Here is a 55239-nt window from a genome sequence, read left to right on the forward strand (position 1 = left end):
GCCGCTTCCAGCCGTGAGGCTGGAAAAGGACTCTGCCGCCCCAGCCGTGAGGCTGGCAGACTGACTCCTCGAGGCTGGACATAGAATAAAAGCATCGCTAAGCGCGCGCTTTCCAGATTTCCCGTCAGGCCGGTCGGAACCGGCCACCATTTGCGGAGCATATTGCCATGAAGGCCGATACCCACCCCGACTACCACACCATCAAGGTGCAGATGACCGACGGCACCATTTTCGAGACTCGCTCGACCTGGGGCAAGGAGGGCGACACCATGGCGCTCGACATCGATCCGCTGTCGCACCCGGCCTGGACCGGCGGCCAGCGCCAGCTCGATCAGGGCGGCCGCGTCGCGCAGTTCAACAAGCGTTTCGGCGGGCTCAGCCTCAAGAAGAACTGATCGGTTCTTCGATGCGATACGGGAAGGGCGGCCATCGTGCCGCCCTTTTTGCGTCTGGGGTGGTCTCAACAAAGCTGATCCGGCACCGGCCCGCTCCCCCGCCCGGCCACCCGACAGGATACCTTGGGGGTGGCCGGGCGGGGGAGCGGGCCGGTGCCGCACCCTGTTTCGGTACGCCGAAACAGATCATAAATGTCGCTCAGATCATCCCCACGGCCGTTCGCGATACCACTTGGTGATGACGTACTTGGTGCCCTTGCGCACCTTCATGCCGTGGTGCAGCGTGGCCGGATTGACGCTGCCGTCGGGGCGGCGGTTGTTCCAGCACAGCAGCTTGCCGGCTTCGGGCTGGATCATCTTGTCGATCACCTTGAACCGCGTCGCCCCGCCCGCCTCGACCTGGTTGAGGTAGATCATGAATGTCCAGGTGCGCTGCCCGGCGACGGTGCAATATTGTGCGAAATCAGCGCCTTGCGGGTCGAAATAATCGGTGTGCGCCTTGAATTCCTGGCCCGGCGCATACCGCTGGCCCTGCAACGGCTCGCCATGCGCCGGATCGATCCCCGAGATTTCGGCCAGCAGCGCATCCAGCGCGGCGACCTCGGGCTCGGCCATCGGCAGGTCGCAGGTCTCGCTGGTGCGGAAAGCATTGTCGCCATTGGGATCGGCGATGGTCGACGGCCGGCGATCGGCATCGATCAGCGCCATCAGCCGGGTGCAGGATTGGGGCGACAGAAACCCGCGGCGGATGAACAGTTCGAGCTTGGGACTGGGCACTCGCTGCATCGCCGGCAGTGCGAGCAGGCGGGCAGCACAGGATGGGGCCGTGACGGTGGACATCGCTGCCCTCCCTAACGCGCAGGCGGCCACCTGCCAACTTGCGCTGTGGCGGCGAGACGCCGTAAGTCCGTGACCATGCCAGCCCCCGCTTCCCGCTCTACCACCCGCCTGACCAACGGCTTCAGTCTAGTCGAGTTGATGGTGGTGATGTTCGTGATGGGGCTGCTCGCGGGCGCGGTGGTGCTGTCGCTGCCGGGCGACGGCCGGGCACTGCGCACCGAGGGCGAGCGGTTTGCCGCGCGCACGCTGGCCGCTCGAGACGAGGCGATCACCGGCGGGGCGCCGGTCGCGCTGGTCGTGGGCAATGCCGGCTATTATTTCGAGCGACGCATCGACGGCGGCTGGCACAGCCTCGACGCCAGCCGGCTCGGCCTCACCAACTGGGCCAAGGGCACCACCGCGCGGGTCGCAGGGCAGGGCGGGCCAGTGGTTCAGGGCGCACCGGAAGGGCAGGGCGGGGGGCGCAGCCGCATCGTGTTCGATCCGGTCGGCTTGGCAAGTGGCGACGCCAGCGTGCGACTGGTCCATGGCAGCGCCGTGGTCGCGGTGCGCATCGCCCGCGACGGTCAGGTGGCGGTCGATGGGTCGCGCTGAGCGTCCAACGAGCGAACGGGGGTTCACGCTGATCGAGATGCTCGTCGCGCTGGCGGTGTTTGCGCTGGCTGCGCTGGCGCTGCTCAAGCTGGAGGGCGAGAGCATTGCGCGCACCGCCGATCTCGACCAGCGGTTCCTGCGCGAAGTGGTGGCGCAGAACCTGGCGGCAGAGACGCTGACCGACCCCGCCCCGCCGGCACTGGGGGCGGCGACGGGCACGGTCAGCAACATGGGGCGCAATTTCGCGTGGCAGCGGCGCGTCGCGGCGCAGGAATCGTTCGGCGTGCTGGCGATCACGATCAGGGTGCGCGAGGTTACGCCGGGCGCGCTGGGGACCGCGTACACGCTCGATTTCACCCGGTTGCCGGCGTCATGAAGCGCGCCGGTCGCATCACCGTGAGCCGCAGCGAGGCGGGGTTCACGCTGGTGGAGATGCTGATCGCGCTGGCGATTTTCGCGGTGATCGCGGGCGGGGCGCTAGCGCTGCTGCGGTTCAGCGTCGATGCCGAACTGGCGAGCCGCCACAGGACCGACCGCATCGCCGAGGACCGCCGGTTCCTGGCGGTGTGGACCGCCGATCTGGCGCAAGCCACGCCGCGCACCGCCCGCGACGAGACCGGCACGGCGCAGCCCGCGCTCGACGCGCCCGGCGCAGGGACCGGCGGCCTGCTGCTGCGACTGACGCGCAGCGGCTGGGCCAATGTCGACGGCGCGCCGCGACCCAGCCTCGAAAAGGTCGAGTACCGCTGGCAAGGCGGAAAACTGCTGCGCGCCGGCTATCCGTTTCCCGATGGCGCCGCTGCCGATCCTGCCACCGCCGTGCTCGATGCCGCGACGGTCCCGGCGCTGCGGTTCCGCACCCGCGACGGGCTGTGGCACACCTCATGGCAGCCGGAGCGCGACACCGAACTGCCGGTCGCGATCGAGATCACGCTGCCACGCTCTGGCGGGCGGGCCTTGCGCATCGTTTCGCTGGTGGGGGTCAATTACCAGTGACTCGCCTTCCGCAATTTCACCCGCCGGAACGGGAACGCGGCGCCGCGCTGCTGTCGGTGCTGCTGCTCGTGGCGGTGATGGCGGTGATCGCGGCGGTGATGCTCGAACGGCTCAACCTGGCGACGCATCTGGCTGGCAACGGGCAGGCGATGGCGCAGGCGCGGCTTTACGCCACCAGCGCCGAAAGCCTGGCGATGGCGCGGATCAAGGGGCTGCTCGAGGCCGATCAACAGCGCACCGTCGATCGCACCGGGTTGCTGGGGCGCGAGTTTCCGCTGCCGCTGGTGCGCGGCGTGGTGCGGGCGCGGATCGACGATGCGGACAACTGCTTCAACGTCAATTCGCTGGTCGAACAGGCGGCCGACGGGCGGCTGGCGCTGCGTCCGGCAGGGCTGTCGCAGCTGCGCGCGCTGATGAAGGGCCTTGCGGTGCCCGAGAACGAGGCGGTCCCGGTCAGCGATGCGATCGCCGACTGGATCGACAGCGACGATGTGGCCCAGCCCAACGGCGCGGAGGACGACTGGTATCGCGCGCAGCCGGTGCCGTATCGCACCGCCGGGCGGCTGATCGGCGATGTCAGCGAACTGCGCGCGGTCAAGGGCATGACCGCCACGACCTATGCCCGGCTGCGGCCATGGCTGTGCGCGCTGCCGGCGGCGCAACTTTCGCCGATCAACATCAACACCTTGCGCATCGACCAGGCGCGGCTGCTGGCGATGCTGGCGCCGCAGCAATTGCCGATCGACCGGGTGCGCGGGCTGATTGCGGCGCGCCCGCCCGATGGCTGGGCGGATGCGGGCGCGGTGCTGCAGCCGTTTTCGGGCGGCAACACGCTCGGCCCGGTGCCGCTGGGGCAGTTGCAGGTGCGCAGCCGGTGGTTCCTGCTGACCCAGTCGGTGCAGGTCGATTCGGTGGAGGTCGAGGAGCAGGCGCTGATCGATTCCAGCCTTTCACCGCCGCGCGTTGCGTTCCGCAGCTGGGGCGACCGCGACAGCCGCTGACGGCCACGCAACAATGTTGCGCGGCGGGGCGGAGAAGCAAGATTTCGCTTCCCAAGTCGAGACGTTTCTGCAACAGGCGCACCCCGCGCTACTAGCCGCTTGACGAAAAGGGTCCGCTGCCTAGACAGCGCCCCTTCGGCAGTGCGCGTGACAGTGTGGCGACCGTAGCTCAGTTGGTTAGAGCGCCGGTTTGTGGTACCGGAGGTCGGGGGTTCGAACCCCCTCGGTCGCCCCATTTTCCCTGACTTGCCTTTGTTTTTGGGGGCTTTGCCCCGTGCGCGGCACCGGCCCGCTCCCCCGCCCGGCCACCCACGGCATTGTCCGCTATGGGTGGCCGGGCGGGGGAGCGGGCCGGCGCCGCGACCGAACGTGAGTGAGGAACCAAGATGCCGGCGTTCTGGACGGAAAGCGATTTCGACGACCATGAGGCCGTGCAAGTGGTGCGCCATCGCGCATCGGGCCTGACCGCGATCTTCGCGATCCATTCGACGCATCTGGGCCCGGCGGCGGGCGGCACGCGGTTCTGGCACTATCCCGACCCCGCGCTGGCGATGCGCGATGCGCTGCGGCTGAGCCGGGGCATGAGCTACAAGAACGCGATGGCCGACTTGCCGATGGGCGGGGGCAAGGCGGTGATCCTGGCCGACGAAACCCGCACCAAGACGCCCGCCATGCTCGATGCGTTCGGCGATGCGATCGAGGCGCTGGGCGGGCGCTATGTCACCGCCGAGGACGTGGGTATCAGCGAGGCGGACATGGTCGCCGTCGCGCGGCGCACGTCCTACGTTTCGGGCCTGCCGACGCACGGTTCGCCGGGCGGATCGGCGGGCGGCGATCCGGGGCCGTTCACGGCGATGGGCATCTACCACGGCATCAAGGCCGCCGTGCGCCACAAGCTGGGGCGCGACAGCATGGCCGGCGTCCACGTTGCGGTGCAGGGCACCGGCAGCGTCGGCGGCGGCGTGGCGCGGTTGCTGGCGCGCGACGGCGCACGGCTGACGCTGGCCGATATCCACCACGACCGCGCCGCCGCGCTGGCGGCGGAGCTGGGCGCCACGCAAGTCGCGGCGGACGATGTGCTCGATACCCGCTGCGACGTGTTCAGCCCCAATGCGCTGGGCGCGATCCTCGACGATTCGGGCGTGGGCCGGATCGAGGCTCCGATCGTGGCGGGCGGCGCCAACAACCAGCTGGCGCGGCCCGAACATGGCGCGGCCCTGGCAGCACGCGGCATCCTGTATGCCCCCGACTATGTCATCAACGCCGGCGGGATCATCAGCGTCACGCTGGAATACCTCGCCCGGTGCCAGGGCAGCCACTGCGACGTGGATGAGGTCAATCGGCGGCTGAAGCAGATCCCCGAGCGGCTGGCCGAAATCTGGCGCCAGAGCGAATCGAGCGGCGTCAGCCCCGACGCGGTGGCCGATCGCATGGCGCAGGCCAAGATCGGGCGCTGACGGGTTCGGGCATCGAATCGGCGATCGGTTCAGGTTCGCCAACCGGTTGCTGACGAAGTTTACGAAGTTGACACACCCCTGCGCAAGTTCGCAGCCCTTCCTCAAGATCGTGCGGAAGGGTTCCAAAAAGCGGGCGAAAGTGCGCATCGGCACTGCCTAGACCATCATCGATCCTGTAGGACAGCGCTTGCTTGCAAATGCGCCGCCGTTCCCCGCCGCTTGGCCCTTGCCCCGCCGCGCCCCAAGTGGCAGAGCACCGGCAACCGGCGGCGGGGGTCGCCGGACTTTATTGGATCGATAACCCCGCGCCGATGCACGGTTTTGCCAATCCCGCCCGCTTCCTGCGCCTTGCGCGCTGGCTTACGCCCCTGCTGCTCGGCTCGGGGCTGCTGCTGGCGTCGGGCGCGTTGCTGTGGGGCCTGCTGGTGGTTCCGCCCGACCGGCTGATGGGCGATACCGTGCGCATCCTGTTCATCCACGTGCCGTGCGTGTGGCTGGGCATGGCGGGCTGGTCCACCATCGCGATTTCCAGTCTGGTCGAACTGGTCTGGCGCCATCCGCTGGCCGCCATTTCCGGCCGCGCCGCCGCTGTGCCGGGCGCGGCGTTCACCGCGATGGGGCTGGCCACCGGATCGATCTGGGGCCGGCCGACCTGGGGCACCTGGTGGGTGTGGGACGGGCGGCTGACCAGCTTCCTGATCCTGCTGTTCCTCTATTTCGGCTATATCGCGCTGGCCAACGCGGCGCAGCGCGATGCCGCCGCCGGGTCTGGCGCCAACCGCGTGACCGCGATCTTCGGCATCGTCGGCGCGATCAACATTCCGATCATCAACCGGTCGGTGGTGTGGTGGAACAGCCTGCACCAGCCGCCGTCGATCACGATGGGCAAGTCCTCGATCGACGGGACGTTCCTGTGGCCGCTGCTGTTTGCGGCGGTGGGCTTTTCGCTGATCTTCGGCGGGGTCGTGCTGGCGCGGATGCGGATGCTGCTCGCCGATATTCAGGCCGAGGCGCGCCTGCGCCGCAAGGCCATGGCCTGAACCGGGATCGGCAAGACCATGCATGAACGCCTTGCCCAGTGGGACTTCGTCATCGCCGCCTATGCGATCGGCGTGATCGGCACGTGCCTGATGGTCGGCTGGACGCTGGTGGCGATGCGCCGCGCCGAAATGCGCCGCGATCTGGTCCGGGGCAGCGCCAGGGCCAACAGCGGCGGGACGCCCGAAGCATGAGCACGATCAAGCCCAAGCACCAGCGGCTGGTGCTGGTGGTGATCGCGCTGGTCGCGCTGGTCGGCGCCGGGCTGCTGGCGGCGTTCGCGCTGAAAAGCCAGGCGTCGTACTTCTACCTGCCGAGCGATATCGTGGCCAAGCCGCCCGAAGCCGACCGCGCGGTGCGGCTGGGCGGGATGGTCGAAAAGGGCTCGATCGCGCACAGCCCCGACGGCATTACCGTCCAGTTCATCGTCGCCGACGGCAAGGCGCGCGTGCCGGTGCGGTTCACCGGGATCACGCCCGAGCTGTTCGTCGAAGGATCGGGCGTGGTCGCCGAAGGGCACCTGCAGGCCGGCACGTTCATGGCCGACAATCTGCTGGCCAAGCATGACGAGAAATACGTGCCCCGCGAAATGCGGGACATGACCAAGGCGCAGGCCAAAGCCGTGATCGCGGAGACGAAATGATCGCTGAAATCGGCCTTGCCATGTTGTGGATGGCGGCGGCGCTGGCGCTGCTGCAGCTGTTTGCCGGCGCGCTGGCGCTGCGCCCGGGCGGCACAGCGCTGATCCCGGTGGTACGGCCGCTGGCGATGATGCAGGGGCTGCTCGTGGCGGCGGCCTTTGCCAGCCTGATCACACTGTTCCTGACCACGGACCTTTCGGTCAAGCTGGTCGCGGAAAACAGCCATTCGCTCAAACCGTTCATCTTCAAGCTGGCGGGCACGTGGGGCAACCACGAAGGCTCGATGCTGATGTGGGTGACGATCATGGGGTTGGGTGGCGGCTTCGTCGCGCTGGTCGAGCGGCGGCTGCGCGAGGATACGCTGATCGCCACGCTGGCCGGGCAGGCGTTCGTTTCGCTGGGCTTCTATGCCTTCCTGCTGCTCGCCTCGAACCCGTTCGCGCGGCTACCCGAACCGGCGCCCGAGGGGCAGGGATTGAACCCGCTGCTGCAGGATGTGGGCCTCGCGTTCCATCCGCCCACGCTGTATGTCGGCTATGTCGGGCTTTCGATCGCGTTCAGCTTTGCCATCGGCGCGCTGGTAACGCGCGATGTCGGCCCGGCGTTCGCCCGCGCGATGCGCCCGTGGGTGCTGGGCGCGTGGATCTTCCTGACGCTGGGCATCACCGCCGGGTCGTACTGGGCGTACTACACGCTCGGCTGGGGCGGCTGGTGGTTCTGGGATCCGGTCGAGAACGCCAGCCTGATGCCGTGGCTGGCGGCGACCGCGCTGCTCCATTCGGCCAGCGTGCTGGCGGCGCGCAATGCGCTGCGCGCGTGGACAGTGATGCTGGGCGTGGTCGCGTTCTCGATGTCGATGATCGGCACGTTCCTGGTGCGATCGGGCATCCTTACCTCGGTCCACGCGTTCGCGGTCGATCCGACGCGCGGCAGTTTCATCCTCAGCCTGCTGGCGATCTACATCGGCGGCGCGCTGGCGCTGTTCGCCCTGCGCGCCTCGACCGTGACCGAGGGCGCGCGGTTTGCCCCGGTCAGCCGCGAGGCGGCGCTGGTGTTCAACAACGTGATGCTGTGCGGCATTCTGGGCATCGTGCTGGTTGGCACGCTGTATCCTTTGCTGACCGAGGCGTTCGGCCAGAAGGTTTCGGTGGGACCGCCCTATTTCAACCCGGTCGCGGCGATTTTCGTGCTGCCGATGATCGTGGTGATGTTCGTCGGCCCGCTGCTGCGCTGGCGTGAGGACAAAGCCGCGCGCGTGACCGCGCCGGTGGCGATCCCCGCCGTGGTCGCGGCGTTCGTGTTGTTCGTGCTGGTGCTGGCCGAACCGCAGATGAAGCTGCTGCCCACGCTGGGGCTGGGCGCGGCGGCGGGGCTGGCGGTGGCGAGCGTGATCCCGCTGTTCGGGCGCAATTTGCGCCGCACGCCGCTGCCGACATACGGGATGGTCGTGGCGCATTTCGGCATCGCGGTGGCGCTGGCCGGTATCGCCAGCGACAGCGCGTTCTCGACCGAGAAGCTGGCGGCAGTGAACGTGGGCGACAGCCAGCAGGTTGGCCCGTGGACGATCGCGCTGACCGGGATCGAACCGATCGCCGGGCAGAACTGGACCGCGCTGCAGGCCAATCTTTCGGCCAGCTATGCCGGCGGCGCACCGGTCGCGCTGCAGCCGCAGGCCCGCAGCTTCTCCTCGCCGCCGGGCCAGCGCACCGAATCCGCGCTGAAGACGCGGTGGAACGGGCAGCTTTACACCGTACTGGGTGAAGAGGCCGAGGACGGGCGCTGGCAGCTGCGGCTGTGGTGGAAGCCGTTCGTGCCGCTGATCTGGCTGGGCGGGGCGCTGGTCGCGCTAGGCGGCGCGCTGTCGCTGCTGGGCCGGGTGATCCGCGATGTGACCCGCCTGCGCGCCGAGAGCAAGATCGCCTGGCGCCGCGAAAGGCAGGGGCGATGAGCGAGCCAGAGGCCAAGAAGCGCCCCGGCCTTGCGGTGTGGCTGCCGCTGGCGCTGTTCGCCGGGTTCTTCGTGCTGGTGATGTTCGGGCTGTTCCGCCCGGCCAACCGCGAGGTGTCGAGCGCGATGATCGGCAAGCCGCTGCCCGCGTTCGACTTGCGCCCCGCGACCACCGACAAGCCGGGGCTGGCAGTCGCAAAATTCCAGGATGGCAAGCCCAAGCTGCTCAACATCTTTGCCAGCTGGTGCATACCCTGCGCGGTCGAATCCCCGCAGCTGGCCGCGCTCGCCGCGCAAGGCGTGGAGATCGACGGCATCGCCATCCGCGACCGGCCCGCCGATGTCGCGCGGTTCCTCGCCACCAATGGCAACCCGTTCGCCGCGATCGGGGCCGACGATCTCAGCTCGGTCCAGCTCGCGATCGGATCGTCGGGCGTGCCCGAGACGTTCGTGATCGATGGCAAGGGCATCATCCGCTACCAGCACATCGGCGATATCCGCGCAGAGGACGTGTCGATGATCCTGGGCAAGCTGAAGGATGCAGGCTCATGATCCGGCGGTGGATCGTCATCCTCACGCTGCTGCTGGCCGGGCTTCAGGCTGGGCCGCTGGCCGCGCAGGACCTGCTGCCGCCCGCGCCGTATGCCTACAAGCAGCTGCCCGATCCGGCGCAGGAGGCCAAGGCGCAGGCGCTGATGGAGACATTGCGCTGCCTCAAGTGCCAGAGCCAGTCGATCGCCGATTCGGACGCGCCGATGGCGGGTGACATGCGCCATCAGGTGCGCACGCGCATCGCGGCGGGTGAGGATCCCGAGGCGATCCGCCAGTGGCTGATCGAGCGTTATGGCGACTACGTCAGCTACACCCCGCAGCTTTCGTCGCTGACCTGGCCGCTGTTCGCCGCGCCGCTCGCGTTCTTGGGGCTGGCCGGGCTGCTGCTGCGCCGCCGGTTCCGCCGCAGTGCTGGTGCGGGCGTGCGAACGGCCACACCGCAGGAGAAATCGTCATGACCTGGGTGCTGATCCTGCTGGTGGCCGCCGTGGTGTTCGGCGTGCTGGTGCTGGTGTTCAAGCTGCCGCGCGCCGGATATGAACTGACCGGCGCGGCGCTGCTGCTGGGGATCGCCGGCTATGCCATGCAGGGCCATCCGGGGTACGCCGGTGCGCCCAAGGCGGCGGTCGAGAACGACAAGGTGGCCGACGCCACGCTGATCCAGCAGCGCCAGCAGATGGGCGCATCGTACGGCAAAGGGCAAAGCTGGCTGATCGTGGCCGACGGGCTTTCGCGCCAGGGCCAGTATGGCGCGGCGGCCAACCTGCTCGGCGCTGCGGTCAAGCAGCAGCCCAGGGATGCCGATTTGTGGGTGGCGCTGGGCAATGCGCTGGTCGGCCACAGCGACGGCATGATCAGTCCGGCGGCGCAGTTCGCGCTGCAGAAGGCCGCCAACATCGCGCCCGATCATCCGGGGCCGCCGTTCTTCATGGGGCTGGCGCTGGCGCAATCGGGGCGGCTGGCCGAAGCCCGCGCGCTGTGGGCCGAACTGCTCCAGCGCGCACCCGCCGACGCGCCGTATCGGCCGGACCTGCAGGCGCGGCTGGCGCGGATCGATTCGATGATCGGGGCCCAGGCTCCGGAACCCACACCGGCAGCGGGCAGTGCACCGCCATCGGCAAGTGCACCGGCATCGGCAAGTGCGCCGGCAGGCACAGCGCCGGCTCCCGCCGCATCGGGCGCGGGCCAGTGAGCCTGGCTGCCGTTTTCCCGCGCTCGAGTCCCTGTGTTGCGGGGACCGGAAGCCGGTGCTAATCGCCGCGCGGTTCGCACCCGTCCCGGGCGCGCGCGACCGATGCGGAGCCGGGGGCTGGTGCTGCAATGAATGACGACGTGATTCAGGCAGCGGTTGTTCCAGGTGGGGAAGGCGTCGATCGCCAGGCCGCCGGGCACGATCACCAGAGCCACGGGCGCGGCACCCTGCTGGGCATGGCGGTGGGCGCGATCGGCGTGGTGTTCGGCGATATCGGCACCAGCCCGCTGTACGCGTTGCGCGATACGTTTGCCGGCCACCACCCGCTGCCGCTCGACCAGTTGCACGTTTACGGCATCATCAGCCTGATGTTCTGGTCGATGATGATCATCGTGACGCTGAAATACGTCACCGTGATCATGCGCGCCGACAACAAGGGCGAGGGCGGCAGCCTGGCGCTACTGGCGATGATCAACCAGCATTCGACCGGACGCCGCTGGAGCAAGGGCATCATCCTGCTCGGCGTGTTCGCCACCGCGCTGTTCTATGGCGACAGCATGATCACGCCGGCGGTGTCGGTGATGTCGGCGATCGAGGGTGTCGCGGTGTACCAGCCCGAACTGCACCGGCTGGTGGTGCCGCTGGTGGCGTTCATCCTGGTCGGGCTGTTCTTCATCCAGAGCCGCGGCACGGCGAAAGTCGCCACGTTCTTCGGGCCGATCATGCTGCTCTATTTCGCCACGATCTCGGTGCTGGGCGTGATCTCGATCCTGGCGATGCCGCAAGTCATCGCGGCGCTGTCACCGCACTATGCCGCGCTGATGTTCATCGCCGATCCGCTCCATGGCTTCCTGGCGATGGGCGCGGCGGTGCTGGCAGTGACCGGCGCCGAGGCGCTGTACGCCGACATGGGCCACTTCGGCCGCAACCCGATCCGCCTGTCGTGGCTGGTGTTCGTGCTGCCCGCGCTGGTTCTGAACTACCTGGGGCAGGCCTCGCTGCTGATGCGCGATCCTTCGGCGCTGGAAAGCCCGTTCTATTTCCTCGCGCCCGACTGGTTCCAGTGGCCGCTGCTGGTGCTGGCCAGCGCGGCGGCGGTAATCGCTTCGCAGGCGGTCATCTCGGGCGCGTTTTCGGTCACGCAGCAGGCGATCCAGCTCGGCTTCATCCCGCGCATGACGATCAAGCACACCAGCGAAACCGCCGCCGGGCAGATTTTCGTGCCCGTGGTCAACTGGGCGCTGATGATCGCGGTGCTGCTGCTGGTGTTCATCTTCCAGCGCTCGTCCAACCTTACCGCCGCCTATGGCATCGCGGTGACCGGCGCGATGCTGATCGACAACTTCCTGCTGGCGGTGGTGCTGTTCCAGCTGTGGCGGTGGAACAAGGCCGTTGCGATCCCGCTGCTCGGCCTGTTCTTCGTGATCGACACCGGATACCTTTCGGCCAACCTCACCAAGATTCCCGACGGCGGTTGGGTGCCGCTGGCGATGGGGCTGGCGATTTTCACGCTGCTCACCACGTGGTCGCGCGGGCGCGCGCTGATGCGGCAGAACATGGCCGAAGGATCGATCCCGCTCGAGGTGTTCACCAAGTCGGCGCATTCCAGCGCGGCGCGCGTTTCGGGCACCGCGATCTTCATGGCATCGGCCAGTTCGGGCGTGCCGTCGGCGCTGCTGCACAACATCAAGCACAACAAGGTGCTGCACGAACGCGTCATCATCCTGACCGTGCAGATCGGGGACGTGCCGTATGTCGATCCGGATGAGCGATCGACCGTGAAGGATCTGGGGCAAGGGTTCTACCGCGTGATTCTGCGCTTCGGGTTCCTTGAGGAAACCGATGTTCCCGCCGCGCTCAAGACCGTGACGATGTGCGGCGAGGCGTTCGACATGATGAAGACCAGCTTCTTCCTGTCGCGCCAGACGCTGATCGCTTCGGACAAGCCGGGCATGGCGATCTGGCGCGAAAAGCTGTTCGCATGGATGCTGCGCAACGCCGCCAGCGCGATGGAATTCTTCCGCCTGCCCACCAACCGCGTGGTCGAACTGGGCAGCCAGCTGGAGATTTAGGGCGAATGCCCGTCGTCCCGGACTTGATCCGGGACCGCTGGCGCTCTCACTGGCGGTAGCGTCGTTGTGGCCAGCGGTCCCGGGTCAAGCCCGGGACGACGTTACTCCGCACATCGTCAATTCATGCGCAGCCCTTAACACGCCACCTTGGGCATCCGGTTCCACGCATCCAGCGCGGCGATCTTGTACGCTTCGGCCAGCGTGGGGTAGTTGAAGGTGTTCTCGATGAAATAGTCGAGCGTGCCCTTCAGGTTAAGCACCGCCTGGCCGATGTGGATCAGTTCGGTCGCGCCTTCGCCGATGATGTGCACGCCCAGCAGGCGCCGGGTCTTGAGCGAGAACAGCATCTTCATCATGCCGTTGCTCAACCCCATGATGTGCCCGCGCGAGGTTTCGCGAAAGCGCGCGATGCCGCATTCGTACCCGATCCCGCGCGCGCGCACTTCTTCCTCGTTCATCCCCACGGTCGAGATTTCGGGGACGGCGTAGATGCCATAGGGGAAGTATTGCGGCGCGGGCGGCATCGGCAGGCCGAAGGCGTGGCAGGCGGCGATCCGGCCCTGCTCCATCGAGGTGGAGGCCAGGCTGGGAAAGCCGATCACGTCGCCCGCCGCATAGATGTGCGGAACCGCCGTCTGGAACGTTTTTGGATCGACCGCCAGCCGCCCGCGCGCGTCCACTGCCAGACCGCAGGCGGCCAGATCGAGCGGATCGGTCGCGCCCATCCGGCCCGCCGCATACAGCAGCATGTCGCTGCGGATGGTGCGGCCGCCTTCCAGCGTGGTCACCGGCCAGCCGTCCTTGCCCTTTTCGATCTTCACCACTTTGCTGCCGAGCCGGATGATCGTGCCGCGATCGCGCAGGATGTGGACGAATTCCTGGATGATCTCGCGGTCGATGAAATCGAGGAAGCTCTCGCGCGGCTCGATCAGCGTGACCGGCACGTCCAGCGCGCTAAAGATGGTGGCGTATTCGATGCCGATCACGCCCGCGCCGATCACGGTCAGGCTGCGCGGCACGCGTGGCGCCTCGATCACCGCGTCGCTGTCGAGGATATGATCGTCGTCGAACGGGATGCTCTCGGGACGGAACGGCACCGTGCCCACCGCAATCAGGATGCGCTCGCCCGACACGACCAGATCGCTGTCATCGACGCAGCGGATGTTGAGGCGGTGCGGATCGAGGAACCGCGCGGTGCCGGCGATGGTGCGCACGTTGTTGCGCTGGAACTGGTGTTCGAGCACATCGACTTCGTGTTCCAGCGTCTTGGTCAGCCGGATGCCGAGGTCTTCGCCGCGAATCTCTTTCTTGACCCGGTAGCTGCTGCCGTAGAACCCACGCTCGCGCCAGCCCGACAGGTTCAGCGCGGTTTCGCGCAAGGTCTTGGACGGGATCGTGCCGGTGTGCACGGACACCCCGCCAACTCGCCGGCGTCCTTCGACAACCAGCACGGAATGGCCCAGCTTGGCCGCCTGGACCGCAGCGCGGCGCCCTGCCGGCCCGCTGCCGATAACGATGAAGTCGTACGTTTCCATGCCCGGCGGTTCCCCCGATCGCGACGGACACGCACCGAACGGACATTTCCGCTCGCCGTCGTAGCCGCCCAACCCGTCGCCTGTCCCGGCAACCGCTCCCAAGCTTGTTCTGTCGCCCAAGCTATCGGGTTATGCGGCACCTGTCATGCCCTCGTCGATAATGGCGCAACATGGTTAATGCCGGGGTGGGGCGGGGGTGCTGAAACGCGGGCAGGAATACGTAGTTGGCGGTGGTTCCAAACGTGACCGCTCATGGTGAGGAGAGACTGAGCTTGGCGAAGGCTCGTCTCGAACCACCGCCCGAACGACCGGGTTGTGCTTCGAGACGCCGCTTCGACAAGCTCAGCGGCTCCTCAGCATGAGCGGAAGGGATTGGATCGAATGAAACGGATGCCTGCCGTGCTCGCTAACCCAGGAAGTTGCTCAGCACGTCGGGGTGGAACGCCAGCCGGGCAAAGCCGCACACGCCCATGAACAGGCCGAACGCGCCGAACGCCCAGCTGCCGAACAGGACACCGAAGCTTTCGACCAATGCCGCCACCGCCGCCAGCGAGATCGCGGTGGAGATCAGCGCCTCGCTCGCATCGAACTGGTCATCGTGGACGTTGAGCGCGTCGTAGCTGTCGGCAAAGCCTTGCGCCTTGGCGGCGAGTTTCGGCGCTTCGGCGGTGTACTTGGCAATCTCGCCGTCGAGCGTGGCCAGCGTCTGCGCGGCCTGGGCCTTGCCTGCGCCGCTGGTCCCTTGGGCGATCACGGTCACTTCTGCGCGCGCGGTCTGCGCGATGTGCAGCTTGGTGCGTGTCGCCTGGTATTCGCCCCAGGTGTCGACCGAATCCGACTTGGCCTGCTGCATGTTCTGCACAAGGTTGCCGTCCTTGATGTTGCACAGCCCGGTGAACACCGACAGCAGCACCACGGTGATGGCGACCAGGCGGTTGAGCCGCTTGTCCTTGGCTTCGGCGCTGACTTCGACTTCCATGGCATTGGCTTCCCGCGCTCGATTGTCCGGCGGGAAATAGCCGTGGGGTGGCGGCTGCGCCAATTAAGCCCCGGTAATGCGGTCGCCATGAAGCGGGCCGCCATACCCGTCGGGCGCACCACGCAGACACACGCAGGGCGCGACCACCGCCCGGTGATCGCGCCCCGTGTGACGCGCGACGATGATGCGCGATCAGCCCAGGTTGGCGCTGACCATGCAGTAGATCATCGGGATCGACAGCAGCAGGTTGGTGCGGCTGGCGAACAGTGCGCGTGGCGCGGCCTTGGCCTTTTCCTCGGCCGTGGCTTCGACGATGCCCAGGATCTTCTTCTGCGCGGGCCAGATGATGAACCACACGTTGAAGGCCATGATGATCGCCATCCACATGCCGACGCCGATCAGGTTGACGTTGCCGTCACCGGTGAAGGTCAGCGCGGCGTGGCCGTAGCCGTCGATGATCGAGATGCCGAGGCCGGTCAGCAGCGTCAGCAGAGCCCCCCAGCGGAAGAAGAAGAACACCTTGGGGGCGATGTGCCCGGTGATCGCACCCTTCTGTTCGGCGGGGATCGACGGCATCGTCGGCACCTGCACGAAGTTGAGGTAATACAGCAGGCCGATCCACAGGATGCCGAAGAACACGTGCAGCCAGCGGAACAGCGCGTTGGCATCGACCGGGGCCGATGCGGCGAAAGCGACCATGACGATGATGGCGAGGACGAGCCCCGCTATCAGCACCAGGTGCAGGTTACCAAAGAACTTGGCCATGAAAAATTCCCCCTAGAATGCGTTGGCGATAGCTCCTGCACTGCGCAGCGGCGGGAGCCTGACCGGCGCATATTAGGCCAGGTGTGGCTTTTGTCACACTGTTTTGCGCAACGTTCGCAACTGGCGACGCAACCCGGGCCCCGGGCTCAGTCGTGCGGCGGGTCCTGCAGCACCTCGTTTTCGGCATCCTCGCCCAGCCCATGGCGCAGCAGCATCGGCACTTGCGCGAAGGTGAACAGGAACGACAGCGCGGTCACGCCCCACACCTTGATCCACAGCCAGGTCTCGAACCCGCCGTTGGACTTGTTGTAGAAGTGGCGCAGGATCTCGTTCACCACCGCCAGCACCAGGAAGAACACCGCCCAGTTGCGCGACAGCTTGAGCCATCCGGCATCGTCCAGCCCGTCGAACGCCGATTGCAGCAGCGTGCGCAGCATCGCCTTGCCGCGCAGCAATCCGCCGAACAGGATGCCCGCGAACAGCAGGTACACCGCCGTGGGTTTCATCTGGATGTAGTCGGGATCGCCCAGCCACACGGTCAGCGCGCCGAACGCCAGGATCAGCACGGTCGACAGCCACAACATCGGCGAAATCTTGCCCAGCCGCCATTTCGACACCGCCAGCGCCACCACCGTGGCGACCATGAACGCGATCGTGCTCTTGGTCACGGCGACCACCGCGCCCAGCCCGTTATCGCCCTTGGGCGGGCTGAAATAGCGGTAGGCGAGGAAGAACACGAGCAGCGGCCCGAAATCGACCGCCAGGTTGATCCATGAGGATTTGGGCTTGGGTTCGCGCCCTTCGACAGGCTCAGGACGAGCGGGGGAGGGTGTCGGGGAGGAGACGGAATCGCTCACCGGAACACCCCCGCGATGACCTTGGCGAGCAGGTCGGGGTCGAACGGGCGCAAGTCGTCGATCTTCTCTCCCACGCCGATGGCATGGATCGGCAGGCCGTATTGCTCCGCCGCCGCCACCAGCACGCCGCCGCGCGCGGTGCCGTCCAGCTTGGTCATGATCAGCCCGGTCACGCCTGCGATTTCCTTGAACGTCTCGATCTGCTGCAGCGCATTCTGCCCGTTGGTGGCATCGAGCACCAGCACGACGTCGTGCGGCGCTTCGGGATTGAGGCGGCCCAGCACGCGGCGGACCTTGGCCAGTTCGTCCATCAGTTCGCGCTTGTTGTGCAGGCGGCCGGCGGTATCGACGATCAGCGTGTCGATGCCGGTGCTGGTCGCCGCCTTGACCGCATCGAATACCACGCTGGCCGGATCGCCGCCCTCGGGCCCGGTGATCACCGGCACGCCGAGCCGGTCAGCCCAGACTTTCAGCTGGCCGATCGCGGCGGCGCGGAAGGTGTCGCCTGCCGCCAGCATCACGCCGTAATCCTGTTCCTGGAACAAGTGCGCCAGCTTGGCGATGGTGGTGGTCTTGCCCGATCCGTTGACCCCGATCACCAGGATCACTTGCGGGCGCGGAAACGCCACGATGTCGAGCGGCTTGGCCACCGGGCGCAGGATCGCGGCGATTTCCTCGGCGACCGCCTCGCGCAGCGCCTGATCGTCAAGCCCGCGCTCGAACCGGTTGGCGGCAAGCTTGTCGCGGATCCGCCCGGCGGCGCGCGGGCCAAGGTCGGACAGGATCAGCGCGTCCTCGATCTCGTCGAGCTGCGCATCGTCGAGCTTCGTCTTCGACACGATGCCCGAGAGGTTTTCGGTCAGCCGTTCGGACGTCTTGCGGAACCCGCCCAGCAGGCGGCCAGTCCAGTTGTTTTCGGCAACCGGGGTTTCGTCGCTCATGCGCCTTGGTCCTTGCTGTGCAGTTCGTCGGCGATGAGCATGCCGTCGGCCATCCGTGTCGGGTTCAGGGTAACGAGGCTGCCGGGCTTTGTGTCCCCCGGCAGGCGATATGGCGCGAATTCGGGCGAGTGGCCGGTGCCGTCACGCTCTGCCAACACCGTGCGGGGCTGGCCGATCAGCGTGGCGAGCCAGCGCGCGCGTTCGTGCGCCACGGCGGCGCGCAGCTCTGCAGCACGGGCGCGGACGGTGGCCGGCGGCACTTGCGGCATCCGCGCGGCGGGTGTGCCGGGGCGCGGCGAATAAGGAAACACGTGGCCATGGACCACGCCGCACGCCGCGACGATCGACAGGTTCGCATCGTGCATCGCGTCGCTCTCGGTCGGAAAACCGGCGATGAGGTCGGCGCCGATGGCGATCTCGGGCCGGGCGGCGCGCAGGCGCTCGACCAGCGCGACGGCCTGCGCGCGGGTGTGGCGGCGCTTCATCCGCTTCAGCACCATGTCGTCGCCCGATTGCAGCGACAGGTGGAGATGCGGCATCACGCGCGGTTCGCCGGTGATCAGTTCGACCAGCAGCGGATCGATCTCCACCCCGTCGAGCGACGACAGGCGCAGCCGGGGCAGCGCGGGAAACGCAACCAGGATCGCCGCGACGAGATCGCCGAGGCGGGGACTGCCGGGCAGGTCCGCGCCCCAGCCGGTCACGTCCACGCCGGTCAGCACCACTTCGCGCGTGCCCGCCGCGCCATGCGCCTCGATCGCGTGCAGCACGTCGGCAACCGGGGTGGACAGGCTTGCGCCCCGGCCCTGCGGGATGATGCAGAACGTGCAGGCATGGTCGCACCCGGTCTGGACCGGCACGAACGCGCGGGTGTGGGTGTGCTCGGCGCGTCCCCGCCCTGCGACAGGCTCAGGATGAACTTCCGGCCATCGGCCGGAAGGCGGGGATCTCAGGAGATTGCCATCGGTGCCATCCTGCACGCGGTCCCCGCCTTGGCGGGGAAGCGGGACGTGGGCAGCAGCTGTTTCACCGGGATCCACCCAGCTCGCCGGATCGAGCTTGGCGTCGTTGGCCACCACCCCATCCACTTCGGCCATCGCGGCAAACGCCTCGCGCTCGATCGTCGCGGCGCAGCCTGTCACCAGCAGCCGCGCATCGGGGTGATCGCGGCGCAGCTTGCGCACCGCGCGGCGCGACTGGCGCATCGCTTCTGCGGTGACCGCGCAGGAATTGACCACCACCGTCGCGCGCGTGTCACCCACGGCACCCGCAGTCAGCGCGCGGATCGTTTCACTTTCGGCCAGGTTCAGGCGGCAGCCGAGCGTGACCACGCGCGCGGTCACGCCGGGTATTCCGCATCATCGAACCAGCCTTCGAACGACAGCGTCGCCGGGCCGGTCATGGTGATGGTGCCGGGGCCCTGTTCTGAGTTTTGCGCCCACGCGATCGTCAGCGACCCGCCGGGCAGGTCCACGGTGACGCGGCGGCCGGTCAGCTTGCGCCGCATCGCCGCGACTGCCGTGGCGCAGGCGCCGGTGCCGCAGGCGCGGGTCAGGCCGACGCCGCGTTCCCACACGCGCAAGGCGATGCGATCAGGGCCGGTGATCGTGGCGACGTTGACGTTGATGCGGTCGGGAAACAGCGGGTCGTGCTCGATCAGCGGACCCAGCCGGGCCAGGTCCACCGCCGCCTGGTCGGGCACGAAGAACACCGCGTGGGGATTGCCGACGTTGACCCCCGCCGGGCCTGCGAGGTCTTCCCAGCCGACCGGCATGGCCAGTGTGTCCATCGCATAGGCCACCGGAATTTCGTTCCAGCCGAAGCGCGGGGCGCCCATATCGACCGCGATGCCGTCCGCCGTCGCGGCGCTGGCGATGATCCCGCCGGCGGTCTCGATCCGCTGCTCGCCGCCCAGCATCAGGCCCACGGCGCGGCTGGCGTTGCCGCACGCCTCGACCTCGCCGCCATCGGCGTTGAAGATGCGCATGCGTACGTCGGCCAGGGTGGAGGGTTCGAGCAGGATCAGCTGGTCGCAGCCGATGCCGGTGTGGCGATCGGCCAGCGATGCGGCGCGCGCTGGGGTAACCGCCAGCGGCGTCTCGCGGCCGTCGATGACCACGAAATCGTTGCCCAGGCCGTGCATCTTGCGAAAGGGGACGCGCATGTCGCGCGATCTAGGCGGCAATGCCCCCCTTCGCAATGCCCGCTGCGCCGGTGGGCCGAACCAATTTCAGAAGCTTGGCGGCGCGATCGGCTCGCCCGGTCAGGATCCGGTGGCGGTCCGCAGCGGAGCGAGCAGGTCCGGTGTGGTCGGGCCACCCGGCACGGGAGCAATCGCCAGCAGGTTCTGCTCGGCGAGCATCCGGCGCACCGCTTCGCCCGATTCGGGCTGGCCATAGAGGAAGCCCTGGCCCTTGAACGTCCCGAACGTCTTGAGCAGCGCCAGCACTTCCTTGTTCTCGATGCCTTCGGCGGTGATCGGCAGGTCCATGCCCCGGCCGAGCGAGGAAATCGCCTCGATGATCGTCGAGCTTTCCTTGCTCGATCCCAGCGTCGATACGAACGTGCGGTCGATCTTGATGCGGTCGAACGGCAGCGTGCGCAGCTGGGCAAGGCTGGAATAGCCGGTGCCGAAATCGTCGAGGCTGATGCCGATGCCCTGGTTCTTCAGACTGGTGATCAGTGAGCGGACGACGCCGACGTTTTCGTGCAGGCAGCTTTCGGTGATCTCGATGTCGAGCCGGCTGGGCGGGAAGTTGGCCGAGATCAGCAGCTTGAGCAGCTTCTGCGCAAACCACGGATCGCGCAGCTGGACCGGCGAGATGTTGACCGACAGCGTCAGCGACGGGTCCCATTCGCGCGCATCACGCAACGCCTGGGCGATCAGCGTTTCGGACAGTTCGGAGATGCAGCCGATTTCCTCGGCGATCGGGATGAACACTTCGGGGCTGATCATGCCGTGCGCGGGCGAATTCCAGCGCGCCAGCATCTCGAACCCGGTGATGCGACCATCCTCTAGGTCGATCTGCTTTTCATAGTAGGGCACGAATTCGCCCGCCGGGATGCCCGCGCGGATGCCCGCCTCCAGCTCGCTGCGGAACCGCAGTTCCTTTTCCATGCTGGCTTCGAACCAGTAGTAGCGGTTGCGGCCGCCCTTCTTGGCCTGGTACATCGCGATGTCCGCCATGTGCAGCAGTTGCTGCGCGGCTTCCTCGTCCACGCCGCTCAGCAGTTCGTCGCTGCGGGCAAGCCCGATCGAGACGGTCACGTCCAGTTCGAGCGAACCCGACTGGATCGGCGAGGCGATGCCTTCGTTGAGCAGGCTGGCGAGGTTTTCGACGTGTTCGGAATGGGCGCGGTCGATCGGCACGACGCAGGCGAATTCATCGCCGCCCAGCCGCGCCAGCAGCGCCCGTTCGGGCAGCATGGCGCGGATGCGGCGGGTCGATTCGATCAGGATGTCGTCGCCGCTCTGGTGGCCGTGGATGTCGTTGATGCGCTTGAACTTGTCGAGATCGATCATCATCACGACCACGGCAGTGCCCTGGCGCTGCGCGTCGGCGAGCATCGCGGCGGTGGCCGGGCCGATGCTGCGGCGGTTGAGGCAGCCGGTCAGCGGATCGGTCTGGGCAAGGCGCGAGGCGGTTTCTTCGGCCTTGCGCCGGTCGCCGACTTCGCGAGTGAGCTCGACATAGCGCCGCCAGCCGAAGATGATCAGCGCGATGTTGAGGATCAGTGCGTTGCCCAGCAGCCGGTCGGCCTGGATCCCGGCACCCAGATAGGCGCGCACCAGATCGGTCATCACGGCGCTGCCGGTGCCCACGAACAGGATGATCGCGGCGACCACCACGCCAAGCGCGACGATGTCCTTTTCGGCGCGGCCGATGCGATGCTCCGGTTCGCTCGCCTGGCAGTCTGTTTGCGGCTGTTGCACCATAAATCGGGCCCGTTTCCCCCCTAGGACTGCAAACGATATAGCGGCGGCCGGATAAAATATTGGTTAAGGCCGTCTTTCCGTCTGCGGCGATTGGCCCGTAACGTCGGCATCGCCGCGCGGCCCCGGCGCGCTCGGTCAGGGCGGGCGGGCCAGGAACGGCTGGCTGAGCTTGCTTTGCCGGATATTTGCGGCTACGGGGCGCTCTTCGCGTGGCGGCCTGGCTGTCGCGCTTTGTTCGTATGGCCCTTTTGAGGACGCCACACGCTGGTCGGCGAGGTTTCGCCCACCGGCGTTTTTCGCGTGTTCGACGGGCCCTGTATGGGAATGCGCTCGTGTTCGACAGTCTTTCCGACCGGCTTGGCAGCGTTTTCGCGTCCCTGCGCGGCCGTGGCGCGCTGAAGGAAGACGATGTCCGCGCCGCGATGCGCGAAGTGCGGATCGCGCTGCTCGAAGCCGACGTTGCGCTGCCCGTGGTGCGCCGCTTCGTCGATCAGGTGACCGAACAGGCGGTCGGCCAGAACGTGCTGCGCTCGGTCACGCCGGGGCAGCAGGTCGTCAAGATCGTCAACGATGCGCTGGTCGACGTGCTGGGCGCGCAGACTGCCGAGCTCGATCTCAACGCCGCGCCGCCGGTGGTGATCATGATGGTCGGGCTGCAGGGTTCGGGCAAGACCACCAGCACCGCCAAGATCGGCAAGCTGCTCAAGGACCGGCAGGGCAAGAAAGTCCTGCTCGCCTCGCTCGACGTCAACCGTCCCGCTGCGCAGGAACAGCTCAAGGTGCTGGGCGAGCAGGCGGGCGTCGCCACGCTGCCGATCATCGTCGGCCAGCTGCCGGTGGAGATCGCCACCCGCGCGATGCAGGCGGCGAAGCTGCAGGCGGTGGACGTGCTGCTGCTCGATACCGCGGGCCGGCTCCATGTCGATGCCGCGCTGATGGAGGAAATGAAGGCGGTCGCCGCCGTCGCCACCCCGCGCGAGACGCTGCTGGTGGTCGATGCGCTGACCGGCCAGGACGCGGTCAACGTCGCGCAGAGCTTTTCGGGCGAAGTGAACCTCACCGGCGTAGTGCTCACCCGCATGGACGGCGATGCGCGCGGCGGTGCGGCGCTGTCGATGCGTGCGGTCACCGGCAAACCGATCAAGTTTGCCGCCACCGGTGAAAAGCTCGATGCGATCGAGGCGTTCGATCCGGTGCGCGTCGCGGGCCGCATCCTGGGCATGGGCGACATCGTTTCGATCGTCGAGAAAGCCGCCGCCTCGATCGACGTCGAAGACGCCGAGAAGATGGCCGCGCGGATGGCCAAGGGCCAGTTCGACCTCAACGACTTGCGCACCCAGCTCAACCAGATGACCAAGATGGGCGGTTTGGGGATGTTGGCGGGCATGTTGCCGGGCATGAAGAAGGCCAAGGCGGCGATGGCGCAAAGCGGCATGAACGACAAAGTGCTGGTGCACATGGACGCAATAATCGGCTCGATGACCGTGGCCGAGCGCGCGCGCCCCGAACTGCTCAACGCCAAACGCAAGATCCGCGTCGCCAAGGGCGCCGGGATGCAGGTGCAGGACGTCAACAAGCTGCTCAAGATGCATCAGGAAATGGCCAAGGCGATGAAGCAGATCCGCAAGATGGGCGGACTCAAGGGCCTGGGCGCGCTGTTCGGCGGCGGCGGCATGGGTGGCCTTGGCGGCGGCGGTGGACCCGAAGGCGGGGCCGGTGGCCTGCCCGGTCTCGGTGGCGGCATCGGCGGCGGCATGGGTGGTTTGGGCGGAGGCGGAATGGCCGGCCTGCCGGGCCTCGGCAGCGGTGGATTGCCCGCCAACTTCAACGATCTTCTCAAGAAAAAATGATCTCAAGTCTTTAATCGGAAAGGTATTACCAGATGTCAGTTTCCCTTCGTCTGTCGCGTGGCGGTTCCAAGAAGCGCCCGTATTACAAGGTCGTCGTGTCCAACAGCCGCGCCCCGCGCGATGGCAAGTACCTGGAACAGGTCGGCACCTACAACCCGCTGCTCGCCAAGGACGATGAAAAGCGCGTCGCGCTGATCGAGGACCGCGTGCGTTACTGGCTGGGCGTCGGCGCGCAGCCGACCGACCGCGTCGCGCGCATGCTCGACAAGGCCGGGATCAAGGAACGCGTCGCGACCAGCAACCCGGCCAAGGGCGAACCCGGCAAGAAGGCCAAGGAACGCGCTGAAGACCGCGCCAGCAAGCTGGCCGAAGCCGAGGAAGCCAAGGCTGCCGAAGCCGCTGCCGCCGCTGAAGCCGCCGCCGCACCCGCTCCCGAGCCTGAGGTCGTCGAGGAAGCGCCTGCTGCCGCTGAGGAAGCACCCGCCGCAGAGGCCACCGAAGCCACCCCCAGCAGCGACGCGGGCGACACCGCCGCGCCCGAGGGTGAAAGCGCACAGGCTCCGGCGGAAGGCTGACCGGTGCAGGACCGCCCCGTTACGCTGGCTGCCATCAGCGGCGCGCATGGCGTGACGGGGGAGGTCCGGCTCAAGCTGTTCGGTGAAGGCGTGGCGTCGCTCAAACGCTACCACGCCTTCAACGACGGCAAGCTGACGCTGGAAAAGCTCAAGGATGACACCAAGGGCGGCGCGATCGCGCGCTTTGCCGAAGTCACCACGCGCACAGCCGCCGAAGGCTTGCGCGGCACCGCGCTGACCGTGCCGCGATCGACGCTGCCGGCGCTGGCCGAGGGCGAATACTACCACGCCGACCTGATCGGCCTGCCCGCCGTCTCCACCACCGGCGAGGATCTGGGCACCTGCATCGCCATCGACAACTTCGGCGCGGGTGATGTGCTGGAGATCGAGCGTCCCGGCGTCGAGGGTAAGCGGGGGCCACGGTTCATGGTGCCGATGAAGGTCGAAGCCGTGCCCGAATGGGATGGCGCCCGGCTGATGATTGACGCGGCTTATGTCGAGTAGTATATACATTGCGTATATACGGAGATTGTCATGAACAAGGAATATCGCGCCAAGGTGTTCAAGTCGGGCAATTCGATGGCGCTGCGGCTACCCAAGGCGCTGGGGATCGAAGAAGGGTCCGAGATGGTACTGCGCGAAGTGCCGATGGGTTATGCGCTGGAACCTGTCGGAAAACCCCGGCAGAAGATCGATATCAGCGGATTTGCGGGCAAGGCACCGGGCATCAAGCTGGCGCCGCGTGAAGACTTTGAAGAAAGACCCAGCACAATCGCGGCGCGCAAAGCGGCGGGTCTGGCTTGATCCGCTACCTGATCGACGCCAACGCTGCCGTCTATGCAATGGACCTTGGCCATGATGGGCTGAAGGCGCGGTTGGCCGATTGCGATGCCGGTTCGGTCGCAATCTCTACCATCAGCTATGCCGAAGTGGCTTACGGCACCCACGTCGGCAAGCCGCCGCCGCCCGAGGTGCTTGAAGCCTTCATTCAGGCGATTCCCTTGCTCTCGTTCGATGAAGCGGCCGCGCGTGAATACGCCAAACTGCCCTTCAAGCGCGCGCGCTTCGACCGCCTGCTGGCTGCGCATGCGCTGAGCATCGGGGCGATCGTCGTGACCAACAACGAGGCCGACTTCGCCGATGTGCCGGGGCTGAAGGTCGAGAACTGGACGATCTGAATGACCTTCGTCGCCACCGTCCTCACGCTCTACCCAGAGATGTTTCCCGGCCCGCTCGGCGTGTCTCTGGCGGGGCGGGCCATGGCCGAGGGCAAGTGGTCGCTCGATGCCGTGCAGATCCGCGATTTCGCTGCCGACAAGCATCGCACCGTCGATGATACGCCCGCCGGCGGCGGGGCGGGGATGGTGTTGCGGGTGGATGTGCTGGCCAGCGCGGTGGATTTTGCAGTGGTCAAAGGCAACCAGCCACCGTTCGTGTCGAGCGAAGTCGAGACACCGCCGACAAATGTCTCGACTTCGCTCGACACGAACGGAGACGAGGAGGGCGTCAGCAGCCAGCGGGAACTGCCCATCCTCGCCATGACCCCGCGCGGCCAGCCGCTCACCCAGGCGCGGGTGCGCGAACTCGCGGCAGGCCCGGGCGTGATCATCCTGTGCGGGCGGTTCGAGGGTTTCGACGAGCGCATCTTCGCCGGGCGCGCCATCGAGGAAGTGTCGTTGGGCGACATCGTGCTGTCGGGCGGGGAGCCGGCGGCGCTGATGCTGCTGGACGCTTGCATTCGGCTGCTTCCCGGCGTAATGGGCGCCCCTTCCAGTGGGTCCGAGGAGTCGTTCGAGAACGGCTTGCTCGAGTATCCGCACTATACCCGACCTGTCGAATGGGAAGGGCGCACGATCCCCGAAGTGCTGCGATCGGGGGATCATGCGAAGATCGCCGCCTGGCGGAAACAACAGGCGGAGGTCGATACACGGTTACGCAGGCCGGATCTTTGGGAGCGTCACATCGGCGCTCGGGTCCAGTCTGCCTCTGGCGCGCGGCACGAAAACGGGAACGAAGGTCGATGAACCTGATCCAGCAGCTCGAGGCGGAAGCCATCGAGGAGTTCAAGTCGAAGAAGACCATCCCGGAATTCCGGGCGGGCGATACGCTGCGCGTGGGCGTGCGCGTGGTCGAAGGCGAGCGCACCCGCGTGCAGGCCTATGAAGGCGTGTGCATCGCGCGGTCGAACCGTGGCCTCGGTTCCAACTTCACCGTCCGCAAGATGAGCTTCGGCGAAGGCGTTGAGCGCGTATTCCCGCTCTATTCGCCCAATATCGACAGCATTACCGTGGTCCGCCGCGGTGTCGTGCGTCGTGCGAAGCTGTACTACCTTCGTGGCCGCACCGGCAAACGCGCGCGCATTGCCGAGCGCAAGGTCACCAAGACCAGCCAGGAGGGCTGAACAGCCCACGCCGACGAAACGGAACTCCATCCGTGAAAGGGCGTCCTGGCATCACCGCCAGGGCGCCCTTTCGCATTTTCGGGATTAGACCGCTTGCCATGCGATTGCCTCGTCCTTTCATTGCCGCCGGTGCGCTGGGCGTGCTGTCGTGGTCCGTTGTTGCGCATGCCGAGGCTCCGGTGACGTCGGCTGCCACTGCTGCTGCGCCGACGCTCAGCCTCGAGCGCGTGTTCGCCAGCCCGAGCCTGGCCGGCCCGGTGCCGCGCGCGGCGAAGCTGTCGCCCGACGGGCGCTGGCTGACGCTGCTGCGCAACCGCGCCGACGATCGCGAGCGTTATGACCTGTGGGGCTTCGACCGGCAGACCGGCCAGTGGACGATGCTGGTCGATTCGCTGAAGCTGGGATCGGGCCGCGAACTGTCCGAAGCCGAGAAGATGCAGCGCGAACGCCAGCGCATCGGCGACTTGAAGGGCATCGTCAGCTATGACTGGGCGGCGGACGGCAAGGCATTGCTCGTGCCGCTCGACGGCGACCTGTACCTCGCCGGGCTCGACGGCAGCACGCGCAAGCTGACCGATACGCAGCAGACGGTGCTCAATCCCCGGCTGAGCCCCAAGGGCGGCTACATCGCGTTCGTGCGCGACCAGCGGCTGTGGGCAGGCCCCGTGGGCGGCGCGCCGGCGAGCGCGATCAGCCCGGCGGAAAGCGCCGCGACCGTCCACTGGGGCGAGGCGGAGTTCGTCGCGCAGGAGGAAATGGCGCGCTTCACCGGGTTCTGGTGGGCGCCCGACGACACGCGCATCGCGGTCGAACGGTTCGACGAGGCGCCGGTCGGCGTGGTCACGCGCGCCGCGATCGGCGCCGACGGCACACGCACGTATGACCAGCGCTACCCGGTGGCGGGCAGCGCCAATGCCGACGTCTCGCTATGGCTGATGGCGCCCGACGGCAGCGGCAAGGTTGCGGTCGATCTTGGCCCTGACAAGGACATCTACGTCGCCCGCGTCGACTGGGCGCACGACGGCAGGACGCTGTACGTCCAGCGGCAGAGCCGCGACCAGACCCGGCTCGACATGCTTTCGGTCGATCCCGTCACGGGCAAGTCCCGCGTGCTGTTCAGCGAGAAGGCCGCAGCCAAAAGCTGGGTGAACCTGTCGTCCGACTACAAGTTTCTCGACGACGGCAGCCTGGTGTGGTGGTCGGAACGCGACGGCTACGGGCATCTTTATCACTACGCCAAGGGCAAGTGGCGCCAGTTGACGCACGGCAAGTGGGTCGTCACCGCGCTCGCCGGCATCGACCAGAAGGCGCGCCGGGTCTACTTCACCGGCACCAGGGACGATGTGCTGGCGACGCAGATCTATGCGATCGATCTCGATCAGCCGGGCGAGCCCGCGCGGCTGAGCGATCCCGCGTTCGTCAACGGCGCGACGATGGACAAGGCGGGCAAGACACTGCTCGTCAGCCGTTCGGCAGACGGCCAGCCACCGCAATCGTACATCGCCGACGGCACGGGCAAGCGGCTCGCGTGGATCGAGGAAAATCGCGCCGAGGCCGCGCATCCTTACGCGCCCTACCTCGCCGCGCATCGCCCCGCCACGTTCGGCACGATCCCGGCGGCGGACGGCACGCCGCTGCACTGGATGATGATCACCCCGCCGCTGGAGCCGGGCAAGCACTACCCGGTGTTCACCTACCACTACGGTGGCCCCACCGCGCAAGTCGTGACCAAGGGCTGGCAAGGGGCGCTGGCGCAAGCGATCGTCGCCAAAGGCTACATCTACTTCGCGATCGACAACCGTGGCAGCGACAATCGCGGCGTGGCGTTTGCCAGCGCGATCTGGCGGGCGATGGGCAGCGTTGAAGTGGCCGACCAGGCGGCCGGCGCGCGCTATCTCAAGACGCTCGATTTCGTCGATCCGGCGCGGATCAGCACGTTCGGCTGGTCGTATGGTGGCTACATGACGATCAAGATGCTCGAGGCTGATCCGGGCGTGTGGGCGGCGGGCATCGCGGTAGCGCCGGTGACCAAGTGGGAACTGTACGACACGCATTACACCGAACGCTATCTCGGCACGCCGCAGCAGGATGGCGCGGTCTATGCCGCGTCGGACGCGATGGCCGATACCGCGAAAATCCGCGATCCGCTGCTGATCATCCACGGCATGGCCGACGACAACGTGGTGTTCGAGAATTCCTCTGCGATCATCGCCAAGCTGCAGGGTGAGGCGGTGCCGTTCGAGATGATGCTCTACCCCGGTTTCACCCACCGCATTTCGGGGCCGAAGGTGAGCCGGCACTTGTACGAAACGATGTTCCGCTTCCTCGACCGGCATGGCGCCGGAAGCGGGAAATAACGCCAACCGACTTGCAGAGGGCGCACCGCCCGCTAACGGACAGGACGCGCAGTGGGGCACGGCTCCGGCGCCAAGGGAGTGAAGACGATGGGTTACCGGGTTGTAGTGGTCGGCGCGACGGGGAACGTGGGCCGCGAGATGCTCAACATCCTTGCCGAGCGGGAATTCCCCGCCGACGAGATCGGGGCCGTGGCCACGCGCCGCTCGATCGGGGTCGACATCGAATACGGTGACACCGGGCGCATGCTGCGGTGCAAGGACATCGCGACGTTCGACTTTGCCGGCTGGGACATCGCGCTGTTTGCCGCCGGGTCCGCCGCGGCTGCCGAATATGCGCCCAAGGCGGCAGCGGCAGGGTGCGTGGTGATCGACAATTCGTCGCTCTACCGCATGGACCCCGACGTGCCGCTGATCGTGCCCGAGGTGAACCCCGATGCGATCGACGGCTACAAGAAGAAGATGATCATCGCCAACCCCAACTGCTCGACCGCGCAAATGGTGGTGGCCCTGAAGCCGCTGCACGATGCCGCCACGATCAAGCGCGTCGTCGTCTCGACCTACCAGTCGGTGTCCGGCGCGGGCAAGGCGGGGATGGACGAACTGTTCGAGCAGAGCCGCAACATCTTCGTCGGCGATCCGGCGGAGCCGAGGCTGTTCACCAAGCAGATCGCGTTCAACGTGATCCCGCACATCGACGTGTTCCTGGATGATGGCTTCACCAAGGAAGAATGGAAGATGGTGGTCGAGACCAAGAAGATCCTCGATCCCAAGATCAAGGTCGTCGCCACGTGCGTGCGCGTGCCGGTGTTCGTCGGCCATTCCGAAGCGATCAACATCGAGATGGAAAACGAACTTTCGGCCGAAGACGCGCAGAATATTCTGCGCGAGGCGCCGGGGATCATGCTCGTCGACAAGCGCGAGGATGGCGGATACGTCACCCCGATCGAGGCCGCAGGCGACGGCGCGACCTATATCAGCCGCGTGCGCGAGGATCCCACGGTCGAGAACGGGCTGGTGTTCTGGTGCGTGTCCGACAACTTGCGCAAGGGTGCCGCGCTGAACGCGGTGCAAATCGCGGAACTGCTCGGACGGCGGCATCTGAAGAAGGGTTGAGCGGACTTGCGGGATTGATAGCAAGTTGATATCAATCCCGGATGGGCCAAGTACTGATCCGCAAAATCGGGGACGATACCCTCGAAGACTTTCGCCGCGTTGCGAAAGAACGCGGCACGTCGCTTGAGGCTGAATTGCGCGCAGTGATCGAACGCAATCGACCGATTCGCAAGAAGAACCCCAAGCTGCTCAGGCAACTGGCCGAGGGTTTGCAGGCGATGACGCCCGATGGCGTGCGCCTGCGGGACAGCACCGATCTGATCCGCTGGGACCGCGATACCAACCACGGCGATTTTGTCGATGATGGCTGGAGCGACGATGCTGGTGATTGACGCCAGCGTGGCGTTCAAATTCGTGGTAGAGGAACTGGGATCGTCGCAAGCGCTGGCCTATCTCGACACTGACGAACCGCTGATCGCTCCCGATCTGATCCTCATCGAAGTTGCCAGCGCCCTGTGGAAGCGCGTCAAGGAATCGGAACTGCTGGAACTCCATGCCGAACGGAGCCTGCACGGCTTGCCCGAATTCTTCGCCAGAATCGATCGGATGACCGATTACATGGACGAGGCTTTCCGCCTCTCATTCCGCCTGCGCCATCCGATCTACGATTGCATTTACCTGGCGCAGGCGGTTCGCGAAAACGCGGTGCTGGTCACTGCCGATAAAAAGCTGGTCAAGGCGGCCGCGCGCACCGGGCTTGGCCAATTCGTGCGGCAACTGGTCTGGTGACTGCCCTTTCGCGGGGATAGGTCCGGCGCTAGGATAGCCGCACCCCAGTTCAGGAGCCACCCATGCGCTACGAAGTGACCGGCACCATCATGCAGACCGTCTCGATCGCGCTCGATCGGGGTGAGCAGCTTTACAGCCAGACCGCGAGCATGGCGTGGATGGCGCCTTCGATCCGCATGGACACGCATACCGGCGGCGGACTGTTCGCCGGGATCAAGCGCGCGCTGGCGGGCGGCGGGCTGTTCATCACCGAATTCACCGCCGATCAGGAGGGCGAGATCGCGTTTGCGCCGCGCTTTCCGGGGCAGATCGTGCCGATGACGCTTGCCGCCGGCCAATCGATCATCTGCCGCAAGGAAACGTTCCTGTGCGCCGAACGCTCGGTCACGCTCGACATCGCGTTCCAGCAGCGGCTGGGCGCGGGGTTCTTTGCGGGCGAGGGGTTCATCATGCAGCGCGTAACCGGGCCGGGCACGGTGTTCCTCGACCTGTCGGGAGAGGTGGTCGAAAAGACGCTGGCGCCGGGCGAGCGGCTGCTGGTCCATGCCGGCCACGTCGGCATGCAGGAGCCTTCGGTGGGCATCGACATCCGCATGATGCGGGGTTTTCGCAACGTGCTGTTCGGCGGCGAGGGGCTGTTTCTGGCCACGCTGGAAGGACCGGGCAAAGTCTGGCTGCAGTCGATGCCGATCATGAATCTGGCCGAGGAGATCGGCCGCTACCTGCCGCTGGGCGACGGCGAGCGCGGCGGCGGATCGTCGATGCTGGGGATCGGCGCGGGCGCGGCGGCGGTCGGCGGCATTCTCGGCAGCATCCTGGGTAACGAGTAGGCGGCGGAATGACCGTGGAGATATGCACCGAGACGTTTTTCGGCTTCGGCGGCGCGGACCTCGCGCTGCATCGCATGGGTGCAGGGCGGCCGGTGGTGCTGCTCCACGGGCTGTTCTCGTCGGCTGCGATCAACTGGATCAAGTTCGGCACCGCCGCGCAACTGGCCGCCGCCGGGTTCGAGGCGCTGATGCCCGATCTGCGCGCGCATGGCCACAGCGCCGCGCCGCACGACGCCGCAGCCTACCCGCCCGACGTGCTGGTGCGCGATGCCGAGGCGCTGATCGCGCACTTGGGGCTGGAAGATTTCGACCTCGTCGGCTTCTCGCTCGGCGCGCGCACGGCGGCGCGCAGCGTGATCGCGGGGATGCGCCCGCGTCGGCTGGTGCTGGCGGGAATGGGGCTGGAAGGGCTGGCGGGCTGGGCCCGGCGGCAGGCGTTCTTCCTCGACGTGATCGACCGCTTCGGCACGATCCGTCCCGGCGACCCGGCGTATCTGTCGCAGCAGTTCATGAAGACGATGAAGGTCGATCGTGACGCCGCGCGACAGTTGCTCGGCACGATGGAGGATACCGCGTCAGGTGACCTCGCCCGGATCGACATGCCCACCATGGTGCTGTGCGGCGCGCAGGACGAGGACAACGGTTCCGCCGACTGGCTCGCCGCCGCGCTGCCCGATGCGATCCGCGTGACCATCCCCGGCACGCACATGAGTTCGGTCACCGTGCCCGAGATGGGCCGCGAACTGGTTGCATTTCTTACCGCTTCGGCTTGACCTGAGGGCGCTGCGGCGTATCCATGCGGCAACGTGCCGCGCCCGTCAGCGTAGCCAGAACCACGCCTTCCGGGAGTCGCTCCTTCGATGAAAACCCTCGTTTCCACGCTGGCGCTCGCCGCCGCGACAGCATTCACCATGCCCGCGCACGCTCAGTCCGCCACCGCCACCGCCACGATGACCGCAACCGCTGCCCCGGCGACCCCGGCCGTGGTCGATGCCTGGGTGACGCAGGCGGAAAAGGACCTGTTTGTCGAAGCCGTGCGCCAGTCGCGCAACGACTGGGTCTACCAGACCAACGTCACCGACGACACCGAGGCGCTGGTGTCCGAGGCCAACGCCGCGATGACCCGGCTGCAAGTCGGGCAGGCCAAGCAGGCCGCCGACTATGCCAAGGTCCCCGGCATCAGCCCGGACATCGCGCGCAAGCTGGTGATGATCCGCACCTCGATCACCAACCCCGCGCCTTCCATCCCCGGCGCGGCGGAGGAATTCGCCCGGCTCGGCGCGGAAATCCAGGGCATCTATGCCAAGGGCCACGGCACGCTGAAGGGCCAGTCGCTCAACGGCAGCGACATCGAGGCGGCGATGGGCACCAGCCGCAATCCCGATGAACTGAAGGAAATGTGGACCACATGGCACGACAGCGTCGGCAAGCCGATGAAGGCCGATTACGTGCGCATGGTCGATATCTCGAATGCCGGCGCAAAGGAGCTGGGCTTTGCCGATACCGGCGCGCTGTGGCGGTCGAACTACGACATGGATCCAGATGCGTTTGCCGCGCTGACCGACAAGATCTGGAACGAGGTCAAGCCGCTCTACGATCAGTTGCACTGCTACACCCGCTCCAAGCTCAACGAGAAGTACGGCGATGCGGTGCAGGCCAGGACCGGCCCGATCCGCGCCGACCTGCTCGGCAACATGTGGGCGCAGGAATGGGGCAACATCTATGACGTGGTCGCGCCCGCCGGATCGGGCGACATCGGCTATGACATCGGCGACCTGCTGAAAGCCAAGGCGTACGATCCGCTGAAGATGGTCCACGCGGGCGAAGGGTTCTATTCCTCGCTCGGCTTTGCGCCGTTGCCCGAAACGTTCTGGCAGCGTTCGCAGCTGACCAAGCCGCGCGACCGCGAGGTGGTGTGTCATGCGTCGGCGTGGGACGTCGATCAGAAGGACGATCTGCGCGTCAAGATGTGCATCAAGGTGAACGCCGACGATTTCATCACGATCCACCACGAGCTGGGCCACAACTATTACCAGCGCGCCTACAACAAGCAGGACGCGCTGTACCTCAACGGCGCCAACGACGGGTTCCACGAGGCGATCGGCGACACCATGGCGCTGTCGATCACCCCGCAATACCTCGTCCAGATCGGGCTGCTCGATCCCGCCAAAGTCCCGCCGGCGAGCAAGGACACCGGATTGCTGCTGCGCCAGGCGATGGACAAAGTGGCGTTCCTGCCGTTCGGCCTCTTGGTCGATCGCTGGCGCTGGGGCGTGTTCTCCGGCCAGATCAAGCCCGACAGCTACGAAGCGGCGTGGAACGACCTGCGGCTGAAGTATCAGGGCATTGTCCCGCCGGTTGCGCGCGGGGCCGATGCGTTCGATCCGGGGGCGAAGTACCATGTGCCGGCGGTGGTGCCCTACACGCGCTATTTCCTGGCGCGGGTGCTGCAGTTCCAGTTCTTCGAGGCGGCGTGCAAGACCGCCGGGTGGAAGGGGCCGCTGCACCGCTGCAGTTTTTACGGCAACAAGAAGGTCGGCGACAAGCTCAACGCCATGCTCGCGATGGGCGCGTCGAAGCCGTGGCCCGATGCGCTGCAGGCGTTCACCGGCAGCCGCGAGATGAGCGGCGGGGCGATGGTGCGCTACTTCGCGCCGCTCACCCGCTGGCTCGAACTGCAGAACAAGGGCAAGGACTGTGGCTGGTAGTCGGGGCCGGTAATGCGCGGCGGTAGCCGGGGTGGCAGGCGGTAACCGCTTGCCCCCGATCCCTGCGGCATGCCACGTTCGGTGCTTGATCGATCGGAGGATACCATGGGGATTCGGGCAACCGGGCTGGCAGTGTTGGCGATGCTGGCCGCGCCGTGCGCAGCGCAGGCCGCCACGGTCACCGCCGAACGGCCGCAGTCGGTGGTCGATGCGCTGGTCGCGCAAGGCTTCAAGGGCGAGCTAACTAAGGACGATCTGGGCGATCCGATGGTCAAGGCCGAAATCGGGCGGTGGAAAGCGCTGGTGCTGTTTGACGATTGTTCGGCGGCGCACGACGGCTGCCAGTCGCTGCAGCTGGTCTCCAGCTTCGACGCGCCGGACAAGGGCATCACCCCGCAAAAGGCGCTGGAGATCGCCCGCCAGATCCGTTTCGCCGCGATCACGCTCAACGCCGACGGCGACCCCACGGCGACGTGGGACGTGGTCACCGGCGCCGGGATCGACGACGCCGTGTTCGGTGCGGCGATCAAGGATTACAAGATCGCGCTCGACAACCTGGGGCACGAGGTGTTCGGGAATTGAGGGGAAGCTTTCGTCGTCCCGGACTTGATCCGGGACCGCTGGCAGTTGGATGAAGGCGACATGATCCATCCCCGCTCATCCCGAGCCCATCGACAAGCTCTGGATAAACTTCGGCCTGCTGGCCGAAGTCGAGGGATGCTGCGCAACATCCAACGGTGGCGCGACGTGTCTCGACTTCGCTCGACATGAGCGGGTGGAGGGGCACGTTTTTCTATCGCGCCGTTCAACGAAACGGTGGCTCATTGAACGCGCGCAACTTCCTGCTGTGCAGCTTGGCCCCTTCGGCGCGGAGCAGTTCGCAGGTGGTCACGCCGATCTGCAGGTGCGCGCCGATCGCTTCTTCGTAAAAGCGGTTGGCCTGACCGGGCAGCTTGATCTCGCCGTGGAGCGGCTTGTCCGACACGCACAGCAGCGTTCCGTAGGGCACGCGGAAGCGATAGCCTTGCGCGGCGATGGTCGCGCTTTCCATGTCGATGCCCACCGCGCGGCTCAAGCTGAGGCGGCGGGCGGACTGGGTGAAGCGCAGTTCCCAGTTGCGATCGTCGGTGGTGACCACGGTGCCCGTGCGCATCCGCCGCTTGAGGTCGGCGCCATGCGTGCCGCTGACCATCTCGCTCGCCTTGGCCAGCGCGACCTGCACTTCGGCGATCGCCGGGATCGGGATTTCGGGCGGCAGCACCGCGTCGAGCACGTGATCGTCGCGCAGATAGGCGTGGGCGAGCACGTAGTCGCCGATCTTCTGGGTGGGGCGCAGCCCTCCGCAGTGGCCGATCATCAGCCACGCCTCGGGCCGCAACACCGCCAGGTGATCGGTGATGGTCTTCGCGTTCGACGGGCCAACGCCGATATTGACCAGCGAGATGCCGGTGCGGTCGGGCCCGATCAGGTGGTAGGCGGGCATCTGGTGGCGCCGCCACGCGGTATCGGCCACCAGCGCGCGCGCGTTGCCGACCGGCGCATCGATGCGCAGCCCACCGGCGCCCGACAGCGCGGTGTAGTGGCCGTTGCCCAACTGCTCGCCCGCCCAGTCGACGAATTCATCGACGTAGCGGTGGTAGTTGGTGAACAGGATGTAGCGCTGGAAATCCTCGGGCATGGTGCCGGTGTAGTGCGCCAGCCGCGCCAGGCTGAAGTCGGTGCGCAGCCCGTCGAACAGCGACAGCGGCAGGTGCTGGTCGTCGGTGCCCAGGTCATAGCCATCGGCCAGCTCGTCGCCGATCATGGCGAGCTCGGTGGTGGGGAAATGCCGCGCCAGTTCCTGAGGGCTGACCGCCCCGATCTGCGCGCCGTACGCACCGTCGAGCACGTAAGGGAACGGCATTTCCTGGCTGGAGCGGACCACTTCGAGCCGCACGTCGTAATCGCCGGTGATGAGGTCGAGCTGCTCGGTCAGGTAATCGGCGAACAGTACAGGCCGGGTGATGGTGCAGGCATACGTGCCGCGCCGGTTGAGCCGTCCGAACGCGCGGCTGGCGCTGTCGGGATGGGCGAGCCCTTCGTAGTGGACGCGCAGTTCGGGGTAGCAGTAGCTGCCGTCGTGGCGCCGTTCGGGCGGGGGCAGCGTGCCATCGGCGGCATAGGCGGCAATGTCGGCGCGCAATTGCGCCACGGCGCTGTCGAACAGGCGAGTGAGCGCAGCGATAATCGTTTCAGGTGATTCCATTTTCCACGATTATCGTGCCCCTGTTGCAAATCAAGGGCGGTGCACGTCTCGATCTTGGCCCGCTCCCCTCCAGGTGAGAGGGTTGGGAGAGGGGGAGACCTGCACCAGCCATGCACCGGCCCCTCTCAACTGCGGCCAGCCAGCAAGGTGGCAGGCCTCCGTATCTCTCCCCGGAATGGGAGAGAGCAACCAGCATGCCAGCCGCACAACAAAAAACCCCCTCCGGTTAGGGAGGGGGTTCCTTCGCACGCGCACTCCGTCGAGCGGGCGCCAAACTGTTGTCCGGCCAAAAACTGAACCGCTTAAACGGATCAGGTCTGTTCCGGTTCCCGCAAAGGGAAAATAATCAGGCCGAAGCTTCCGCCGCGTCGTCGAGCAGATCCTCGGGGATCTCGCCCGGCTCGGCGTTGGGGTTGTAGGCTTCGGTGAAACCACCCGTATCGGCTTCAAACATCGCGGCCATCACGTCGACGCCCTGCGACTGCAGTTCGGCTTCGTCGGTCGAACGGGCGACGTTGACCTTGACGTTGACGGACACTTCGGGGTGGAGCGAAACCTTCACGTCGAACACGCCGATCGTCTTGATCGGGCGCTCGAGCACGACCATCGCCTTCGACAGCTTGGCGCCATCGGCGTTCAGCGCATCGACGATGTCGCGCACCGAAACCGAACCGTAAAGCTGGCCGGAGTTGGACGAAGCGCGGATCAGCACGACCTGCTTGCCATCGACATCGGCGGCATGGGTCTGGGCTTCGTCACGCTTGGTGGCGTTGTCGGATTCGATTTTCGCGCGGTTCGATTCGAACAGCTTGCGGTTCTTCTCGTTGGCGCGCAGCGCCTTCTTGTTGGGCAGCAGGAAGTTGCGAGCATAACCGTCCTTGACGGTTACCTCGTCACCGATGGTGCCCAGCTTCTCGATGCGCTCGAGCAGGATGATCTGCATGGGAGGCGCTCCTTACTTGACGATGTACGGCAGCAGGCCGATGTGCCGGGCGCGCTTGATAGCCTTGCCCAGCTCGCGCTGCTTCTTGCCGGATACCGCGGTGATGCGGCTGGGCACGATCTTGCCACGCTCGGACATGAAGCCCTGCAGCAGGCGCACGTCCTTGTAGTCGATCTTGGGAGCGTTCTTGCCCGAGAACGGGCAGCTCTTGCGGCGGCGGAAAAACGGACGGGCCATCTTTTATTCCCCTTCGCGTTCGCGGCGACGGCTACGGTCGCGTTCGTTCTTGCGCATCATCACCGAAGGACCGCCTTCATGTTCATCGACACGGACGGTCATGAAACGGATGACATCTTCGTTGATCGCGGTCTGGCGTTCCAGCTCGGCCACGACGCCCGCAGGGGCTTCGATGTTGAGCATCACGAAGTGCGCCTTGCGGTTCTTCGCGATCTTGTAGGCCAGCGAACGCAGGCCCCACGTCTCGGTCTTGGTGACCTTGCCGTGGTTGGTTTCGACGATTTCGGTGGCACTGGCAGCAAGCGTGTCGACCTGAGCCTGGCTCAGATCCTGGCGTGCCAGAAACACATGCTCGTAAAGCGGCATGTGAGCGTTCCTTTCACAATGGGCCGATCGCTGGCCGATCCGCAGGATTGCGGGGCCTCTCCGGCTTTCTGGGGTTTCGCGTTGCCGGATGTCCGGCGGCAAAGCGGTGCCCTTAACGCCTTTCCGGCCAAAAGCAAGCCCGGACGTCGTGCGGGCCGTCACGCGCGACGGGAACGCGCGGCGGGTCGGGAAAAGCGTGCCCGACCCGCGCCTCGGCCGGATCGGCCATCGCGGTTGCCCAACAATTCGATGCGGCCGGATCAAGTCGCGCGACTGGCGCAAGCGATTATCTGGTAATAGCTTTTTAAGCAAAATAGATTGCGGCTGAAACCAGTCCTGCGTCGAACCGGGCCTGCTCCGGGCAAATAAAAACCCGCCGAAGCGGGCTTTAGGTGGTGAAGGCACGAAACCTGAAATGGCGCATCAGCAGCCGCGACGGATCGATTTTTCTTGGTCCCGGTTAGGGGACAGCTGCATCTTGTACCTGCCATAACTTAGGCGCAAGTTAACAAATGGCTTAGTTCGAAATAATCCACAGCTTTGCCGACAGGCCGTGCTCGATCCCGGCCGGGCAGGATGCCGCTTTCTGGCGGCGGTGCGTCACGTCATTCGGGCCAGCAGGTCCTGCGCGAAGGCGGACAGCGTGTCGTCGCGCGCGCCCATTACCACGATGCGATCGCCCGGTTTGGCCAGCATCACGATGCGCGTTCCGCAATCGGCACGTGCCGCGATATGTTCGGCACGGCCGCCCGCCGCCTCGATCAGGGCCACGATGCGGTCGCTGCCGACCGACCGGTCGACCGTGCCGCCGAAATAGACCGGATCGCACAGGATCGTGATGTCGTCCGGGCCGGTCTGCGTCGCCAGCACGTGCGCCAGTTCCGCACCCATCTGGCGCAACGGACCATAGCCGTGCGGCTGGAAGAACGCGATGATCCGGCCCGGATGCGCGCGCAAGGTGGCCAGCGTGGCGGCGACTTTTTCCGGGTTGTGCCCGAAATCGTCGATCACGGTCACGCCCGCTGCGCTGGTGCCGACGATGTCGAACCGCCGCGCCAACCCGGCAAACCCGGCGATGGCCTGCACTGCATCGGCCACCGGCACGCCTGCTGCGCTCGCGCCCGCGATGGCGGCCAGCGCGTTCGACAGATTGTGGCGGCCTGGTATGCGCAAGGCCAGCGCATGGCGCGCGCCATCGCGCGCATCGATCACCGTGGCGGCAATCGTGGTTGGCCCGGCGACGATCGACCCCGGCTCCACGCGCAAATCCGCGTCCGCGCGATCGATCGCGAAGGTCAGCACGCTGGCCGCGCGCGACAGCAGCGCCGCGCTTTCGGCATCGTCGATGTTGACCACCGCCACGCCCGCGCGCGACAGGAAATCACCGAACAGCGCGCGCAGTTCCTCCAGGCTCTTGTGGTCGAGGCTGACGTTGTTGAGCACCGCCACGTGCGGACGGTAGAGCGCGATCGAGCCGTCGCTTTCGTCGACTTCGGACACGAAGGCATCGCCTGCGCCCACCCGCGCGCTGGCGAACGGCGCTTGCGGCGCGACGAAGTTCTTCATCACCGCGCCGTTCATGATCGTCGGATCGCGGTCGCAGGCGGTCAGGATCCAGCCGATCATGCCGGTGACGGTGGACTTGCCGCTGGTGCCCGCCACGCCGATCGCCATGGGCGCGGCGTTGAACAGCGTGGCCAGCAGTTGCGCGCGGCTCATCCGCGCACAGCCCAGCTGGGTGGCGCGCACCACTTCGGGGACGGTGTCCTCGACCGCGGCGGAGGCGACCAGCACCTGGTCGGCGCTGGCGATGCCGCTGCCGTCCTGCGCGAACAGTTCGATGCCCAGGCTTTCCAGCCACGCGAACTTTTCCGGGCTGCGGCCCTGATCGCGGCTGCGGTCGGACCCGGCAATTGCCGCGCCCTGCCCGCGCAGGATCAGCGCGAGCGGAAGCATGCCCGATCCGCCGATGCCGCAAAAGAACCACGGCTGTGCGGTCAGGTTGGCGATGTCGTCGGGGGACACGAGGGCGGCGGGTGCGGAAGCGTCGATCATGGCGGAAGTCTCGCTAGCCGCCAGGGCAAGGATTGTGAAGCCGGTGCGGTGAGGGCAGGTGTCAGCGGCTTCGGACCATTGCCCTCTCGCACTTGGCGAAAATCGGGCTATGGGGCGGCGATGTCTCTGTTCGCGCCTTCTGCCTGCCCGCGACTGGTCGTGAAGATCGGTTCGGCGCTGCTTGTCGATGCCGCCGGCGGCGTGCGCCGCGCCTGGCTGGAAGGCATTGCCGCCGACATCGCGGCCCGCAAACGTGCCGGCCAGCAAATCGCGGTGGTCTCGTCGGGCGCGATTGCGTTGGGCGCGCGGCGGCTGGGGCTGCCCAAAGGCGGTCGCGCCAGTTTGGAAGACGCGCAGGCCGCCGCCGCCGTGGGCCAGATCGCGCTGAGCCAGGTCTGGGCCGAAGTGCTGGCGGGCGAAGGCATCACCGCCGCGCAGATCCTTGTCACGCTTGACGATCTGGAAGACCGCCGCCGCTATCTCAACGCGTCGGCGACGCTCGAGCGGCTGCTGTCGCTGGGCGTGGTGCCCGTGCTCAATGAAAACGACAGCGTCGCTACCGCCGAAATCCGCTTCGGCGACAACGATCGGCTGGCCGCGCGCGTGGCGCAGGCGGCGGGGGCGCAAGGCGTGGTGCTGCTGTCCGACATCGACGGCCTGTACGATCGCAACCCCGCGCTGCCCGGCGCGATCCACATCGCGCGGGTCGAAAAGATCGACGCCGCGATCGAGGGCATGGCCGACCGGGGATCGGCCTCGGGCATGGGATCGGGCGGAATGGTGTCCAAGATCGCCGCCGCGCGCATCGCCAACGCGGCGGGCGCGCACCTTGCCATCGCATCGGGCCGGGTCGGGCATCCGCTGGCGGCGACCGCGCGCCACACGCTGTTCGTCGCCGAAAAATCGGCGCCCGCGCGCAAGGCGTGGCTCGCCGGAGGGCTGACCGCGCGCGGTATCATTCATGTCGATGCCGGTGCCGCCAGGGCGCTGGTCAAGGGCGCCAGCCTGCTCGCCGCCGGGGCCATGCGGATCGAGGGGCAGTTCGCGCGCGGCGACCTGCTGGCGATCGCCGGCCCCGACGGCGTGCTGGCGCGTGGACTTTCGGAATACGATTCGGACGATGCGTTGCGGCTGGTCGGCACGCGCAATGCCGCGCACGCCGCGATCCTGGGCTATGCGCCGCGCGCTGCGCTGGTCCATCGCGATCACATGGCGCTTGTCTGATGCAGGTATGGGTCTGAACATGCTGGCAATTACCGGCGCGACCGGCTTCGTCGGGCAGGCGCTGCTCGACGAGGCGGCCCGGCAGGGCATCGCGGTGCGCGCGCTGGCTCGGCGGCCGCAGGATCCGCGCGACGGGGTCGAATGGATCGCGGGCGATCTGGCCGACGGGATCGCGCTGGCCCGCCTGGTCGATGGCGTGAGCGCGGTGATCCACGTCGCCGGCGTGGTCAATGCGCTCGATGCCGCCGGGTTTGAGGCGGGCAACGTCGCAGGAACGCTGGCGGTGGTGGAAGCGGCCATCGCGGCGGGCGTCCCGCGCTTCGTCCACGTTTCCTCGCTGTCCGCGCGCGAGCCGCAGCTGTCGGCCTATGGCGCGTCCAAGGCGCGGGGCGAGAAGATCGTCGGCGCCAGCGGCCTCGACTGGACCATCGTGCGCCCGCCGGGGATCTATGGTCCGCGCGATGCCGACATGTTCGAACTGTTCAAGCTGGCACGCCGGGGGGTGATGCCGATGCCGCCCGACGGGGGCCGCGTCTCGCTGATCCACGTCGCCGATCTGGCGCGGCTGTTGCTCGCGCTGGTGCCGGGGGGCGAGGACGTGACCCATTGCACGTTCGAGGTGGACGACGGCCAGCCCGGGGGATGGAGCCACTATGAGATGGCGCGCGCGATCGGCCACGCCATGCAGCGTCGGCCGTGGGTGCTCCACCTGCCGCGCCGAGCGCTGGATCTTGTGGCGAAGATCGACCGCCGGGTGCGCGGCGACAAGGCGCGGCTGACCGCCGACCGCGTCGGCTACATGTGCCATCCCGACTGGGTGGTGCGCGAAGCGGCCCGTGTCCCGTCGGCGCGCTGGACGGCGCAGATATCGACGCGCGACGGCCTGCGCGCCACCGCCGCGTGGTATCGCGAGAACGGCTGGATCAAGTAGGCGACGTTGCCGCGTTGAACTGGCGGCTATTTCGCGGGCAGCATCTCAGAACACCGGATCGTATCCCGGGGGCAGCTCGCCATCGGGGGTGCCGGGGACGTGGATGCCGCATTCGGTCTTGTCCCAGCCCTGCCACCGGCCCGAGCGCGGGTCTTCGCCCGGCGCGACCATGCTGGTGCACGGCGCGCAGCCGATCGAGGGATAGCCTTGCGCCACCAGCGGATGCGCCGGCAGCGCGTGCGCGTTGAAATAATCCTCGAGGTCCTGCTTCGACCAGCTGGCCAGCGGATTGATCTTCAGCCGCCCTTGCGCGTCGCTGTTGTCGATCTCGAAGCGCGGCAGCCCGGCGCGGGTCGAGGACTGGAAACCCTTGCGTCCGGTGATCGTGGCGTCGAACGGCAGCAGCGCTTTGGCCAGCGGGATGACCTTGCGGATCTCGCAGCAGCCGTCGGGATCCCATGACCAGCGCAAGCCGTTGTCGTCCTTGGCGGCGAGCACCACAGGATCGGGTTCGATCACCTGCAGGTTGGTAAGGCCCAGCCGTTCGACCAGCAGATCACGGTACACGATCGTTTCGGGAAAATGCTTGTGCGTTTCCAGGAACAGCACCGGCGTCGCCGGATCGACCGACGCGACCAGTTGCAGCAGCACCGCGCTTTCCGCACCGAAGCTGGAAACCACCGCGACGTCGCCCGCCAGCCGGTCGTGCAGCACGTTGCGCAGCATTTCCTGCGTGTCGGTGCCGCGAAACAGGTTGTTCAGCCGGATCGCGTCGCTTTCGGTAAAGCGCGGGCCGGTATCGATGCGGTCGCGTGCGCGTTCGCCCACCCTCAACTCCCTACCCATGACGCAGTGCCCAGATCGGCGCGCGGCCATCGACGGTCTTCTGGTAGACTTGCGGCCACGTCAGAATTGCCTTTTCGGCGGCGGCACGATCGATCGGCACTTGCGGTGCGAAGCTGTCGAACCCGCAGCGATGCATGTGCGAAAGCTGGTCGAGCAGCACGTCGCCGACCGCGCGCAATTCGCCGGCATAGCCCGCTTCGCGCAGGATGCGCGCGGAGGAATAGCCGCGCCCGTCGCCGTACGTGGGGAAGTTCACCTCGACCAGCGCCAGCCGCGCCAGATGCGGCAACAGCGCGCGCGCATCGTCGCCCGGTTCGATCCGCACGGCGGCGGCATTGGTCTGTTCCGCGAAGGAATCGACCGTCACCGCCGGGTCGGACACCGGCTCGTCGTCGCGAAAACGCAGCGAAGTACCAGATTGGGGATCAACCATAGATCGCCTCCTTGAACGGCTCCATGCCGATACGGCGGTAGGTGTCGAGGAAGCGCTCCCCGTCGGTGCGTTTGGCGAGATAGACGTCGGTGGCCTTTTCGACCGCATCGACGATGCCGTCCTCGTCGAAGCCGGGGCCGGTGATCTTGCCGAGCGAGGTATCCGCGCCCTCGCTGCCGCCGAGCAGCAGCTGGTAGTTTTCCAGCCCGCGCTTGTCGACGCCGAGGATGCCGATGTGGCCCGCGTGGTGGTGGCCGCAGGCGTTGATGCAGCCCGAAATCTTGAGCTTCAGCTCACCCAGTTCCCGCTGGCGGCCGGTGTCGGCAAAGCGCTCGCTGATCTTCTGCGCCACCGGGATCGACCGCGCGTTGGCGAGGCTGCAGTAATCGAGGCCCGGGCAGGCGATGATGTCGCCCACCAGATCGAGGTTGGCCGTGGCCAGCCCCGCCGCATCGAGCTGCTGCCACAGCGTGTACAGATCGGCCTTGCGCACGTGCGGCAGCACGATGTTCTGCGCGTGCGTGACGCGCAGTTCGTCGAAGCTGTAGTGCTCGCCCAGGTCGGCCATCAGCCGGATCTGGTCGGCGCTGGCGTCGCCCGGGATACCGCCCACCGGCTTCAGGCTGATCACCGCCACGGCATAGCCCGGCTGCTTGTGCGCAATCGTGTTCTGGTCGAGCCACAGCGCGAAATCGAGATCGGACCGGTCGACGGTGTCGGACAATCCGGTTTCGAACGCCGGATCGGGAAAGAACCCCTTGATCCGTTCCAGTTCGGCCAACGGCGGTTCCAGCCCCAGCGTCAGCATGTGGGCAAACTCGGCCTCGACTTGCGCGCGATAGGCATCGGCGCCGATTTCGTGGACCAGGATCTTGATCCGCGCCTTGTACTTGTTGTCGCGGCGGCCGTGCTGGTTGTACACGCGCAGGCACGCCTCGGTGTAGGTGACCAGATGGTCGAGCGGCACGAATTCGCCGATCACCGGCGCGATCATCGGGGTGCGGCCCATGCCGCCGCCGACATAGAACTTCGCGCCCAGCTCACCCGCCGCGTTCTTCACCAGCTGGATGCCGATGTCGTGCAGCCGCATCGCCGCGCGATCGGTGTCGGATGCGATCACCGCGATCTTGAACTTGCGCGGCAGGTAATCGAATTCGGGATGGAACGTCGACCACTGGCGCAGCAGTTCGGCATAGGGGCGCGGATCGACGATCTCGTCGGCGGCGGCACCGGCGTACTGGTCGGAGCTGATGTTGCGGATGCAGTTGCCGCTGGTCTGGATCGCGTGCATTTCCACGGTCGCCAGATCGGCGAGGATGTCGGGCGTCTCGTCCAGCTTGATCCAGTTGTACTGGATGTTCTGGCGCGTGGTGAAGTGGCCGTAACCGCGATCGTACTTGTCGGCGATGTCGCCCAGCAGACGCATCTGCTTGCCGCTCAGCGTGCCATACGGGATCGCCACGCGCAGCATGTAGGCGTGCAGCTGCAGGTACAGGCCGTTCTTCAGCCGCAGCGGCTTGAACTGGTCCTCGGTGATGTCACCCGCCAGCCGCCGCGCGACCTGGTCGCGGAATTCGGCGACGCGGGCATCGACCATCTGCTGGTCGTAGGTGTCGTACTGATACATCTCAAATCACCCAGTTGCCGGCCTGCGTGTCGGCAGGCTTGAGGGTCAGGTCCATGCGCACGGTCGGCCCCAGCGCGCGGATGCGGTCCTTGATGTGCGCCGGGCGGATGCCGTCGGCGGTCTGCTCGGCGTCGATCGCATAGCCGGCGTTGACGCGGCGCGCGGCGTCTTCGGCGGCGAGCACGGCTTCGGCGTGTTCGCCCACGTCGACCGCATCATCGACGTGGCGCGACCAGTCGCTGCCCGTCCACCACACCACGTCCCCGCTTTTGAGGTCGTTTCCGGTCAGGATCTTCATTGCGCCATCTCCGCCAGTTCCTTCAGCCGTTCGGCCGTTTCGCGCCCGGTCACGTCACCGATCACGATCACGGCAGGGCTTTTCACTTTTTCGCGCACAACCAGTTCGCCAAGACCGGCGAGCGGCCCGCGCAACACGCGCATCGAACGGCGCGCGGCGTTTTCCACCACCGCCAGCGACATCGCGGGCGACAGGCCATCGGCGATCAGCTTTTCGGCGATCGCGTCGGCGGTGGCCACGCCCATGTAGATCACCAGCGTGCGACCCACCCCGGCAAGGCCCGCCCAGTTCTGTTCGGCCAGGCCCTTGCACTGGCCCGCCACGAAGCTGACGATGCTGGCGCTGTCGCGGTGGGTCAGCGGGATCTGCGCAGCGGCGGCGGCGGCGTTGGCGGCGCTGATGCCGGGCACGACGTCCACCGGAACGCCAGCGGCGCGGCACGCCTCGGCCTCTTCACCGCCACGCCCGAAGATGAACGGATCGCCGCCCTTGAGGCGGATCACGTCGTTGCCGGCCCGCGCCTCGCGCACCAGCAGCGCGTTGATGTCGTCCTGCGCCATGGTGTGCCGCGCGCGCGCCTTGGCGACCGAGACGAAGCGTGCGCCGGCAGGCGCCATGGCCAGGATCGAGGGATCGACCAGCCCGTCATGCACCACCAGCCGCGCACTCATCACCAGCCGCGCGGCGCGCAGCGTCAGCAGGTCAGGATCGCCGGGCCCGGCACCGACGAGATACACCGTGCCCACGCGAGGCGCGCCGGGAAGCTTGGTTGCGGAACTTTTCATGCCAGCCACTTGGCGATTGCGCCGCGCCGGTGCCAGCGAGAATGGATTGGGCAGAGGCTAGGTCAGCTTTAGTGGGCGGTCAGTGGTCGAGATCAGCGGTCGGACGCATCGCCCGTCGCCGCGTCACGCGCCGCGATCAACCGTTCCAGTGTGTCGCTGCCGCGCAAGGCGATGTCCTGACGCGGGTAAGGGATTTCGATGCCGTGTTCGGCAAACAGCGCCAGCACGCCTTTCAACACTTGCGAGCGGACGTTGCCGAGCCCTTCCTCGGGATCGCAAATCCACACGATCACGTTGAAATCGAGCGAACTGGGCCCCAGCGCATTGAGCAGCACGCCGGGTTCGGGCTGGTCGAGCACCCGGCTGGCGGCGCGCGCGGCCTGCAGCATCAGGCTTTCGGCGAGTGCGACGTCGCTGCCATAGGCGATCGACACGGGGATCTGGATCGCCACCTCGCGGCTGGAATAGGACCAGTTTTCAACCTGGCTGGTCATCAGGTTTTCGTTGGGGATCAGGTATTCGCGCTTGTCGCGCGTGGTCACGGAGACGGCGCGGATGCCGATTTTCTTGACCTGCCCGAAGCTGGAACCCTTGCCGTCGCTGACCGCGATCACGTCGCCCGGCTTGATCGACCCGTCCATCAGCAGGATGATCCCGGCGATGAGGTTGCCGAACGTCTTCTGCAGGCCGAACCCGATGGCGAGGCCGAACGCGCCCGAAAACACGGTCAGCGCGGTCAGGTCGATGCCGAGGATGTCGATCCCGACCAGCACGGCCAGCAACCACACCGCGATCGACACCAGCTTTTCGCCCAGCACCCGCTGCGCCACGTCCAGCCGGGTCAGCCGCGCGAAAATGCGCTTGGCCAGCCTGCTGCCAAGGCGCGCGAGCACGAACATCGCCAGCACGACCAGGATGATCCACGCCGCGCCCCACAGCGAGATGTGATGCTTGCCGACGTCGAAACCGATCTGGTCGAGCAGGTCGATCGCATCGGCGACCGCGTGTTTGAGATCGTTCATGCGCTGGCGCCCGCCGCGCGCCACGCGGCAAGCCCGCCGTCGAGATCGGCGATCAGGTCGCCGGTATCCTCAAGCCCGATCGACAGGCGCACGCCGAACCGGTCGGCGGGATTCATGCCCGGCAGCGGCCAGCGCGTGGCGGTGCGCAAAGCTGCCGGATCGACCGGGGTGGCCAGGCTTTCGAACCCGCCCCAGCTGTAACCGATGCCGAACAGCGTCAGCGCATCGATCAGTGCATCGCGCGCGTCCGCGCTGCCGCCGTTCATCACGAAGCTGAACAAGCCGCAGCCGCCGGTGAAATCGCGGGTCCAGATCGCGTGGCCGGGCGAACCGGGCAGCATCGGGCACAGCACGTGCGACACTTCGGGCCGCGCTTCCAGCCACTGCGCGATGGCCAGCGCGCTGGCGGTCTCCTGCGCCAGCCGCAGCCCCATCGTGCGCAGCCCGCGCAAGGCGAGCGCGGCATCGTCGGGCGAAACGACGTGGCCCAGTTGCTGCGCCGTACGGCGCAACCGGGCGTAGAGATCGGCGCTGGCGCTGGCGCTGCCCATCATCAGGTCGGAATGGCCGCCGACATGCTTGGTCAGCGACATGATCGCGATGTCCGCGCCTCGGGTCAGCGCGGGAAAGCCGAGCGCACTGGCCCAGGTGTTGTCGAGCAGCACGGTCACCCCGCGCGCCTTGGCGATGGCGGACAGGGCCGGCACGTCCTGCACCTCCAGGGTGAGACTGCCCGGCGTTTCGAGCAGCACCGCACGCGTGCGCTCGCAGATCGCGGCGTCGAATGCGGCTATGTCGAGCGGATCGAACCAGCGCGTTTCCACGCCCATGTCGGCCAGCAACCCGCGCGCCATCGCGCGGCTGGGCTCATAGGCGTTGTCGGTCATCAGCAGCACGTCACCGGGGCGCAGCACGGTGATCAGCGCCGCCGCGATCGCCGCCACGCCCGACGGGTAGAGCATCGTGCCGTGCGCGCCGGGCTCCAGCTGCGTCAACGCCTCGGCCAGCGCCCACTGCGTCGGCGCGCCGCGCCGGCCATAGAAGAACCGCCCGTCCTCGTTGGTGCGCGGCCCCGCCTTGTGCGCGGCCATGTCGGGATACAGATGGGTGCTGGCGCGCCACACCGCAGGGTTGACCACGCTGCCCGGCTGGCCCGGCGTACCCGTCCATTCCGGCCTCCGGCCCGCCGCGACGAGCTTCGTCGCGGGCTGCAGATCGTCACCGGAGGACTTCGTCATCGGGTCAGGCGACGACCTCGTTCGCCTTGCCGGTCGCCTTGGGCGTATCAGGATCGGCACCCCATTCGGCCCAGCTTCCGTCATACAGCGCCACGTCGGTCTTGCCGAGCAGGTGCGCGGCGAAGATCACGACGTTGGCGGTCATGCCCGAACCGCAGCTGCTGACCAGCGGCTTGGCCAGATCGATCCCGGCGGTTTCGAACGCCTTCTTGAGCTCGGTCTTGGCCTTCCATGTGCCGTCGGCGTTGAACAGGCTGGCGTAAGGCAGGTTGCGCGCGCCGGGGATATGGCCGCCGTCGAAGCGTTCGCCGCCGCGCGCATCGACCACCTGCTCGGACTTTTCGTGCAGGTTCTTCAGCATCGCGGCCTTGCTGCGCAGGTTCTTGTCATCCTGCCACACGGTGAAGTGGCGGTGGCGCAGGCTTTCCTTGCCCTGTTTGCACGGGCGGCCTTCGGCCTTCCATTTGGCAATACCGCCATCGAGCAGCGCCACGTCGTGCGCGCCGAACATCGTCAGCATGAACCACGCGCGCGTCGCGCTCTTGATCGGGCTGTCATCGTACAGGACGATGCGGCTGCCATCGCCCAGACCCAGGCTTTGCATCCGGCTGGCGAACTTTTCGGCGGGCGGCAGCGTGTTGGCGACCGGCGAGTTGCTGTCGGTCAGGTTGCCCAGATCCATGAACACCGCGCCGGCAATGTGGCATGCCTCATATTCGGCGGCGGCATCGCGTCCGGTGTCGGGCAGGAACACGCTGGCGTCCACGATGCGCAAGTCGCTGGCTCCCAGTTCCTTGGCGAGCCATTCGGTCGATACCAGCGAATCCATGATGTTCTCCTGCCTTGTGATCGTCTGTGACGTTTTGCGTTTCAGGTCAGTCCTGGGGAGGAGACGTCAGCAATAGTCGGCCAGCCGGGCCTAGTCGAGCCGTAAAAAGGATCAATGATGCGGCTGCGCGCCTCTGCGCGAGGCGGCGCGGTTCAGGCGGGCATCGGCAGGCTGCGCTGGCCGAGCTGCGAATACAGGCGGGGCCCCAGATCGAGCCGGAACGGCTGGAGCCGCGCGGCGTCGCCACCGGGCTCCTGCCCGACCAGGAACGCGCTGCGCGACGTCACGCTGCGCCCGTCGGGGTCCGACGCGGCGATCGCGAAGCGCGCGAGCGGAACGAACAAGTGCGCCGACCCGCGCCGGATCGGCGTGATCGACCCCAGTGGCAGGCGGATGTCGCCGCCCAGCACCACGCTTTCGCCCGGCGCCAGCGTGGCGACGCGGTGCAGTGGGGCCAGCGGCGCGCCATGGCCCAACTGCTCCTCCATCGGGCGCGATGCGTGGGCGGAAATCATGTCGCCGCCGATCTCGACTCCCGCCAGCGTCGTGGTGCCGGTGTTGGTGATCGACAGCCGGTATGACAGCGTGGCGTTGACCAGCGTCGCGCTCATGCGCGTGGCCTCGAGCGCCAGCGTCAGCGCGGACACCGGCTCGGCACCGAAGTCGGGCGAGGGCATGGCGGCGGCTGTCGCGGTGACGGGCACCGCGATGGTCGTCTCGCTCGGCGTCGTCGGGGCACCGGGCATGTCGTCGATCGCGATGGTCGGGGCCTGCGGTTGGGCCGGCATCGCAGGCACGATCGGGCGCACGAATTCGGGCGCGGGCAGGGCGAGCGGCCCATGCGTGCGTCGCCACCAGACCAGGCTGCCAATGGCCGCGACCACCACCGCCAGCGCGCCGGCGACCCAGGGCCAGCGCGATGCGCCCTCGGGCGCTGCGATGATGGCCGGTTCCGCTGCCGCTTTCGTTGGGCTGGCAATGGCAGTCGGCACCGCAAACGGTGAGCCGGTCGGGGCAGCGGCAACGCCGTCGCTCGCGATCGGGGCGGGGGCGAGCGTTGGCGGGCTGCTTGCGGCCGCCGCCGGGGCTGGCGTCCGCACCGGGTTGGCGGCAGGAGCCTTCGGCGCGATGCGTTGCGGTTGTGCCGGCCGCGGCGATGGCTGGGGCGCGCGGGTGGTGTTCGGGGATGACGCTGCCGTCGGTGCGGCGGGAGTCGGCACGATGATCGCCGGTTTGCTGGTCGCGGGCGAGGGCGGCGGCGCTCCCGCCTCGGTCGGTCCTGCGGCAGTCGGGGTGGCGCTGGGCTTGACCGGCAGCTTGAACGTGGTGACATCGCCCGGCGGCGCATCCTGCGCGCGCACCACCGGCGCACCCATCAGCGCGAGCGCCAAGGCCAGCGCCACGGCGCCCGCACCCGACACACTCCGCGCCGCGAAAGGCCGGTGCCCACGCCTGTTTGTGTTGATACTGCGCTTGTTCATGGAATCCCTGTCAGCAGGCTTTGCTCCTGCAACGCGCGGTTGAATAGCGCCTGAACCCGTCGCGGCCAACCGCCGACTTGCCGCATTGCTGCGATAAGGGCATGCGGCACAGAAGTTTTTTCGCCAGGACGACACCGCATGACCGATCGCGCCCCGCCTCCCCCCGGCCCGCTCCATCTGGGGCAGACAAGCACGTTGCCCGCCAGCCCGGAGGCGGCGGTGCTCGATTACGTGCCCAATCCGCGCACCGGTACGCTGTATCTCGTGCGCTTTGCCGCGCCGGAGTTCACCTCGCTGTGCCCGGTCACCGGCCAGCCCGATTTCGCGCATCTGGTGATCGACTATGCGCCGGGCGAAACCATCGTCGAATCGAAGTCGCTCAAGCTGTTCCTGGGTTCGTTCCGCAACCATTGCGGGTTCCACGAGGATGTCACCGTCGGCATCGGCCAGCGCCTGTTTGCCGAGATGCAGCCACGCTGGCTGCGGATCGGCGGCTACTGGTATCCGCGCGGGGGCATCCCGATCGACGTGTTCTGGCAGTCCGATGCGCCGCCGCCCGCGCTGTGGCTGCCGGACCAGGGTGTGCCCGGCTATCGCGGGCGGGGGTAGGGGTTGGCGGGGCAGCTCCGCCGCGCCCCATGATCCTCCCGCGTCACAAGTCCTGCGGCATCATGTCCACTTCGACGCGCGTGGTCTGGCGGGGCGAGCCGAGGTACACGCCATCGACCGGCGAGACGTCGGCATAATCGCGGCCCATGGCGACCACGACGTAATCCTCGTCCGCCACGCGATCGTTGGTCGGGTCGATGGCGATCCAGCCCAGGTCCGGGCCGCACCACACGTTGACCCACGCGTGCATCGCGTCCGCGCCGATCAGCCGCGGCATGCCCGGCGGCGGGACCGTGCGGATATAGCCGGCGAGATAGGCGGCGGGGATGCCGTGCGCGCGCAAGCCTACGATCAGGATGTGCGCGAAATCCTGGCACACTCCGTGCCGCGCGCGAAACGCCTCGATCGGCGGGGTGTCGGTATCGGTCGCACCGGGGCGGTAGGCGAACTGGGCATGGAGCGCCGATGACAGCGCAAGGATCGAAGGAACGATCGCTGCGCCGGGGTCCAGATACGGCGCGGCCCAGACACCGATCTCGCGTTCGATCGTCGCCAGCCGCGAACTGAACAGATAGGCGGCCGGCGCGAACATGCCGAGGTCCGCCAGATCGACCGCCGCGCGCCGCACGTGCGCGATGGTGGGCGACGTCGCGCCAAGCGGCGGCGGGGTGAACACTTCCACGCTGAATTCGCTGAGCACCGACAGCTCGCCCAGCGGCGCGTCGATCTCCAGCCGGGTGGTATTGACCGGGTAGGGGCCGAACCGCTCCCGCCGCCGGTGGGGCAGCGGCGTTACCGACAGGCGGTAGTTCAGCAACCGCTGTCGCGGCGATTCGATCGGTTTCAGCCGGATGTTGAACCGGGCTTCATCGACCGCGCTGTCGTACGTGAGCGTCGAAAGGTGGCGCACGTGATAGATCATGGCCGGCCGCTCATTCGGGCAGCGCCGCCGCCACGCGCGCTTTGGGCCGTTCGACCGGCAGGAAAAAGCGATGCGAGATGGCGTCCGACAGGTCGCGGATCGACTGGCCGAGATCGCCGATCGTCCAGTCGTCGAGCTTGGTGGCGTCGAGCGCGGCAATCCGCGCCGAAATCGCGCGCACCAGCCGCAGCGGCGCTTCGGCCATGCCGTCGTCCGCCAGCGAGGGCAGCGCAGCGATGTGATCTTGCAGCCGACCGATCTGGAAGGCCAGCGTGCGCGGATGATTGGGGTCGAGCAGGATCATGTCGAGCACCGGCGCCACAAACGGGATCGCCAGATAGCGCCCGCGATAAAGATAGCGGCAGTCGAACAGGTCGAGCAGCGCGGAAAGATCGTCGGCGCTGGCGCTGCCGGGGATCATCCGGCGCGCCGCATCGATGCAGGCGCTGGCCCGCTCGATCCGCATGCCCATCTCGAGGAACCGCCAGCCCCACGACCGGCCCATGTTCTCGGCAACAAGGCCTGACAGCGCCGAAATCCGGTCGATCAGGATTTCGCTGGCCGCCGCCAGCGAATCGCTGTCGAGCGCGGTGTAGATCGGCATCCCGCGGTTGACGATGCGCCAGCTGTCGGCGGTGAGGTGTTCGCGCAGCAACCGGGCCATGCGGCGCATCGCCTCGATCTGCGCGATGATCGCGCCAGGATGCTCGCGACTGCCGAGCGCGACCGTTGCCAGCCCTTCGGGTGTGCCGCCGCCGGGATTGACCGCGTGCCACCCCGCCAGCAAGGCTGAAATACGGCTGCGCACGGTCGCACTGGTGGTGTCCTGTGCGCTGCCGCCGGCGGTGGCCAGCAGCGTGCGGATAACGCGCGCGGTCATCGCGGTGCGCTCTGCATAGCGGCCCAGCCAGAACAGGTTGTCCGCCGCCTGGCTGGTCAGCTCGCTCGCCGCGCGGCGGATACGCGGCGGGACCAGCTTGACCGGGGCCGCCGCAGGGCGATCGTGCCATTCCTCGACAATGCAGACGTCGGCCGAAAGATCGTCGGCGCGCATCAGCGGCGCGCGCAGCGCGCCGGCCTGTGAAATCCGCGCAAAGCCGCCGGGCATCATCGTCCACTGGCCGTCGGCATCGCGGGTCAGGAACGTGCGGATGGTGAACGCGCGCGGCTCGAACTGCCCGTCCACCAGGCACGGCGTGGTCGACTGATGGACGATTTCCTGCCCGACATAATCCATCGGCCGCCGCCGGATCGCCGCGATCAGGGCATCGCGTTCGGCGCCGACGAAGCTGGCACCCATGCGCGTGCGGGCATCCTCCAGCCCGGCGACAGGATTGCGGAACGCCGAGCTGATCACCAGCTCGTCCAGATGGCGGAGCACGTGCGCGCATTCGCGTTCCTGGCCGCACCACCAGGTCGCCGCGTTGGGCAGTTTCAGCCGCGCGCCCCCCAGCGTGCGCGCCAGCCGGGGCAGGATCGCAGCCATGGCGCGCGCCTCGACCACGCCCGATCCCGGCCAGTTGGCCACCACCAGTTGTCCTTCGTCGCAGGCGGAAAACAGATCGGTCACGCCGATCTGCGATCGCGAATCGAACGCCAGCGGATCAAGGTTGCGCGCGTCGATCCAGCGCCACAGCGCATCGATCCGCTTCAGTCCGGCGATGCTGCGGACATACAGCCGCGAATCGCGCACGGTCAGGTCGCGGCCCTCGACCAGCGGAAAGCCGAGGTAGCGCGCCAGATGCGCCTGTTCGGGATAGCTCTGGTTGAATGGGCCCGGCGTCAGCAGCGCGATGCGCGGATCCTCGCGCGGGCAACGCGCGGCAATACCGCCGCGCATCGCCTCGAGGAACGCGTTGTGGCCCTCGACCCCGATCGAGGCGAGCAGGCTGCCGGTACCGCGCGACAGCGCGATGCGGTTTTCGATGGCATAGCCGATGCCGGTGGGCAGTCGCACGCGATCGGCCAGAATGCGCCATTCACCGGTCGGCCCGCGCGCCAGATCGACGCCGTAGACGTACAGGTGCTGGCCCGACGGCGGCGTAACGCCCACCATCTTGCGCGCGAAATCCTTGCTGCCGGCCACGATCGGCGCGGGAATTTTCCCCTCGGACACCAGCTTCTGCTCGCCGTAGAGATCGGCGATCACCGCTTCGAGCAGTTCGGCCCGTTCGATCAGGCCGTCCTCGACCCGGCGCCATTCGTCCGCCGCGATGATGATCGGCATCGGGGTGAGCGGCCAGGGGCGCTCCTGCTGGTCGCCGGTGAGGCGGAAGGCCAGCCCCAGATCCTCGACATGTCGCTTGAGATACGCCTGCGCCTTGTTGGCGCCATCCGCGCCCGAGACGCGGATCGCGCGGGCCACGTCCTGCCAGCGCGCGGCGATCGCCGGGGAGGCGGTGGCATAAACGTCACCGCGCCCCGGATCGGGCGCATAGCCCTCCAGCCCGGACTGCGCCGGGTCCGGTCCGTTTGAAGCGGCGCTCATGGCTGCGCCAACGCGGTTCATCCGATCCGCGCAGGGCGCCTGAGATCGAGCGTCATCGGGAAATCCCCGGCGATTTCGACCGGGGGTTTCGCGGCCGGCCCGGGGGTATGCCCATAGCCTTGGAACCGCGCCTTGCGCCGCGATTCCGCCTCGTACCCGTTGATCGGCACGTTATCGAACGACCGTCCGCCCGGATGCGCCACGTGATAGATGCAGCCGCCCAGCGAGCGCCCGTTCCAGCTGTCATAGACATCGAACGTCAGCGGCGCGTCGGCTTTCAGCAGCGGGTGCAGGCAGCTCGATGGCGTCCACGCCTTGTAGCGCACGCCGCCCACGCCTTCGCCCGAAACGCCGGTGG

58 protein-coding genes and 1 tRNA gene (1 of these 59 only partly in view) are annotated in these 55239 nt (G+C 67.2%); 33 read left to right on the plus strand and 26 right to left on the minus strand.

What is annotated here, in order from left to right:
- Positions 1-167: 167 nt before the first annotated feature.
- Positions 168-395 carry a 50S ribosomal protein L31 gene (gene rpmE, locus NL2_RS05120; protein ID WP_068072576.1) on the plus strand — a complete coding sequence of 76 codons (228 nt, stop codon included), beginning with the start codon at positions 168-170 and terminating at the stop codon, positions 393-395.
- Positions 396-599: 204 nt separating this feature from the next.
- Here rpmE and NL2_RS05125 read toward each other — a convergent pair whose 3' ends face one another.
- Positions 600-1235, minus strand: coding sequence for a prolyl hydroxylase family protein (locus tag NL2_RS05125; protein ID WP_068072581.1), 636 nt, complete (start codon positions 1233-1235; stop codon positions 600-602).
- 75 nt (positions 1236-1310) lie between these two features.
- On the opposite strand from NL2_RS05125, the gene NL2_RS05130 reads away from it, so the two are divergent.
- From NL2_RS05130 to NL2_RS05190, 14 genes are all read left to right on the plus strand, one after another.
- The gene (locus tag NL2_RS05130; protein ID WP_084355895.1) at positions 1311-1829 is read left to right on the plus strand and encodes a GspH/FimT family pseudopilin; all 519 of its coding nucleotides are present in this window, start codon (positions 1311-1313) and stop codon (positions 1827-1829) included.
- Positions 1816-2205: a type II secretion system minor pseudopilin GspI gene (gspI, locus tag NL2_RS05135; RefSeq protein WP_084355896.1), complete on the plus strand. Its 390-nt coding sequence runs from the start codon at positions 1816-1818 to the stop codon at positions 2203-2205. The genes NL2_RS05130 and gspI overlap by 14 nt, the downstream gene beginning before the upstream one ends.
- Positions 2202-2825, plus strand: a complete 624-nt coding sequence (gspJ, locus tag NL2_RS05140; protein WP_068072587.1) for a type II secretion system minor pseudopilin GspJ — start codon at positions 2202-2204, stop codon at positions 2823-2825. Before gspI ends, gspJ begins: the two co-directional genes overlap by 4 nt.
- Positions 2822-3826, plus strand: a complete 1005-nt coding sequence (gene gspK / locus NL2_RS05145; protein WP_068072590.1) for a type II secretion system minor pseudopilin GspK — start codon at positions 2822-2824, stop codon at positions 3824-3826. Before gspJ ends, gspK begins: the two co-directional genes overlap by 4 nt.
- Positions 3827-3984: 158 nt before the next feature.
- Positions 3985-4061 (plus strand) — tRNA-His (locus tag NL2_RS05150).
- 151 nt (positions 4062-4212) lie between these two features.
- Positions 4213-5283, plus strand: a complete 1071-nt coding sequence (locus tag NL2_RS05155) for a Glu/Leu/Phe/Val family dehydrogenase (RefSeq protein WP_068072593.1) — start codon at positions 4213-4215, stop codon at positions 5281-5283.
- A 311-nt stretch (positions 5284-5594) separates the two neighbouring features.
- Positions 5595-6323 carry a heme ABC transporter permease CcmC gene (gene ccmC / locus NL2_RS05160; protein WP_068072596.1) on the plus strand — a complete coding sequence of 243 codons (729 nt, stop codon included), beginning with the start codon at positions 5595-5597 and terminating at the stop codon, positions 6321-6323.
- Between the two features lie 18 nt (positions 6324-6341).
- Entirely contained in the window at positions 6342-6515 is a 174-nt protein-coding gene (locus NL2_RS21380; protein ID WP_169799470.1) for a hypothetical protein, read from the plus strand.
- Complete coding sequence (gene ccmE, locus NL2_RS05165) at positions 6512-6964, plus strand: cytochrome c maturation protein CcmE (protein WP_068072598.1); 453 nt, start codon at positions 6512-6514, stop codon at positions 6962-6964. The genes NL2_RS21380 and ccmE overlap by 4 nt, the downstream gene beginning before the upstream one ends.
- Positions 6961-8910: a heme lyase CcmF/NrfE family subunit gene (locus NL2_RS05170; protein WP_068072601.1), complete on the plus strand. Its 1950-nt coding sequence runs from the start codon at positions 6961-6963 to the stop codon at positions 8908-8910. Before ccmE ends, NL2_RS05170 begins: the two co-directional genes overlap by 4 nt.
- Positions 8907-9461, plus strand: a complete 555-nt coding sequence (locus tag NL2_RS05175; RefSeq protein ID WP_068072603.1) for a DsbE family thiol:disulfide interchange protein — start codon at positions 8907-8909, stop codon at positions 9459-9461. The genes NL2_RS05170 and NL2_RS05175 overlap by 4 nt, the downstream gene beginning before the upstream one ends.
- A complete protein-coding gene (locus NL2_RS05180; protein ID WP_068072605.1) occupies positions 9458-9919 on the plus strand; it encodes a cytochrome c-type biogenesis protein in 462 nt (153 codons plus the stop codon). The genes NL2_RS05175 and NL2_RS05180 overlap by 4 nt, the downstream gene beginning before the upstream one ends.
- Positions 9916-10653 carry a tetratricopeptide repeat protein gene (locus NL2_RS05185; protein WP_068072608.1) on the plus strand — a complete coding sequence of 246 codons (738 nt, stop codon included), beginning with the start codon at positions 9916-9918 and terminating at the stop codon, positions 10651-10653. Before NL2_RS05180 ends, NL2_RS05185 begins: the two co-directional genes overlap by 4 nt.
- 128 nt (positions 10654-10781) lie before the next feature.
- A complete protein-coding gene (locus NL2_RS05190) occupies positions 10782-12725 on the plus strand; it encodes a potassium transporter Kup (protein ID WP_068072610.1) in 1944 nt (647 codons plus the stop codon).
- Positions 12726-12859: 134 nt separating this feature from the next.
- Here NL2_RS05190 and sthA read toward each other — a convergent pair whose 3' ends face one another.
- The 8 genes from sthA to NL2_RS05230 all read right to left on the minus strand — a co-directional run bounded on the left by sthA (position 12860) and on the right by NL2_RS05230 (position 21739).
- Positions 12860-14260 (minus strand): Si-specific NAD(P)(+) transhydrogenase, encoded by a 1401-nt coding sequence (gene sthA / locus NL2_RS05195; RefSeq protein WP_068072617.1) that lies wholly within the window; start codon positions 14258-14260, stop codon positions 12860-12862.
- 406 nt (positions 14261-14666) lie between these two features.
- Positions 14667-15239: a DUF4337 domain-containing protein gene (locus tag NL2_RS05200; protein ID WP_068072620.1), complete on the minus strand. Its 573-nt coding sequence runs from the start codon at positions 15237-15239 to the stop codon at positions 14667-14669.
- A gap of 192 nt (positions 15240-15431) precedes the next feature.
- Positions 15432-16004, minus strand: a complete 573-nt coding sequence (locus NL2_RS05205; RefSeq protein ID WP_068072624.1) for a urate hydroxylase PuuD — start codon at positions 16002-16004, stop codon at positions 15432-15434.
- Positions 16005-16150: 146 nt separating this feature from the next.
- Positions 16151-16774 carry an inner membrane-spanning protein YciB gene (locus NL2_RS05210; protein ID WP_068073045.1) on the minus strand — a complete coding sequence of 208 codons (624 nt, stop codon included), beginning with the start codon at positions 16772-16774 and terminating at the stop codon, positions 16151-16153.
- 83 nt (positions 16775-16857) lie between these two features.
- The gene (gene ftsY, locus NL2_RS05215) at positions 16858-17802 is read right to left on the minus strand and encodes a signal recognition particle-docking protein FtsY (protein ID WP_068072626.1); all 945 of its coding nucleotides are present in this window, start codon (positions 17800-17802) and stop codon (positions 16858-16860) included.
- Positions 17799-19145, minus strand: a complete 1347-nt coding sequence (locus NL2_RS05220; RefSeq protein WP_068072629.1) for a MiaB/RimO family radical SAM methylthiotransferase — start codon at positions 19143-19145, stop codon at positions 17799-17801. Before NL2_RS05220 ends, ftsY begins: the two co-directional genes overlap by 4 nt.
- The gene (gene dapF / locus NL2_RS05225; protein ID WP_068072631.1) at positions 19142-19966 is read right to left on the minus strand and encodes a diaminopimelate epimerase; all 825 of its coding nucleotides are present in this window, start codon (positions 19964-19966) and stop codon (positions 19142-19144) included. The genes NL2_RS05220 and dapF overlap by 4 nt, the downstream gene beginning before the upstream one ends.
- Before the next feature lie 99 nt (positions 19967-20065).
- The gene (locus NL2_RS05230; protein ID WP_084355899.1) at positions 20066-21739 is read right to left on the minus strand and encodes a putative bifunctional diguanylate cyclase/phosphodiesterase; all 1674 of its coding nucleotides are present in this window, start codon (positions 21737-21739) and stop codon (positions 20066-20068) included.
- Positions 21740-22071: 332 nt separating this feature from the next.
- On the opposite strand from NL2_RS05230, the gene ffh reads away from it, so the two are divergent.
- The 15 genes from ffh (at position 22072) to NL2_RS05305 (ending at position 34884) form a co-directional block, all read left to right on the plus strand.
- Positions 22072-23589: a signal recognition particle protein gene (ffh, locus tag NL2_RS05235; protein WP_068072633.1), complete on the plus strand. Its 1518-nt coding sequence runs from the start codon at positions 22072-22074 to the stop codon at positions 23587-23589.
- A gap of 32 nt (positions 23590-23621) precedes the next feature.
- Positions 23622-24164, plus strand: a complete 543-nt coding sequence (gene rpsP / locus NL2_RS05240; protein ID WP_068072637.1) for a 30S ribosomal protein S16 — start codon at positions 23622-23624, stop codon at positions 24162-24164.
- A 3-nt stretch (positions 24165-24167) separates the two neighbouring features.
- The gene (gene rimM / locus NL2_RS05245) at positions 24168-24668 is read left to right on the plus strand and encodes a ribosome maturation factor RimM (RefSeq protein ID WP_068072640.1); all 501 of its coding nucleotides are present in this window, start codon (positions 24168-24170) and stop codon (positions 24666-24668) included.
- 30 nt (positions 24669-24698) lie between these two features.
- Complete coding sequence (locus tag NL2_RS05250) at positions 24699-24968, plus strand: AbrB/MazE/SpoVT family DNA-binding domain-containing protein (protein WP_068072644.1); 270 nt, start codon at positions 24699-24701, stop codon at positions 24966-24968.
- Positions 24965-25342, plus strand: a complete 378-nt coding sequence (locus NL2_RS05255) for a type II toxin-antitoxin system VapC family toxin (protein WP_084355900.1) — start codon at positions 24965-24967, stop codon at positions 25340-25342. The genes NL2_RS05250 and NL2_RS05255 overlap by 4 nt, the downstream gene beginning before the upstream one ends.
- Complete coding sequence (trmD, locus tag NL2_RS05260) at positions 25343-26188, plus strand: tRNA (guanosine(37)-N1)-methyltransferase TrmD (protein WP_068072647.1); 846 nt, start codon at positions 25343-25345, stop codon at positions 26186-26188.
- Positions 26185-26565: a 50S ribosomal protein L19 gene (gene rplS / locus NL2_RS05265; protein ID WP_068072651.1), complete on the plus strand. Its 381-nt coding sequence runs from the start codon at positions 26185-26187 to the stop codon at positions 26563-26565. The genes trmD and rplS overlap by 4 nt, the downstream gene beginning before the upstream one ends.
- A 98-nt stretch (positions 26566-26663) precedes the next feature.
- The gene (locus NL2_RS05270; RefSeq protein WP_068072654.1) at positions 26664-28922 is read left to right on the plus strand and encodes a S9 family peptidase; all 2259 of its coding nucleotides are present in this window, start codon (positions 26664-26666) and stop codon (positions 28920-28922) included.
- Between the two features lie 87 nt (positions 28923-29009).
- The gene (locus NL2_RS05275; protein WP_068073049.1) at positions 29010-30035 is read left to right on the plus strand and encodes an aspartate-semialdehyde dehydrogenase; all 1026 of its coding nucleotides are present in this window, start codon (positions 29010-29012) and stop codon (positions 30033-30035) included.
- A gap of 41 nt (positions 30036-30076) precedes the next feature.
- The gene (locus NL2_RS05280) at positions 30077-30367 is read left to right on the plus strand and encodes a FitA-like ribbon-helix-helix domain-containing protein (protein ID WP_068072658.1); all 291 of its coding nucleotides are present in this window, start codon (positions 30077-30079) and stop codon (positions 30365-30367) included.
- A complete protein-coding gene (locus tag NL2_RS05285) occupies positions 30354-30764 on the plus strand; it encodes a type II toxin-antitoxin system VapC family toxin (protein WP_068072662.1) in 411 nt (136 codons plus the stop codon). The genes NL2_RS05280 and NL2_RS05285 overlap by 14 nt, the downstream gene beginning before the upstream one ends.
- Positions 30765-30826: 62 nt before the next feature.
- The gene (locus tag NL2_RS05290; protein ID WP_068072665.1) at positions 30827-31594 is read left to right on the plus strand and encodes a TIGR00266 family protein; all 768 of its coding nucleotides are present in this window, start codon (positions 30827-30829) and stop codon (positions 31592-31594) included.
- Positions 31595-31602: 8 nt separating this feature from the next.
- On the plus strand, positions 31603-32367 hold the full coding sequence (locus tag NL2_RS05295; RefSeq protein WP_068072668.1) for an alpha/beta fold hydrolase: 765 nt from the start codon (positions 31603-31605) through the stop codon (positions 32365-32367).
- Between the two features lie 87 nt (positions 32368-32454).
- A complete protein-coding gene (locus tag NL2_RS05300; RefSeq protein WP_068072670.1) occupies positions 32455-34302 on the plus strand; it encodes a M2 family metallopeptidase in 1848 nt (615 codons plus the stop codon).
- Positions 34303-34407: 105 nt separating this feature from the next.
- Positions 34408-34884, plus strand: coding sequence for a YbjN domain-containing protein (locus NL2_RS05305; protein WP_068072672.1), 477 nt, complete (start codon positions 34408-34410; stop codon positions 34882-34884).
- Between the two features lie 223 nt (positions 34885-35107).
- Here the strand turns inward: NL2_RS05305 and NL2_RS05310 are convergent, their stop codons facing one another.
- From NL2_RS05310 to NL2_RS05330, 5 genes are all read right to left on the minus strand, one after another.
- Positions 35108-36547, minus strand: a complete 1440-nt coding sequence (locus NL2_RS05310; protein ID WP_068072680.1) for an AMP nucleosidase — start codon at positions 36545-36547, stop codon at positions 35108-35110.
- 346 nt (positions 36548-36893) lie between these two features.
- A complete protein-coding gene (gene rplI, locus NL2_RS05315) occupies positions 36894-37490 on the minus strand; it encodes a 50S ribosomal protein L9 (RefSeq protein WP_068072683.1) in 597 nt (198 codons plus the stop codon).
- Positions 37491-37502: 12 nt separating this feature from the next.
- The gene (rpsR, locus tag NL2_RS05320; RefSeq protein ID WP_068072686.1) at positions 37503-37727 is read right to left on the minus strand and encodes a 30S ribosomal protein S18; all 225 of its coding nucleotides are present in this window, start codon (positions 37725-37727) and stop codon (positions 37503-37505) included.
- Positions 37728-37730: 3 nt separating this feature from the next.
- Entirely contained in the window at positions 37731-38093 is a 363-nt protein-coding gene (rpsF, locus tag NL2_RS05325) for a 30S ribosomal protein S6 (protein ID WP_068072689.1), read from the minus strand.
- A gap of 600 nt (positions 38094-38693) precedes the next feature.
- Positions 38694-40148: a glutamate ligase domain-containing protein gene (locus NL2_RS05330; protein ID WP_068072692.1), complete on the minus strand. Its 1455-nt coding sequence runs from the start codon at positions 40146-40148 to the stop codon at positions 38694-38696.
- Between the two features lie 120 nt (positions 40149-40268).
- Between NL2_RS05330 and proB the strand changes: the two genes are divergently transcribed.
- A complete protein-coding gene (proB, locus tag NL2_RS05335) occupies positions 40269-41372 on the plus strand; it encodes a glutamate 5-kinase (protein ID WP_068072696.1) in 1104 nt (367 codons plus the stop codon).
- 19 nt (positions 41373-41391) lie between these two features.
- Positions 41392-42303 (plus strand): NAD-dependent epimerase/dehydratase family protein, encoded by a 912-nt coding sequence (locus NL2_RS05340; protein ID WP_084355926.1) that lies wholly within the window; start codon positions 41392-41394, stop codon positions 42301-42303.
- Positions 42304-42348: 45 nt separating this feature from the next.
- Here NL2_RS05340 and NL2_RS05345 read toward each other — a convergent pair whose 3' ends face one another.
- The 9 genes from NL2_RS05345 to NL2_RS05385 form a co-directional block, all read right to left on the minus strand.
- Positions 42349-43149 carry a phosphoadenylyl-sulfate reductase gene (locus NL2_RS05345; protein ID WP_068072701.1) on the minus strand — a complete coding sequence of 267 codons (801 nt, stop codon included), beginning with the start codon at positions 43147-43149 and terminating at the stop codon, positions 42349-42351.
- Positions 43142-43582, minus strand: coding sequence for a DUF934 domain-containing protein (locus tag NL2_RS05350; RefSeq protein ID WP_068072704.1), 441 nt, complete (start codon positions 43580-43582; stop codon positions 43142-43144). The genes NL2_RS05345 and NL2_RS05350 overlap by 8 nt, the downstream gene beginning before the upstream one ends.
- Entirely contained in the window at positions 43575-45209 is a 1635-nt protein-coding gene (locus tag NL2_RS05355; protein WP_068072705.1) for a nitrite/sulfite reductase, read from the minus strand. Before NL2_RS05355 ends, NL2_RS05350 begins: the two co-directional genes overlap by 8 nt.
- 1 nt (position 45210) lies before the next feature.
- Positions 45211-45507 carry a DUF2849 domain-containing protein gene (locus tag NL2_RS05360; RefSeq protein WP_068072708.1) on the minus strand — a complete coding sequence of 99 codons (297 nt, stop codon included), beginning with the start codon at positions 45505-45507 and terminating at the stop codon, positions 45211-45213.
- Positions 45504-46292: a uroporphyrinogen-III C-methyltransferase gene (cobA, locus tag NL2_RS05365; protein ID WP_068072712.1), complete on the minus strand. Its 789-nt coding sequence runs from the start codon at positions 46290-46292 to the stop codon at positions 45504-45506. Before cobA ends, NL2_RS05360 begins: the two co-directional genes overlap by 4 nt.
- A gap of 92 nt (positions 46293-46384) precedes the next feature.
- The gene (locus NL2_RS05370; protein WP_084355927.1) at positions 46385-47314 is read right to left on the minus strand and encodes a mechanosensitive ion channel family protein; all 930 of its coding nucleotides are present in this window, start codon (positions 47312-47314) and stop codon (positions 46385-46387) included.
- Positions 47311-48552 (minus strand): cystathionine beta-lyase, encoded by a 1242-nt coding sequence (gene metC / locus NL2_RS05375; protein WP_068072719.1) that lies wholly within the window; start codon positions 48550-48552, stop codon positions 47311-47313. The genes NL2_RS05370 and metC overlap by 4 nt, the downstream gene beginning before the upstream one ends.
- Positions 48553-48556: 4 nt before the next feature.
- Positions 48557-49381 carry a sulfurtransferase gene (locus NL2_RS05380; RefSeq protein ID WP_068072723.1) on the minus strand — a complete coding sequence of 275 codons (825 nt, stop codon included), beginning with the start codon at positions 49379-49381 and terminating at the stop codon, positions 48557-48559.
- Between the two features lie 152 nt (positions 49382-49533).
- A complete protein-coding gene (locus NL2_RS05385) occupies positions 49534-50802 on the minus strand; it encodes a hypothetical protein (RefSeq protein WP_157083043.1) in 1269 nt (422 codons plus the stop codon).
- A 198-nt stretch (positions 50803-51000) separates the two neighbouring features.
- Here NL2_RS05385 and queF point away from each other — a divergent pair, with 198 nt between their 5' ends.
- Positions 51001-51471 (plus strand): preQ(1) synthase, encoded by a 471-nt coding sequence (gene queF, locus NL2_RS05390; RefSeq protein ID WP_068072732.1) that lies wholly within the window; start codon positions 51001-51003, stop codon positions 51469-51471.
- Positions 51472-51514: 43 nt separating this feature from the next.
- Here queF and NL2_RS05395 read toward each other — a convergent pair whose 3' ends face one another.
- The 3 genes in view from NL2_RS05395 to NL2_RS05405 are tightly spaced (at most 17 nt apart) and all read right to left on the minus strand, a layout consistent with a single transcriptional unit that may run on beyond the window.
- On the minus strand, positions 51515-52393 hold the full coding sequence (locus NL2_RS05395) for a transglutaminase family protein (protein WP_068072734.1): 879 nt from the start codon (positions 52391-52393) through the stop codon (positions 51515-51517).
- Between the two features lie 10 nt (positions 52394-52403).
- On the minus strand, positions 52404-54881 hold the full coding sequence (locus tag NL2_RS05400) for a circularly permuted type 2 ATP-grasp protein (RefSeq protein WP_084355928.1): 2478 nt from the start codon (positions 54879-54881) through the stop codon (positions 52404-52406).
- 17 nt (positions 54882-54898) lie between these two features.
- Positions 54899-55239, minus strand: partial view of a transglutaminase family protein gene (locus NL2_RS05405; RefSeq protein WP_068072736.1) — the 3' portion only. Its footprint extends 3073 nt past the window's final position; only the last 341 of its 3414 coding nucleotides appear in the window; its start codon lies beyond the right edge, outside the window; its stop codon occupies positions 54899-54901.

This window comes from Novosphingobium lentum NBRC 107847 (assembly GCF_001590965.1).
GTDB classification, from domain to species: domain Bacteria; phylum Pseudomonadota; class Alphaproteobacteria; order Sphingomonadales; family Sphingomonadaceae; genus Novosphingobium; species Novosphingobium lentum.

What these genes read in the sequence shown, in the direction of transcription:
- ccmE (WP_068072598.1), top strand. Translation starts at nt 6,512, where the DNA reads ATGAGCACGATCAAGCCCAAGCACCAGCGGCTGGTGCTGGTGGTGATC.
- NL2_RS05205 (WP_068072624.1), bottom strand. Translation starts at nt 16,004, where the DNA reads ATGGCCAAGTTCTTTGGTAACCTGCACCTGGTGCTGATAGCGGGGCTC.
- rpmE (WP_068072576.1), top strand. Translation starts at nt 168, where the DNA reads ATGAAGGCCGATACCCACCCCGACTACCACACCATCAAGGTGCAGATG.
- NL2_RS05295 (WP_068072668.1), top strand. Translation starts at nt 31,603, where the DNA reads ATGACCGTGGAGATATGCACCGAGACGTTTTTCGGCTTCGGCGGCGCG.
- sthA (WP_068072617.1), bottom strand. Translation starts at nt 14,260, where the DNA reads ATGGAAACGTACGACTTCATCGTTATCGGCAGCGGGCCGGCAGGGCGC.
- NL2_RS05155 (WP_068072593.1), top strand. Translation starts at nt 4,213, where the DNA reads ATGCCGGCGTTCTGGACGGAAAGCGATTTCGACGACCATGAGGCCGTG.
- queF (WP_068072732.1), top strand. Translation starts at nt 51,001, where the DNA reads ATGACCGATCGCGCCCCGCCTCCCCCCGGCCCGCTCCATCTGGGGCAG.
- NL2_RS05250 (WP_068072644.1), top strand. Translation starts at nt 24,699, where the DNA reads ATGAACAAGGAATATCGCGCCAAGGTGTTCAAGTCGGGCAATTCGATG.
- NL2_RS05180 (WP_068072605.1), top strand. Translation starts at nt 9,458, where the DNA reads ATGATCCGGCGGTGGATCGTCATCCTCACGCTGCTGCTGGCCGGGCTT.
- NL2_RS05340 (WP_084355926.1), top strand. Translation starts at nt 41,392, where the DNA reads ATGCTGGCAATTACCGGCGCGACCGGCTTCGTCGGGCAGGCGCTGCTC.
- NL2_RS05305 (WP_068072672.1), top strand. Translation starts at nt 34,408, where the DNA reads ATGGGGATTCGGGCAACCGGGCTGGCAGTGTTGGCGATGCTGGCCGCG.
- NL2_RS05175 (WP_068072603.1), top strand. Translation starts at nt 8,907, where the DNA reads ATGAGCGAGCCAGAGGCCAAGAAGCGCCCCGGCCTTGCGGTGTGGCTG.
- ftsY (WP_068072626.1), bottom strand. Translation starts at nt 17,802, where the DNA reads ATGAGCGACGAAACCCCGGTTGCCGAAAACAACTGGACTGGCCGCCTG.
- NL2_RS05355 (WP_068072705.1), bottom strand. Translation starts at nt 45,209, where the DNA reads ATGTATCAGTACGACACCTACGACCAGCAGATGGTCGATGCCCGCGTC.
- rpsR (WP_068072686.1), bottom strand. Translation starts at nt 37,727, where the DNA reads ATGGCCCGTCCGTTTTTCCGCCGCCGCAAGAGCTGCCCGTTCTCGGGC.
- NL2_RS05275 (WP_068073049.1), top strand. Translation starts at nt 29,010, where the DNA reads ATGGGTTACCGGGTTGTAGTGGTCGGCGCGACGGGGAACGTGGGCCGC.
- metC (WP_068072719.1), bottom strand. Translation starts at nt 48,552, where the DNA reads ATGACGAAGTCCTCCGGTGACGATCTGCAGCCCGCGACGAAGCTCGTC.
- NL2_RS05380 (WP_068072723.1), bottom strand. Translation starts at nt 49,381, where the DNA reads ATGGATTCGCTGGTATCGACCGAATGGCTCGCCAAGGAACTGGGAGCC.
- NL2_RS05345 (WP_068072701.1), bottom strand. Translation starts at nt 43,149, where the DNA reads ATGGGTAGGGAGTTGAGGGTGGGCGAACGCGCACGCGACCGCATCGAT.
- NL2_RS05200 (WP_068072620.1), bottom strand. Translation starts at nt 15,239, where the DNA reads ATGGAAGTCGAAGTCAGCGCCGAAGCCAAGGACAAGCGGCTCAACCGC.
- NL2_RS05350 (WP_068072704.1), bottom strand. Translation starts at nt 43,582, where the DNA reads ATGGTTGATCCCCAATCTGGTACTTCGCTGCGTTTTCGCGACGACGAG.
- rplS (WP_068072651.1), top strand. Translation starts at nt 26,185, where the DNA reads ATGAACCTGATCCAGCAGCTCGAGGCGGAAGCCATCGAGGAGTTCAAG.
- NL2_RS05185 (WP_068072608.1), top strand. Translation starts at nt 9,916, where the DNA reads ATGACCTGGGTGCTGATCCTGCTGGTGGCCGCCGTGGTGTTCGGCGTG.
- NL2_RS05360 (WP_068072708.1), bottom strand. Translation starts at nt 45,507, where the DNA reads ATGAAGATCCTGACCGGAAACGACCTCAAAAGCGGGGACGTGGTGTGG.
- trmD (WP_068072647.1), top strand. Translation starts at nt 25,343, where the DNA reads ATGACCTTCGTCGCCACCGTCCTCACGCTCTACCCAGAGATGTTTCCC.
- rplI (WP_068072683.1), bottom strand. Translation starts at nt 37,490, where the DNA reads ATGCAGATCATCCTGCTCGAGCGCATCGAGAAGCTGGGCACCATCGGT.
- NL2_RS21380 (WP_169799470.1), top strand. Translation starts at nt 6,342, where the DNA reads ATGCATGAACGCCTTGCCCAGTGGGACTTCGTCATCGCCGCCTATGCG.
- NL2_RS05190 (WP_068072610.1), top strand. Translation starts at nt 10,782, where the DNA reads ATGAATGACGACGTGATTCAGGCAGCGGTTGTTCCAGGTGGGGAAGGC.
- dapF (WP_068072631.1), bottom strand. Translation starts at nt 19,966, where the DNA reads ATGCGCGTCCCCTTTCGCAAGATGCACGGCCTGGGCAACGATTTCGTG.
- rpsF (WP_068072689.1), bottom strand. Translation starts at nt 38,093, where the DNA reads ATGCCGCTTTACGAGCATGTGTTTCTGGCACGCCAGGATCTGAGCCAG.
- NL2_RS05170 (WP_068072601.1), top strand. Translation starts at nt 6,961, where the DNA reads ATGATCGCTGAAATCGGCCTTGCCATGTTGTGGATGGCGGCGGCGCTG.
- NL2_RS05280 (WP_068072658.1), top strand. Translation starts at nt 30,077, where the DNA reads ATGGGCCAAGTACTGATCCGCAAAATCGGGGACGATACCCTCGAAGAC.
- NL2_RS05300 (WP_068072670.1), top strand. Translation starts at nt 32,455, where the DNA reads ATGAAAACCCTCGTTTCCACGCTGGCGCTCGCCGCCGCGACAGCATTC.
- gspJ (WP_068072587.1), top strand. Translation starts at nt 2,202, where the DNA reads ATGAAGCGCGCCGGTCGCATCACCGTGAGCCGCAGCGAGGCGGGGTTC.
- NL2_RS05370 (WP_084355927.1), bottom strand. Translation starts at nt 47,314, where the DNA reads ATGAACGATCTCAAACACGCGGTCGCCGATGCGATCGACCTGCTCGAC.
- NL2_RS05130 (WP_084355895.1), top strand. Translation starts at nt 1,311, where the DNA reads ATGCCAGCCCCCGCTTCCCGCTCTACCACCCGCCTGACCAACGGCTTC.
- NL2_RS05395 (WP_068072734.1), bottom strand. Translation starts at nt 52,393, where the DNA reads ATGATCTATCACGTGCGCCACCTTTCGACGCTCACGTACGACAGCGCG.
- proB (WP_068072696.1), top strand. Translation starts at nt 40,269, where the DNA reads ATGTCTCTGTTCGCGCCTTCTGCCTGCCCGCGACTGGTCGTGAAGATC.
- gspI (WP_084355896.1), top strand. Translation starts at nt 1,816, where the DNA reads ATGGGTCGCGCTGAGCGTCCAACGAGCGAACGGGGGTTCACGCTGATC.
- NL2_RS05270 (WP_068072654.1), top strand. Translation starts at nt 26,664, where the DNA reads ATGCGATTGCCTCGTCCTTTCATTGCCGCCGGTGCGCTGGGCGTGCTG.
- NL2_RS05310 (WP_068072680.1), bottom strand. Translation starts at nt 36,547, where the DNA reads ATGGAATCACCTGAAACGATTATCGCTGCGCTCACTCGCCTGTTCGAC.
- NL2_RS05285 (WP_068072662.1), top strand. Translation starts at nt 30,354, where the DNA reads ATGCTGGTGATTGACGCCAGCGTGGCGTTCAAATTCGTGGTAGAGGAA.
- rpsP (WP_068072637.1), top strand. Translation starts at nt 23,622, where the DNA reads ATGTCAGTTTCCCTTCGTCTGTCGCGTGGCGGTTCCAAGAAGCGCCCG.
- NL2_RS05230 (WP_084355899.1), bottom strand. Translation starts at nt 21,739, where the DNA reads ATGGTGCAACAGCCGCAAACAGACTGCCAGGCGAGCGAACCGGAGCAT.
- NL2_RS05290 (WP_068072665.1), top strand. Translation starts at nt 30,827, where the DNA reads ATGCGCTACGAAGTGACCGGCACCATCATGCAGACCGTCTCGATCGCG.
- ccmC (WP_068072596.1), top strand. Translation starts at nt 5,595, where the DNA reads ATGCACGGTTTTGCCAATCCCGCCCGCTTCCTGCGCCTTGCGCGCTGG.
- NL2_RS05330 (WP_068072692.1), bottom strand. Translation starts at nt 40,148, where the DNA reads ATGATCGACGCTTCCGCACCCGCCGCCCTCGTGTCCCCCGACGACATC.
- cobA (WP_068072712.1), bottom strand. Translation starts at nt 46,292, where the DNA reads ATGAAAAGTTCCGCAACCAAGCTTCCCGGCGCGCCTCGCGTGGGCACG.
- NL2_RS05125 (WP_068072581.1), bottom strand. Translation starts at nt 1,235, where the DNA reads ATGTCCACCGTCACGGCCCCATCCTGTGCTGCCCGCCTGCTCGCACTG.
- NL2_RS05400 (WP_084355928.1), bottom strand. Translation starts at nt 54,881, where the DNA reads ATGAGCGCCGCTTCAAACGGACCGGACCCGGCGCAGTCCGGGCTGGAG.